Below are 56,910 nucleotides of genomic sequence, written 5' to 3'. Positions count from 1 at the left end.
TATGAATTGACTTTTTTGGGACGCGACTGGCGTGCTGCCTTAGAAAAGACCGCTGAACACGGGCCAACAGTGGTCGCCAATGCCTGCGACCCACTCATCGTGTGGGTGTGTCAGAAGGCTCGTCACGTTATCTGGGTTGACACCAAGCCTCGGTGGACCGCTGACTCGACGCTGTGTCCCAATTGCGGTGCCGTCCTCACCCACGGCGCAAATGGATGGGATTGCCCCGGATGTGAACTGAGTCAACCTACTGCTGACTGGTGGATAGAGGACCACGACGCCGTCGAAGCTTCCGGAAGACGATTCCACCTCGACGTCCAAGTGCCCGGTTCTTTCAATCTCACCAACGCCGCATGTGCCCTTGCTGCGGCCATTCACATGGGTATCCAGCCCGAGGACGCGCTGCGCGGGATCGCCACGGTGGAATCCCCCGCTGGCCGTTATGCCACCTGCACCATCAGCGGCACCCGTTGCCGTCTGCTGCTGTCGAAAAACCCTGCTGGCTGGACCGAATCCCTACCGCTGACAACTTCTAATCCGCTGGTGCTCGCCATCGATGCGGTGGCTGCCGACGGCAAGGACGTCTCTTGGCTATGGGACGTTGATTACGAGCAGCTGACCGGACGAACCGTCATCTGCACCGGCCCGCGCGCACTCGACCTAGCTGTCAGGCTGCAATACGCCGGAGTGGAACACGTCGTTATTGAGGACCTCTCACAAGCCCTCAGCTCTCCGCTGCTAACCGGCAATTGGGACGCTGACCACCCCATCGACGTGCTGTCAACCTACACACCCTTTCAGAAACTGCGCCGACTCGGAGGACTGGCATGAACACCGACCATCCCAAGATCGTCCTGCTATACCAGTCCTTGTTGGGCATTTACGGCGACCATGGCAATGCCGTCGTTCTCACCAAAAGGCTGCAATGGCGCGGTATCGATGCCGAACTCGTTACCGTCGAGCCTGGGCAGAAGGTGCCCACTGACGGGGCTGTCTACCTGTTGGGAGGTGGCGAGGACACCGCCCAAATCACTGCCGTTCAGGAACTCAAAGCCAACGACGGGTTGTTCACAGCCCTCGACAACGGCGCCATGCTCTTCGCGGTGTGCGCCGGCTACCAGATCTGCGGCAAGTCCTTCACCATCGGGGCCCGCGACGAGGTCATTGAGGGGCTAGGGCTTCTTGATGCCGAGACCCGACGCGGCTCAGAACGTGCCGTCGGGGAGGTCTTGCATATCTGGACTCAGTCTGATGGCAGCACCTGCCCGATCACTGGTTTCGAGAACCATGGTGGCTGGACAGAACTTGGTTCTGACGCCCAACCGCTGGCTGCTGTCGAGGTTGGTTGGGGCAATGGCAACCGTCGCGACGAAGGAGCAGTACAGGGGCGTGTCATCGGCACCTATCCGCACGGGCCAGTTCTTGCACGTAACCCTAAGCTCGCCGACCACGTACTTGAAATGGCTCTAGGACACCATTTGGAGCCTCTTGATCTGCCTGAGATCACGGCATTGAGACAGCGTCGAATCCATGCCGTACGCGCCGGTCGGCCATGACTTGTCACATCGATTTTGAATCTTGGCTGAAGTCCGCTAGTGTTTTTCCTCGCTGGCGCTGCTAGCTCAATTGGCAGAGCAGCTGACTCTTAATCAGCGGGTTCAGGGTTCGAGTCCCTGGCGGCGCACCGGCCATCGGGTCCCTCATCGTGATGACGAGGGACCCGACCTGTTTCTAGCCATGTCCGATCAATCCCAGTCGCCATCGCCCACGCGAGTATGTATCCACGCCGTGGCTCTGCAGTGTCATGCATCCACCTACCGATTGTTTGCCGCGTGACCCCAAGAGCGTCAGCCATGTCCTGGACGGACATATCCGACTCAGCAAGAGCCATTCTTAGCCGCCATCCGAGAGTTAGCCTCGGGATACGTTCATTCATCGACTGAACTGCCATATGCCAAGAGTGGCATAAATGTCATAGGATGACAAAACCGAACCATATATTCCATTGACATATTTACGTACTTATATCACACTTCGACCCATAGAAACGTTCCAACGAAACATCTACTACCAGATGTCCAGTTCTGAAGTCGCCAGACACTTCGGGGCGTCTATCCGAACAATGCAGCTCCTCACGCAACGAGGAGAGCTCAAAGTCGCCCGAAAGCTCCCCATCGGGAGCGGAGTATTCCTGTTTGAGCCAGAGGAGGTTGAGCGAGTTCACCGTGCCCGCGACGCTTTCAAAGGAAGTCAGCGGTAATGACCATGAGCCGAACTCTGCGAATGGAGACGTATGATCTCAAGGCCATCATCGAGCTTATTGGGTTCTCCGCGTCAAAGACCCCCCGACCCCAGCAGATGGCGCTCCCAGCAGCCCAGCTCAGCGGGAGAGTTTTCCGGCAACACTTCACCACATACCAGCACCGTTCTGACAACTTTCATGGCGGACTCCCTACCTCTCGTTTTGCACCATCTCGGATTCATGGCGAAACAGTGTGCACTCATGTCTGACAGGCGGTGTACCGTTTTAAATGACGTTATGGCCTGTCGTACCTGCAACACATCGCTGATAGGTACGTGATGTCGTTGCTGACATCACACAGTTCAAGGAGGAAGAAGTCACATGACGCACTACAAACACTCCCGCCGGGCCTTTATTCAAGGTTCTGTTGGAGCACTGGCGCTCGGTGCTTTGGCAGCTTGTTCCAGCGGAGACTCGAACGGCTCCGAGTCCAACAAGCCCGCAGCAAGCTCAGATTTCACTGGCGAAGGTCCCATCAGCTGGGTGCAGGGCAAGGACTTCTCCGGTGGAATGGTCCAGAAACGACTTGATGAGTGGAACAAGAAATACCCCAATGAAAAAGTCACTCTCATTGAGCTGTCGGCAGAAGCTGACCAGCAGCGCCAGTCCCTCATCAATGCCGCTCAGACGAACTCCGCCGCCTATGACGTCATTGGGCTTGATGTGGTGTGGGTTGCTGAATTCGCGGCCAACCGCTGGATCGTGGAGATCCCGCAGGACACAAAGCCCGACGGAATCATCGACGCGGTGTGGGACACCGGTACATACCGTGACAAGCAGTACGCCGTCCCATATGCCACCGACGCCTCGATCATGTACTACCGCAAGGACTTCCTCGAGAAGGCCAATGCTGAAGTTCCCAAGACCTGGGAAGACGTCAAGAAGGTCACCGAGGCTGTCCGCAAGCTCCCCGGTATGCAAAACATCGCTGGATTCGGTGGCCAGTGGGCCAAGTACGAAGGCCTCACCTGCTGTATCTCCGAGTTCATCAACACCTGTGGCGGTGCGATCGTCGACGACTCCGGAAAGGTGACCGTCGATTCTCCAGAGTCGATCAAAGGCATCCAGACCGCTGTAGACGCCTTCAAGTCCAAACTCATCCCGACCTCCACCCTGGAATGGCAGGAGGAAGACAGCCGCAACGGCTTCGAGTCTGGCGAAGTCCTCTTCCTGCGAAACTGGCCTTACCAGTACGTCAATGACATGAAGGAGCTTGGCCCCGATAAGTTCGGTGTCGCGCCGCTGCCCTCCATCGATGGCAAGGCATATATGTCGACCTTGGGCGGCCACAACTGCGCCATCACCACAAACTGCAAGAACAAAGCCACTGCCCTCAAGTTCGTCAAATGGTGGACCAACAAGGAGTCGCAGCAATACAACCTCGAGAAGCAGTCCAATGCTCCGATCTACGGCGATCTGTACACCAAGGAGGAAAACGTCAAGAAATTCCCGTATCTGACGACCCTAAAGGCCTCCCTGGACAGCGCCAAAGGCCGTCCTCATGCTGTCGCCTACGGTGACGTCACTGCGGCTATTCAGGACGCCATCTACCCGGCCCTGCAAGGCAAGACAGACGCCGAGAGCGCCGCCAAACAGCTGGCCGAGAAGCTAAAGACAATCATCAAGAATTGATCGTCACGCACACCACATGAATACGGCGGGGCGGATTACCCACCCCGCCGTATTCATGACATCGCTCGCACCACCTGGCCGATAACACCGGGGACAAGGAACTTCATCATGACCACTGCAGCAGTGGAGAAGACCCACAAGCGGTCTTCACGCGCCAGAGCTCAGGAACGCCTAGCCTTGGCACTCATCACGCCAACCCTCATCGTCTTGACGATCGTCATCGTCATCCCAGTCATCCAGTCGGTGAAACAGTCCCTCTACGGCCAGCCCGGTTTGGATCCCGAAACCGGATTCGTCAACGACACCGAGCCGTTCGTCGGGCTGAAGAACTTCACCAATATCTTTACCGGCTCTGGAGAACGGTTCTGGAACGCGTTCTGGAACACCACCCTTTTCGGTGTCGTCACGGTCGTTCTCGAGACCATCCTGGGCGTTATCATGGCGCTGATAATGCATCGGGCAATGGCGGGACGCGGCATCGTCCGAGCTGCCATCCTCGTCCCCTGGGCCATCCCTACCGCCGTCTCCGCCATTTTGTGGGGGTGGATCTTCAATCAGAACGGCGTTGCCAACGCCATCATCGGCCAACACATCATGTGGGCATCGGGCAACTGGACGGCCAAATGGTCGATCATCATCGCTGACGTCTGGAAAACCGCCCCGTATATCGGTCTGTTAACTCTGGCAGGACTCCAAGTAATTCCCACCGAGGTCTACGAGGCCGCCAAGGTTGATGGTGCCAATGCGTGGAACAGATTCGTCTCAATCACTTTGCCATTGGTCAAACCAGCCTTGGTCGTCGCCGTGCTGTTTCGAACCCTCGACGCCCTGCGTATGTTCGACCTGCCGTTCATCCTTGTCGGCCCACGTCGCAACTCGGTTGAAACGCTGTCGATGCTGGTCCAAGACGAAGCCTCAAACCTGAGGTACGGAGCGGCTGCCGCGTACGCAATCATCCTGTTTCTCTACGTATTCATCATCGCCTTTGCGTTCATCAAGATCCTCGGAGCCGATCTCATCGGTAACGACCACAAACGCACGAAGATGAAGGCCACCACATTCGTCAACGGTGGACGTCCCGGTGGGCGTCGCGCTCGGCAGAAGGCCAATGCCGCACAAGCCGCAGCTTCAAATAGCAAGGAGGTGGCGTCATGAGCACTGCTATTGCAACTGCACCGGGACCCATCGACCCGCAGACTCATCACAAGAAAAACACCTGGTCCAAAGTTCTGCCGACCATCGGTATCGCCCTCATCGTCATCTACTGCTTGGCACCCTTCTACTGGATGGTCGTGTCCTCACTTCGCCCTGACAGCGAAATCTTCGACAACAGCTGGTGGCCAGCTCACCCGTCGATGGAGAACTACCAAGCAGTCTTCCAACCAAACAACAACTTCTTGCGCGGCCTGTTGAACTCTCTCATCGTCTCGCTGTCGGTGACGGTCATTGCCCTGCTCATCGCCACCTTCGCCTCCTACGCGCTGGCGCGCTTGGACTTCCGTGGCAAGGGTGGGTTCCTCATCCTCATCATCGCAACGTCAATGTTCCCGCTAGTGGCCATCATCGTCCCGCTGTTGAAGAACTTCTCGGCATGGCACTGGATCAACACCTACCAGGCCATGATCGTCCCTGATCTATCGTTCTCACTGCCGTTGGCGGTGTGGAACCTGACAACGTTTTTCAAGCAAATGCCTGATGAGCTTGAGCAAGCCGCCATGATAGATGGCTGTACCCCTGCCCAGGCTTTCCGCAAGATCATCCTGCCACTGGCCGCCCCCGGTATCTTCACCACGGCAATCATCGTCTTCATCGGTGCGTGGAATGAGTTCCTCGTCGCCGTCACGATGATTAATGACCCGAAGATGGAGCCGGCCACGGTACTGCTGTCGAAGTTCACCGGTGCGTCTCAGTTCAACACCCCGTTTGGCTCCCAGATGGCTGCTGGCGTCGTCATGACTGTGCCACTGGTCGTCATGGTGCTGATTTTCCAGCGCCGGATCGTCGCCGGTCTGGCTGCCGGTGGTATCAAGTGATACCTGCCTGACGACATAATTTCTTGACACCATCATTCGGCCCCGGCTCGCAATGAACCGGGGCCGCCTTGGTGCTAGTCAGTTTGGGGAGAGCCGATCATTCACGCTCGGCGGCAGCCTGTGCACGCAACACGGCTGCCTGCTTCAACATCTTCTCGGCAAGGTTGCTCACCGCCGAATCATCGGTATCAAGCTTGGCGTACTTCTTAGCATTCTTCTTACCAAGCTTGGCATTCTTTTTAGCGGCTTTGGCGTCGCCCTTACGGCGCTGCTTGGCCTCCTTACGAACCCGCTTGGCCTCAGCAAGCTGCAGCTTCTCGAGCTTGCGACGAGCCGTGGCTCCGGTGGCGCGACCGACGATCGCACGCAGCACGATAATGCTGACGATACCGGCAGCGACCGCGCCTCCGGCAATTACAATCCGCTGGATACGCCAACCGCTGTCGTCCTTCACCTGGCCCTTGGCCTGGTTGAATTCACCCTGTACGAAATCACGGACCCGATCAGATGCCTCACGCTTGAGAGTAGCCGGATGTACTCCCTCCACGAGGTTCTCCACTCCGGCCGCCAAACGAGCACGAGTCGCTGCAATATCCCGCCTGATCTCATCAGCGGAGCGCTCGTCCTTCGCGTTCGACTTGCTATCAGCCATGTGACCCCTCCTGGTGCCGTGTCTGCGCTGTGCGCCGACGTAGGCGCGGCGCTGGTCTTATTAACAGCCTATATCGTTGAGGTCATGAGCACCCGTCTTCAACCCGGTAACGCGGCCCCTGATTTCACCCTGCCGTCGGCTGCCGGTAACCAGATCACCCTTTCTGACTTCGCGGGTAAGCGAGTCATCGTGTACTTCTACCCTGCAGCCATGACACCCGGGTGTACCACTCAGGCCGTTGATTTCACGGCTCATCTGGACGATTTTTCGAATGCCGGTTACGAAGTGTTGGGTATCTCACCCGACCCAGTCGCCAAGCTGCAAAAATTCGTCGCCAAGGAGTCGTTGACACTGACCTTGCTCTCCGACGAAAACAAAGAGGTTATGAAAGCCTACGGAGCTTACGGACCTAAGAACGTCTACGGCAAGGAGATCGTCGGCGTCATTCGCTCCACCTTCGTCGTCGACGTCGATGAGGACGGTTCGTGCAAACTCGCTGAAGCCCAGTACAATGTTCGCGCCAAGGGCCACGTCGATAAACTCTGCAAAGAGTTCAAGATCGGCTGCTGACACGGGGTGACCCGGAGGCCCGCGGTGGCCCGGGGGCTGTAACGTCCCTATGCCGGAGTGGTGGAATTGGTAGACACGCAGGATTTAGGTTCCTGTGCCTTGAGGTGTGAGGGTTCGAGTCCCTTCTCCGGCACCCTATGAGCACGCTATGACACGCATCGAGTCGTTGCGTCTGATATAACCCACAGATCCCCCCGTTGGCCAGCACACCACCAGGATGAGGACACAGGCTGCCCCGTCCCGCCAACGTTGTAAGATAACTTTCAACTACAGACGGTTATTAAAGGTGGCAGACAATGGCGTTCGGATCCTTCGACAATCAGATCACCCGTCGTGGCTACGTCACACCACAGATGGACCATATCTGGTCGGAACGATCAACGGTGCAGAGCTGGTATGACGTGGAAGCTGCACTGGCACGAGTCCAAACCACGATCGGCATGATCCCTGCTGGGACAGGTGACCGGATTACCGCCCAGGCCAAAGCCACCGACGCCGTCATGAAGCAGATCTTCACCGGAGGAACGGGCAATCCCTTCGCTCTTGGTCTCGACGCACTTCGATCCGTTCTCGACGACGACACTCGCCCCTGGGTTCACTACGGTGCCACCACCCAGGACATTCTTGACACCGCTCGTGGACTCCAGATCCGCGATTCCCTCGACCTCATCGACAACTGCACTGACAAACTCTTGGAGCGTATTCGCGACCTTGCCGGAACCCACGCCAATACCCTCATGGTGGCGCGAACCAACGGCCAGCATGCTGTTCCTACGACCCTCGGACTGAGGTTCGCTCGCTGGGCCTCCGATCTCGAACGCTCCCGTGACCGTCTTGTGGCAACCCGGCAACGTTGTCTCCTGGTGCAGTTCTCGGGGGCTGCCGGAACCTATGCCTCGATGAAAGGCCACGGCACCACCGTCGCCATGGGAGTCGCGTGGGAATTGGGGTTGGTGTGTGAGTTCATCGCCTGGCACGCCTCCCGCGACGGACTCACCGAACTGGCATGCAACCTTGCCATCCACGCCCAGACCATCGCCAAAATCGCCGAGGACCTCTACAACATGCAACGCACCGATATTCAAGAAGCGGCCGAGGCCCTCGATCCGCACCTTTCGGGGTCAAGCACCATGCCGCAAAAGCGCAATCCTTTCTCCACCATGAAGATCACGGCAGCAGCTCGTATGGCTGCAGGTGCCGCCGCCACTGTCCTCACCAATCCCCCTGGCGACTTTGAACGAGATCATCGTCAACTCGAAGTTGAGCGGGACGCCATTCCTCGTATCTTGGCGGCTGTCGACGGAGCTGGACAAAAACTCCTCACGCTCCTCGACGTGTTGGAGTTCGACGCTGACCAGCTCAACGTCAATGCGCGTCGCGAAGGGGTGCTACTCGTCAGCGAGGGAATCATGATGCAACTCGCGCCACGATTGGGCCACGAAGCAGCACACGACCTCCTTCAGGAGTTCTCGGCGGCATATCGAACTGACGGAACCAGCCTGCATGAGTTCGTCGCTGCCCGACCAGAGATCGCCACGAAGCTTGATGGTATCGATCTTGACAAGTTATCGGACCCGTCGTCGTACACCGGCCTGTCTGCCGAACTCGCACAACGTATTGCTACTGGCCAGCCCCACACCGGAACCAGCGTCACGGAGTGATGAACACACCCAGTTCGTCGAACAGCCCTTGCATAGTCTCAACCCGGGAGCGTTCCAGCTCCGGGTCCTCAGGGGCCAAGGCAGCCACCAGAGATTCCAGCAGGATGAGATAACAGGCTCGGGAGCGAAAAGCCGTCGATGACTCGGAGGAAACGAGCAGGACGTGGTCAGCGTAGCGACGCATTGGGGTAGATGAGCGATTCGTCAGCAGAATGGTCGTCATGTCGCGCTGATGGAACATTCGCAAGACCGATTCGACCATCCGAGAATGCCGGTCAAATACTGAGGCCAGCAGAATGGCGTTGCCAGGAAGATCAATGAGCTGATGGGCCATCCGGTCGGTCGATTCCAGCAAAACGACCTTACGGCGGTAATAACGCACCAACAGCTGGAAATAATCGAGCAATGGGTGACCGCTGGCAGCCGCGACGAGGTAGAGCGCACGTGAATCATCGCGCAATACCTCGACCACACGGTCGAAAGCTTCTCCGTCGAGGGAACTGAGCCCGACATCGATACTACGACGAGCAGCTTCCATCTTGGAACGCCACATACCCCCGGGCTCATCGGTTGAAGGGCCACTCGTGGTGCGATCACTGGGAAGGTCAAAATTGACGGCTATTTCCTCGCGGAGGCTGCGCGAGAAGTCACGGAAACTGGCGTACCCGAGTTTTCGAACAAAACGGGTTACAGAGGCAGTTGAGGTGCCAGTCGCGGCGCTGATTTCATCGAGGTTTTCCAGAGCTAGGTGAGGAAATGAGTCTTCAAAATACTGGGCAATGACAGTATCGGTCGGCGTCATCGCTTCTAGCTCCCCCAACCGGGAGTAGAGGCCACCACTCGCCGTGCCGGTCGACTCAGCCATTGTCGTCACCTTCCCGGTAGAAGCCCTAAGGCCGTCACCATGGTTGTAGCAGCCATGAATACTACCTGTCGATCAGATGAGGATGAGGCTCGAGGCCATCATGACGATGAAGCCGACGAGCATTGGGAGCGCAGCTCGGCGCACGACGGCCATCGGGGAGATCCCAGCAGCTCCGGCTACCGTGATAACCACACCGGAAATGGGCGACACCGAGCGGAACAAACCGCCGACAAACTGCATCGGAGTCACAAGGTTCGTCGCATTACCTGAAAGGCCACTGGCGATACCGGGAGCCAAGGATGCGAAAGATGTGAACGAACCCACTCCCGATCCCGTCAGGAAGGTCACCAGGCCTACGACCAGGGTGAACAGGATCGCCATTCCCCAGAGCGGCAACCCGATCCCCTCAGCCCCCTTGACAAGCAGGGTGATGACACCGGCCTGTTTGAGGCCTTCGGCAAACAGCTGAGCTGTGATAATGAGGGATACGACTTTGGCGAACATATTCCCCATGCCGACGAACATGGTGTTCGCGTCAGTCAGTGCCCCTGAGCGGTCATGGTTGCGAATGAGCTCGACGATGACCGCGAGCACCCACACCAGCAGGAAAGCTGACACCGTGGAAAGCTGGATAGCTTTGACGGCCAGCGGGCTGAATACGACGAGCAGGAGGATGGGCAGAATCAGGAAGATGGCGTACCACTTCGGTGCCTTACGCCCCGCTGCCGCGTTCTCATCACTGCGCTCTCCGGCCTCGTCGCTGCCTTTGCGGTCTAAACGGCGCTGGACGACGAAATGAGTGACGGCAACCGCGACAATTGTCGGAATTGCCACGGGAAGCTGATGTTTGACGAAGTAGACCGCGGGGGAAAGCCCGACCGTGTGGGCGGCCAGGATCTCGGTTCCGGTGGCTGGTCCGATAGGCATGGCACTCGTCGTCGCAATGACGGCGGCACCGGCTGCCGGACTCACTCCAGCTGCGACGATGATGGGCATCATGACGACGACGAGCAGCATAGCCAGGCCGGCAGCGCTCGGGATGACCATGAACAACAGCTGCCCGATGACGTAGGCCAACACGAGGATGAGGTAGGGCTGTTTTAACTTGGTGATCGGGGTAATGACAAGGCGCACAAGTGCCTCCGTAGCCCCGACTCGATTCATGTATGCCGAAAAACCACCAGCAGCCATGATGATGAGCCCGACACCTGTGAGCTGATCCTTCGCGATGGATTCGATCATCCCGATGATGTCGAACCACACGCTTCCAGAACTGTCGTCACCCTCCAACAACGGCACCGACGGTCTGAGTATCACCCTGATGAGCAACAGCACCAGTCCGGCTCCCAGCAGAACTAGTACTGGCTTGTACTTCTTGACTAGTAACCAACCGGCACCAACCGTCACGAGCAGTGCACACACCGCAAGCACAGCTGTCATGATGACCCCTTTGTCAAACCATCACCGTTATGAAAATAAAGATACGCATCCATCTTTGTTGGAAATAATACTAACATTACTTCCGTTGGCGACGGCTTTTCATCGACACGGACACCTCCCGCAGTCCGTGCTCATGGGGATCAATGACAAGGAGTACCAATGCACTCAGCGAGACCACGATCAGCGGTACACGTTCTTATCTGCCTCGTACTCATCGTGATTGGAGCGGTCGGATCAAGCCTCATCCAGACTGGCGGAGGACACATCAGCGTCCAAGGTCTCATGATCCCCGGCAAGAACGGGGCCGTGGCCAGTGCCGATCTCTTCCGCCCCGACACCGCAACGGCAAAGCACAAGGCTCCTCTCATCATCGTGACGCCTGGGTTCCAGCGCACCAAGGAAACCCAGATTTCCTACTCTCTGGAGCTGGCGCGACGAGGATACGTCGCCCTTGTCGTCGATCCATACAACCAAGGTGAGTCAACCTCTCAACCGCCCAACAACGATGACCCGAGCATTAAGCCCGCCATTGATTACGTCTCTCGAACCGGCACCCTCGATTACGTCGACAAGACCAAGATCGGTATCACCGGTCACTCCGCCGGGGGTTCCCAGGTACGTCGCATGGCTGCCACATACGGCGCCAAGGAAAAGAAAGCTCTCAAGAAAGCCAAGGCCCCTGCCTCCCCTGGCGGTACAAAGATCACCAAACAGGAGCGCGCAGACGCCGAGAAGCTCAATCCGATTCGTTCGGTCTTCATCTCCGGATGGCTGCAGCACCTTGACGCCAAGAAGTTCAAGAACGTCCGATCCAATGTCGGTATCGGATACGCCCGCTACGACGAGGGTGGTTACCGCAACAAGAACCGCAACGGTGATCTACGGAACGCCCCCGAGGCCATCGCGGTCATCAACTCTGGGCTTCCCAAGTCACAGCACGTCGACCATGTGGTTATCGGGAAAGGATACGGCTCGGCTGCCGATCGAACCTACCGAGTCGCTTATAACGACCGCACAATCCACCCCTTCCAACCATTGACCCCCAGCGCCATCGGCTCGATGATTCAGTTCTTCGACGACACCATCGGTGCCCCGCACCAGATGAGCAACACCAATCAGACCTGGTGGCTCAAGGAACTCGGCAACGGCTTGTCCCTTATCGCCGCGCTGGTCATGCTGGTTCCTCTCACGAAATTGCTGCTGACGATCCCGTGGTTCGGCGCAGCCAGGACTGAAGTCTCCCCTGCCCCGCCCAAACCCAGGGGCAAAGCAGCAGTGATGTTCTGGACGATCTTCGCCGTCTCGGCTGCGGTGGCGTGCGTGACCTTCATCCCGTTGTCAGTAGCCAGCCAGCACATCTTCTCGGCTGCCGCCAACAAACAGAACGGCTGGTTCTTCCCCGGCCGCATGGTCAACGGAGTCGTGGTGTGGTCCCTCGTCAACGGACTGCTGGGGCTACTCCTGCTGTGGATCAGCCATTCCATCTCGAAGAAGCACGGCGTGGGAGAGGCCAAGAGCTGGGGAGTTCGGATGAACTGGACCCAGACTGGCCGCACCGTGGCGCTGGCACTGTTTGTCATCGTGGTCTTTTACACGGTGTTGGCCGCCGTCTATGGCTTCTTCCACGTCGACTACCGACTCTTCGTGGTGGCTGCCCGCCCCTTGACGAAACGCTGGTTCCTCATCGGACTGGCCTACGTCCCTGCCCTGTTCCTGTTCTTCTTCTCGAACTCGCTGCGTGTCAATGCGTCGATGAGGTTCAACAATCAACGTCGCTGGATCAACTGGATCATCATCGCGCTGGCCAACTCCATCGGCTTGGCGGCCATTTTCGTCATCCAGTACGTCACCTTCTTTTCAACCGGAACGGTGTTCTGGACAACGAACTGGCTCTACGTCAACATGCTGCAGTCTCTGCTTCCCATGATGGTGATATTGCCGCTGTTCAACCGAGCCTTCTACCACGCCACCGGCAGGGTGTGGCTCGGACCGATCGTGACCACCACGATCTTTGCCCTGATGGCATTAGGTGGGTCGGTGGCGTACATCCCGATGTTTTGATCGGGGCGGTCAGCTTCATGACCCGGGGCACACGTCACTCGGAGGCGACGTCCTCGTGGGGCGGCTGCCACGCCAGCGGAAGCGGATGGGCCGGGTGAAGCGACTCATCGTCCTGCGGAACTGACTTCACCCTGCCAATCTCACTTCCCCGGTACTCAAACCGGCACGTGACAATTCCATGACCCGAACCCCACACCCAGCCACGGCCGTATTCGTCGTGGATGAGATCTGCTCCGGGAGGCCAGGCGCGGCCGTCGAATGCTCGACGCCGCCCAAACGGCCCCGGTTGGATAGGCGTCACGTACCCGGTCACTTCAGGTTCGTCAAGCAAATTTCCGTCATCGTCGACGACAAAAAGCTCTTCCTGAGCCGAGGTCGTGAAGTTGGATACCCCAACTCCCAACAATCGAACTCCCTCGCGTAGGTCGAGGGAGTCGAGCATCCGCAGCGCCAGATGGGAAATCCGTTCGCGCGAATCAGTAGCTCCTGTCAGAGTAACCGACCGCGACCACACCTGGAAGTCCGCCATTTTGGCCTTGAGGGTGACGGTGCGGGCGAAATGGCCGGACTTCTTGAGTCGGGCACACACCAGACCAGCATGGCGCTCAACGATCTGGCGGCACTCCTCGCGGTCAGTGAGGTCGTGTTCAAACGTGTCCTCAACCGAGATCGACTTGGCGATCCTACTGGCCACCACCGGGCGGTCATCCCAGGCTCGCGACAGCGCAACAAGGCTCGTACCCGCCGCATGACCCAACTCGTGAACGAGCTCGGATTCCCGGGCGGCGCGCACGTCAGCGATCGTGCGAAGACCCAGTTTCTCCAACCGTTCCGCCGTAACTGGTCCAACCCCAGGAATGGCCCGCGCCGGTAGCGGCGCAATAGTGTCGGCCTCAGTTCCGGGAGCAACGAGAGCGACCTGGTCACTGTGGCCACGCTTCGGCTTGGCCATCTCGGAGGCCACCTTCGCCATGAACTTGCTCGACCCAATCCCGACCGAGCAGCTCAATCCCTCAGTGCGTTCAAAGACCCGGGCGCGAAGGTCCACTGCCATTTGATGCAGGGTGTCGAGGTCGTCGACGTCGATTCCGCCGGCTTCCAGATCGACGAAGGCCTCATCAAGGCTCAACGGTTCCACAAGAGGTGACAGTTCTCGCAGAGTTGCCATGACGACCTTGGACGACTCGCGGTAGGCCTCGAACCGCCCAGAAAGGAACGCAGCATTGGGTGCCAGGCGTCTGGCCTGAGAGCCAGCCATGGCAGAATGCACTCCGAATGTGCGCGCCTCGTAGGAGGCTGTCGCCACGACTCCCCTGCCACCGACCCCACCAACGATGACAGCCTTGCCGACCAGAGAAGGCTTGTCGCGTTGCTCCACTGAAGCGAAAAACGCGTCCATGTCCAGGTGGAGAATCGACGCCGTAGACCTCATGCCCGGCGCCGGTAGCCAACGAAATCGAACCCGTCATGGACCTCCCGGCGGGTCTCGACCCACACCTGCCGATCAATGCGGGGGAAGGTTACCGAACCCTCCGGACTCTGGTGAACCTCAGTGATGTCAAGCTCATCGCACAGGTCGAGGGCGTCGGCGTAGATCTGACCTCCCCCGGCAATAAAGCAGATCTCCTCGCCGGCTCCGCGCGCGATTTCTACCGCCTCACGCGGACTGGCCGCGACCACCACGCCTTCCGACGACCAGTGCGGGTCGCGGGTGCAGATGATGTGACGCCTACCCGGAAGTGTGCCGATCTGCTCGAAGGTGCGCCGCCCAAACACCAAGGTGTGACCCATCGTCACTTTCTTGAACCGCCGGAAGTCTTCCCTGATGTGCCAGAGCATATCCTGCCCCGATCCGATGACGCCGTTGTCGGCGACAGCGGCGATGGCGATGACCTTCATCACTTCTCCTGTGCGCTCGGAGGTATTCACCAGGTCAGACGGCAATTGGGGCTGGCAGCGCCGGGTACGGGTTGTACCCAGACACCGTGAGGTCCGACAGCTCGAATCGGTCGATGTCACGAATATCTGGATTGACGGTCAGCCGAGGAAGCTGACGCGGCTCGCGCGTGAGCTGCTCATGTACCTGGTCGAGGTGGTTGAGGTAGACGTGAGCGTCACCCAAGGTGTGAATGAACTTCAACGGCTTGAGCCCGGTGACCGAGGCCACCAGATGAGTGAGCAACGCGTAGGAAGCGATGTTGAACGGCACACCGAGGAAGGTGTCACCGGAACGCTGGTAAAGCTGGCAGCTCAGCCACTCCGGGTCCCCGCTTTCACCAGCGGTGACATAGAACTGGAACAAGGTGTGGCAGGGAGGTAAAGCCATCTCCTCGACCTCGGCCACGTTCCACGCCGAAACGATGTGACGACGTGACCACGGGTGAGTACGGATCTGTTCGATGACCTTGGAAATCTGGTCGATCGTGCCGCCGTCAGCGTCAGGCCACGAACGCCACTGGTGCCCGTAGACCGGCCCCAGATCGCCGTTCTCGTCGGCCCACTCGTCCCAGATATGGATATTGTTCTCGTGCAGCCAGCCAACGTTGGTGTCTCCGCGCAGGAACCACAGCAGCTCCCCAAAGACGCTGCGCGTGTAGATCTTCTTCGTTGTCACCAGCGGGAAGCCGGCACGCAAATCGAAGGTCATCTGGTGACCGAAGACACTCAAGGTTCCGGTGCCGGTGCGGTCCTCACGCCGCACCCCCTCGTCAAGAATCCGCTGCAACAAATCGAGGTAGATCTGCACGTCAGCGACCCTCCAGGTAAGAGACGACAGCCGGGACGATGGCACGAACGGCCTGCCCACGGTGACTGATGGCGTCCTTGGCCTCGGCAGACATCTCGGCACTCGTGAGGTCACCGGGCTGAGAGTCGGGAACGAACATCGGGTCGTAACCGAATCCGTTCTCCCCGCGAGCCTCGGAAATGATCCGTCCCTCCATCGTGGCGACCTTGGTGATCTCGGTACCGTCAGGATCGACAAAGGCCATCGCGCACACGAACCGACCATGCCGCCGCTCGGGAGGGAGGTCGAAGGTCTGATCGAGAAGCAACTGGAGGTTGCGCTCATCGTTGGCCTGTGGTCCCGACCATCGAGCTGAACGGATTCCAGGCATCCGGTTGAGAGCGTCCACCTCGAGACCGGAATCGTCGGCAAGAGCCGGCAGACCAGTGTTATGGGCGGCTGCTCGGGCCTTGATGAGGGCATTTTCGACGAAAGTCGTGCCGGTTTCTTCGGGAGCCGGAGCAGTGCTGACTTCCGACAGACCGACGATCTCGACATCGGTACCGGCAGCCTCGAAGGTGCGACGCAATTCAACGAGTTTTTTGGGGTTGTTGGACGCCAGAACAATCCTGCTCACAGCGTCACCCCGAGAGCCTCGGACTGAGCCTGCTTCAGGCTTGCACAACCCCCGGCTGCCAGGTCAAGCAGGTCATTGAGCACATCACGGTTAAAGGGAACCCCCTCCGCAGTTCCTTGAACCTCGATGAAATCTCCAGTGCCACTCATGACAACGTTCATGTCGGTGTCGGCACGAGAATCCTCCTCATAGGCCAGGTCAAGCATCGGAGTACCCCCGACGACTCCAACCGAAATGGCCTGCACCGACCCGATGATCGGGTCGCCAACCACTCCGCCTCGCTCCCGCAGCCAATTCACAGCGTCGACGAGAGCAACGTAGGCACCGGTGATAGAAGCGGTACGAGTACCACCGTCAGCCTGCAGCACATCGCAGTCGAGAATGATGGTGTTCTCGCCCAGCGCCTTGTCATCGACGACAGCACGCAGGGATCTCCCAACCAGGCGGGAAATCTCGTGGGTACGTCCGCCGACCTTGCCCTTGCGAGACTCCCGACCGGAGCGCTCATTGGTGGCCCGGGGCAACATCTCGTACTCAGCTGTCACCCAACCGAGTCCGGAACCCTTCCGCCAGCGCGGCACCCCTTCCGTAACCGAGGCATTGCACAACACAGTGGTGCGTCCGAAGCTCACGAGCACCGATCCCTCGGCCTGGGTCAGCCAGCCGCGCTCGATCCTGACGTCTCGCAACTGGTCCAGGCGGCGTCCATCAATTCGAGAAGTCTCACTCACCTTGCCAACGGTACTGGTAGCCACTGACACCAATCAGAACTATCGGGCGACACGCCCTTTATGTCGCTGGTATTCCGTCGCCCTCGGATTGCGTCGCTCAATCGCGCACAACCGCGCGATCCCCAAAACAGGGTTGATCGGCATGTACCGAGTGCACGTCATGAACGAACCCCTCCATGAGTCGTCGCCCCAATCTTTCGAAGCGCTCAGCATTGCCTGTCGTCAAGAAGTAACGGCTGGACTCCCGAGGCTCGGAATGCAGCAACCCCGACTCAGCCATCAAGGAGTAGGAAGCCCTAGCACACTGATGGGACGACGAAATGAGAGTGACGGTGTCGCCAAGGATGTAGGAGATGAGTCCAGCCAGCAGCGGATAGTGGGTACACCCCAAAATGAGGGTGTCACAGCCGGCCTGCTGAATCGGCTTCAGATAGTCCCGGGCGATCGCTTCCAATTCCGGACCGCTCGTGATCCCCTCCTCAACATAGGGGACGAATTTCGGACAGGCCCGAGTCGTCAAGGAGATACCAGGCACCGCTGCCAAGGCGTCTTGATAGGACAGCGAACGAGCGGTGGCCTCAGTACAGATGACACCGATACGGCCATTCCGGGTGGCTGAACTGGCTCGTCGAGCAGCCGGCACGATGACATCGACCACCGGGACGTCATAGCGCTCTCGGGCGTCCCTCAATACTGCTGACGACGCGGTATTACAGGCGATGAGCAGAGCTTTCACGCCGTGGGCCACGAGTCGATCGAGACATTGCAGGGCGTAGCGACGCACCTCGGCGATCGTTTTTTCACCGTACGGCGCACGATCCGTGTCGCCCAGATAGACGATGTCCTCGTTGGGCATGAGATCGACGACCGACCGCGCCACCGTCAGTCCCCCGAATCCAGAGTCGAAAATGCCGATTGGGAGGTCGACAACATCGAAGTCAGATTCGGTCACGGGTGGCAAGACTACCCCGCCCCCACCGCCGACCAGCGAGGCGCACGATTCTCACGACGTCAACATGGGAAAACGCCCCCGCGGTGACAATGGGGTAAGGGTAGGCTATGCTCTGAATTGTTCAAGGGTTTCGGCACCGCCGTGGAACCAGGGAGGAAGACGAGATGACCAAGCACGAGACGACCACCCAGACGCACCGTGGCACCGCAGATAGCGAGACTCTACACAGTGAGACTCTCGTGCCGCTCAGCCGTTTGGCTGCCGGTCAGAAGGCGACGATCGAGTCCATCGCGTCCGAGTGCGCCGAATACATCTGTCATCGTCTTCATATGCTCGGCTTCGGCAAGGGCCGCGATATCACCAAGATTCGCCAGGCCCCGTTCGGCGGACCCATGATCTTTCAAGTCTGCGACGTCCAGATGTGTCTGCGTCGCGCCCAGGCTGACATGATCTTGGTCCGGCCCGCTCCGCAGCCTGTATCCTGCCCCGCTGCCGATCCGCAGCTGTCCATGGCAGCCGCCTGACCAACCATACGTGCCGTCCAGCGTGACGACACCCGCTCCTTCAAGGTTTACCCATGACTGTAACGACCTCCTGCCACGCCGATCCCACGACTAAACCGGTGGTGGGATCACCCAAACTGGCGTTGGTAGGTTCCCCCAACGGCGGCAAGACGTCGGTCTTCAACCGGCTCACCGGTCTCCACGCCAAAACCGGCAACTACCCCGGTGTCACTGTCTCCCGCACTACCGGCGTCTGCCGAATCGGCAAGGACAAATACAACATTGAAGACCTCCCTGGCGCCTATTCCCTGACTCCCATCTCCCCCGACGAGACCATCGTCGCCGACGCTCTGGAGGGGACTATCGAGGGAATTGAAGCCCCCGACGCCGTCCTCGTCGTTACCGACGCGACAGCATTGCGCCGATCCCTGCTGTTGCTCGCAGAGACGCTGCAGCGAAACCTCCCTACTGCTGTCGTCGTCACTATGACCGACGAGCTGCGCCGCCGTGGCGGCAGCCTCGACACCGCCGCCTTGTCCCAAGCCTTGGGCGTACCGGTGGTGCCTGTGGTCGCTAATCGCGGTATCGGTATTGGGGAGCTCCGTCGCCTCATCACCACCTGGCAGACCTGGAACCGTCCGTCTGTCGCCCCTCCTACCGACGCCGAAGAACTCGCCGGATGGGTCGACTCCATCCTCAGCAGTGTCGGCTACCACGACCCCCAGCCCGACGCCCGCACTGAGCGTATCGACAAGGTACTGCTTCACCCCGTGTGGGGAACGATCGTCTTCTTCCTGGTGATGTTCCTGTTCTTCCAGGCGCTGTTCACCTGGGCCGCACCCTTCCAAGACGCTATTGATGGCCTCTTCGGCTGGCTCGGTGAATGGGTTGACTCCCATGTCTCGAATCCGATTCTGGCCGGTCTGTTAGGTGACGGAATCATCGGCGGCGTTGGTTCGGTGCTGGTCTTCATTCCCCAGATCGTGCTGATGTACCTCCTGCTGGCCATCCTCGACGCAGTGGGTTACATGTCCCGGGCAGCATTCCTGATGGACAAGGTGATGAGTCGTGCCGGGCTGGAGGGACGCGCCTTCGTGGCCATGCTGTCCTCCTTTGCCTGCGCCATACCCGGTGTGATGGCTACGAGGACCATTCCTTCCTCGAAGGACAGGATCGCCACCATGCTTGGCGTCCCGCTCGCCACCTGTACAGCTCGCCTGCCGGTCTACGTACTGCTGGTAGGGATGCTGATCCCCGACACCGCCAAGGTCGGGCCATTCTCCGGCCAGGGATTTACGATGTTCCTGCTCTACCTCCTGGGTGGGTTCTCCGCGATGATGGCGGCATGGGTCGTCAAGAAAATCACCGATCGGTCCGGACTCCTGCTGCCCTTCTACATGGAAATGCCTCCGTACCGCATTCCGACTCTGCGTTCCGTAGGAATTGCGATGTGGGAACCCACCAAGGCCTTCCTGCACAAGGCCGGCACCATCATCATGCTGACAACCATCGTCATCTGGGCCTTGACGACGTTCCCCATGCGATCCGAAGCTGACCTCACGAAGGCCGGGGTCGATCCGCGCGATGACGTGGCAGTAGCCGCCTACACCATGGATCATTCCATCGCGGCTGGGGTTGGTAAGGCTGTCGAGCCAGTGTTCGAGCCACTGGGATTCGACTGGCGAATTGACGTCTCCCTCATCGGCTCCCTGGCTGCCCGCGAGGTGGCGGTCTCGACGCTCGGCCAGATGGCGTCAGCTACTGATCCTGAGGACGACGCGGAAGTCTCCGAGCAGATCGACCGTTGGACGTGGACAGATGGTGAGCACCAGGGCGAAAAGGTTTTCACTCCGGCAACCATCGTGGCTCTTATCCTGTTCTTCGCCTACGCCCTGCAGTGCATGTCAACGGTAGCGGTCATGAAACGAGAGACCGGTGGCTGGAAGTGGCCGGCGATCGCCTTCGGGTACATGTTCGTCTTGGCGTGGGTGATGGCATTCATCGGTCGCACCGTGACGAACCTGGTGATCTGATGAAACTTGCCTCTCGCCCTTCCACGGCAGTACATCCAGAAGCCACCTCGGACCCCGCAACCCTGCGCTGGGTGGTGTCCGGGGTGGCGCTGCCCTTCGCCGGGGAGTTGGTGAGCGCACCCGGTCTTGATAACTTCCTAGGTCGGGTACGAGTCGAGGCGACGGTTGGTGCCATCATTGCCACTGCCCTTGATGACAGCTGGTCACACATCGGCGCCGAGTTCCGGACGGCGCTGACAGTCGCCTTAGAGCGTACTGACGATTGGGTAGGCGGACCCGATGCTCAGCCCCTTGACGAGGTTGAGACCCTGAGGCGCTGCGCTGACGAACTCATCACTGGACCCGTAGGCGACGTGGCTGCTATGCACGGCGGGTCGATCGAGCTGGTCGATGTCACAGTCCACGACGGACAGCACACCGTTGGGGTGGCTATGAAAGGTGCTTGCCGGGGATGTCCGGCAGCCGTCATCACTATGCGCCAGCGACTGGAACGACAGCTCAGCTTGCGGTTACGCGCGCCCGTCACCGTACACGAGGTCTGAGGCTCAGGCTCACTCAGACAACTCGACCTCGACGAGTATCTCAACAACAAATCCAAGCCATTCGTAGACGCACTCTTCTTGGGCGTCAGGCTTCTCTCGAGCAGCCCTGGCGACTTCGTCGGCGCTGATCTGATCGGTTATTGCCAGCCTGGCTGCCATCATCCCTCGCAGCGCATTGACAGTGCGAAGCCACCTTTGCGTCACCTCGGGATTCATGGAGATACAGCCAGTTTGGTGCAGAGTCTCCAGATCAGTCTGCAATTCCTGGGCGTCTTCCCACCGGGCAGCGACCTCCTCGGCGTCATGGCTGTCATGGAACTGGGCGTCAGCGAGTTCGTCGTCGCGGTAGGCATTCGGCAGGATGGCCCGGCGTACCTCGTCGTCCTCCTGAGGGCCGGAAAACTGTCTCTCCCACAACGCAAAAGGATCTGTCTGACAGGTGGGACGAGCGGGAGTGACACGCAACTGGGACAACGCCTCGACGTAGTAGCTCAGAGCAATCTCGATCCCGACGATCTCGCGAGGTTCCAAGTACCAGACCCACCGGTTCCGAGTGCCCGCAATGTTCATTCCTGTCCGCCCTTTTCGACTGACGCCTGTAGCCCGTAACTGTGCATAGCGTGTACCGCAGTCTCCATCTCCTCCTTGGACCCCTCGGCCACCGTCGCCCGACCATGGTTGTGGACTTGAATCATGAGTTGCGCCGCTTTCTGCCGGGGATAACCGAAATACCTCATGAACACCAACGTCACGTAGTCCATGAGGTTCACCGGGTCGTCCCAGACGACTGTCGTCCATGTGGATTGCTCATCAGTGAGACGGTCGGTCTGTGCAATGGGTTCCGCAGTGGCTACAGACATAGGTCCATTTTGGCACCCGTCGCAGACACTCGAACCGCACCGACAGGAACGCTCGATCCTCGTAAACTGTGGCCCATGTCGACCGCATTGTTCACCGACCATTACGAGCTGACCATGGTCGAGGCTGCCATGGCTTCAGGAACCGCTGACCGTCGTTGCGTCTTCGAGTTGTTCCCGCGCCGTCTGCCCGAAGGACGTCGCTACGGCGTTGTCGCTGGCACCGGGCGAGTCCTCGACGCGGTGGAAGACTTCCAGTTCACTGATGAAGAAGTCTGTTTCCTGGAGAAGACCGGGGTCGTCGGCCCGCACATGGCTGAGTGGCTGTCGAACTACCGTTTTACCGGGTCCATCTACGGATACGCTGAAGGAGATCTTTACTTCCCCGGGTCCCCGCTGCTGACAGTCGAGGGCACCTTCGCGGAAGCCTGCGTGCTCGAAACCCTGCTGCTGAGCATTTACAACCATGATTCGGCGATCGCCTCGGCGGCCTCGCGGATGGTCATGATGGCCGAGGGCCGCTCCATTATCGAGATGGGTTCTCGGCGCACCCACGAGGAGTCCGCCGTCGCTGCCGCTCGCGCCGCCTGGATCGCTGGATTCGGCCCAACCTCCAACCTCGCTGCCGGGATTCGCTATGGCGTCCCGACCTCCGGCACCGCCGCCCACGCCTTTACCCTCCTTCATGACACCGAGGAAGACGCCTTCCGCGCTCAACTGGCTGCGTACGGCGAAAAGACGACTCTGCTGGTCGACACCTACGACATTGAGAACGCCGTCCGCACCGCTGTCCGGCTCACGGAGGGACGTCTTGGCGCGGTGCGTATCGACTCCGGTGACCTGTCAATCGTGGCCCGTCAAGTCCGTGATCTGCTCGATGACCTTGGAGCCACCCACACCCGCGTCATCGTCACCAGTGACCTGGACGAATGGCAGATTGCCGCACTGCGCGGCGCCCCCGTCGATGGTTTCGGCGTCGGCACCTCCCTCGTGACCGGCTCGGGAGCGCCGACCTGCTCCTTCGTCTACAAGCTGGTGGCCCGGGCGACATCGAACGCCCCGGACGCAGAGCTGCTACCGGTGGCCAAGCGGTCGTCTCACAAGAACACCGTGGGCGGACGCAAATACGCGGTGCGACGCATTGGTTCGGACGGGATTGCCACCGCCGAGGTTGTCGCAGTTGGACAACAGCCCGGTACTGAAGGTCATGACCGTAACCTCATCGTCCCTCTCGTTGTCGACGGTGAGGTCGTGGGACGCGAGCCTTTGGAGACCGCGCGCAAGCGTCACCAAGCTGCCATTGCAGAGCTACCCGTCTCTGGACGACGTATTTCTCGTGGTGACCAAGCCATTCCGACCATCATGGTGAAGCAGGGAGATGACGGTGCTGATACCGTTCTGGGTGCTTCCCTGTCCTAAGTATTCTTCATTGGCCCAGCAAGCTGCCTCGACTACTCCAGATGTGGCAATCAGGTAAACACTGCCTCGAAATGGCCGGAAACCCCGCTGTTGAAGCGCATTTGGGCTTGACTGAGGACCGACACCCGGTAATGTTTTTTATGAGGGAAACGGTAAGAAGCCGATAACCGAACATAGTCCATCTGAGGAGACCCCATGACCAAGTCCGAGCTCATCAAGGCCGTCGCTAAGCAGGCCTCGCTCACTGAGGCCCAGACCAACGAGGCCGTCAAGGCTCTCACCGACGTCATCACCAACGCCCTGGCACAGGGCGACAAGGTGCAGCTTCCTGGTCTGTTCACCGCCGAGGCCGTCGAGCGTCCCGCGCGCAATGGCCGCAATCCCCGCACCGGCGAGTCCATGACCATCCCGGCTCACAAGGCCGTCAAGATCTCGGCCTCCAGCACCCTTAAGAAGGCTGTTGCCGACTGAGACTCGGGTTGTTGACCTGTAGGGGTCCGGTGCCGTCAGGTACCGGACCCCCGTTTTTATACGTGTCTTTCAGCACATCACGTCTCGTTCATGACGGCAGACAGTCGCGCCGCTCTCTCATCGGAGAAGACCTCCTCAAGCCACATGGGTGAGCCGTCCGGATGACTGAGCGGGACTCGCCAGTTTGGGTACTCATTGGTGGTACCGGGCAGATTTTGGGTACGCCGATCCCCCACGGCGTCGGTGAGGGTGGCGTTGAGTACCTTCGAGGGCGTCTGAGTGAGCAGACGGTGCATGGCTAACACGATGTCTTCTTCCGAAGGCTTATCCCCCACAAGCACGCCGCGCTCCCGCAGGATGCTGATCCAAGTTTCCGTCTGCTGGGCTGCCTCGGCCCGCTCGTGCTCCAAGGATTCCGTCAGCAGTCCAAGTTCGCTGCGCACCTCGATATGGTCACCAGCCAAGTATCCGGTGGTGGGCGGCAGGTCGTGAGTAGTCACCGAGCTCATGGCGTACTCGCGCCACAGCTCGGGAGGCAAAGGACGACCGTCATCCCCGTTCTCGAACCACAGCACCGAAGTTCCCATGATCCCGCGCTCGCGCAAGTAGGTGCGCACCCACGGTTCCAGGGTGCCAAGATCTTCACCCACGACGAGGGCGCCTGCCCGGTAGGCCTCCAAGGCCAGAATGCCGACCATGGCTTCGTGGTCGTAGCGGATGTAGGTACCCATGCGCGGACCGAGACCGGCTGGAACCCACCACAGCCGGAATAAGCCGAGAATGTGGTCAATACGAATGCCGCCCGCATGGCGCAGGGCGGCCCGAACCATGTCGCGGAAAGGCTGATAGGCCATGTCGGCCAGTATGTCCGGGCGCATCGGTGGCTGGCCCCACTCCTGACCAGTCTGGTTGAAAGCGTCAGGCGGGGAGCCGACAGAGACACCATCGGCAAACAGCTTCCCAAGCATCCACGCGTCAGCTCCGGCCCCAGAGACCCCAACAGCCATGTCACACACCAGGCCCACGGACATCCCTGCGTCACGTCCAGCCGACTGGGCAGCTGACAGCTGTTGGTCAGCAATCCATTGCAGCCACATGAAGAAGTCAACGCGATCCTCGTGGGCGCACACGAATTGCGAGACGGCCTCGGTGCCAGGACGCTGAAGCTCTTCGGGCCACTCATGCCAGTTATTGCCGTAAACCTCGGTTAGCGCACACCATGTGGCCAAATCAACCAGACAGGTGCCGCGCAACCTGCGGAAAGCCATATAGGACAGCTTTCGCGACCCCGCCAGGCCGAGGGCATGGATAGCCTCAAGCACCGGCAGTTTGGAGTCCCAAGAGCGGTCACGATCGATGGTTTCAATGGCTGCTGCGGCGTGAACCTGGGCAGAGCGAGCCTTGGAACGCTCGTAGGAGTCGAGATCTGCGAATTCGGGGATGACCTCGGGACGCACGTACAGCGGGTTGAGGAACAGACGACTGCAGGGCAAATACGGTGATGGCTCGATCGGGGAGACGACCTGGCCGGTGTGCAGTGGATTGACGAGCACGTAGTCCGCACCCTGAGTCGCCGACCAGGTAGACAGATCCGCCAGGTCTGCGAGATCACCCATCCCCCACGACGCACGGGAGCGGGTCGAATACAGCTGCACTGCGTGGCCCCAAATTCGAGAGGAGCCCATCGATCTGGGCAGACCGAGCCAATTCGGAGAGACGACCAAGGTGGAGGTCGCGCGATGTTCCGCCGTCGTCGCGACGATGGTGTGGTATCCCAGCGGAAGGTCAGCAGGAATACCAAAGGTGGCCTCACCGATCCAGCGTCCCTCAACCTGGCGATCCGGGTTCCAATTGTCGACCTGCCAGCACTCTCTGCGGTGGCCGTCCTCACTGACGATATGAACCTCGACCCATTCTCCGGCACTGACGTGGACGTCGACACGTCCTTCCTGTCCCTGGCGTAACACGACAATGCCCGGAAGGACACGACGCCAAGCCTGGTCGACAACCTCCTGACACGCCCTCTCGGCCAATTCCGGGGTCGACGCATCGACACCCAAACCGGCAAGGACGGCGATGATGGTCGCCTCCTCAACCTCGGTGTACTGACCCTTCCAATCGTGATAGGCACGAGAGATACCGAAATGATCGGCCAGGGTCGTCAGGTGGGGATCTGTCAAAGACATGACGGCCTTTCGGCGCCCCGCAGGGCGGGATTGATACGGACAAGTAGCGGGGACGACCTCATCGCCCAGCCGGAACGAAAATCTACTCGGCGTTACGCTGGCGAACCGGACGAACCACCTGGGTGCCAGCGATAGCGTCGTGGATGGTTTGACGAGAACGCTGCCACAACGGCATGAAATAACTGAACGGGGTCAACAGCACGATGACCTGGTTACCGAACTCCACGCACGCCCAAGCCGTAGCACGAAGCAGGGCACGCCACCACACCAGTCGGCGATGATCCTGGCCCTGGTTGATAGTCACGACGCGCAACCCACAGACCAGCTGGCCCACCGAGCCAGCGCAGGCCGCCAGCATGATGAACTGATAAATGGCCTGCGAAATGATGACCGCGCCCATCAGATTCGTCATGTCGAGCACGAATCCTGCCTCGGCCAACGCTTGCGCCGTGATGACGTCAGATGGGCTTGCTCCAGCACTGACTTTGCGCATCGCGTCTTCCAGGAACGTCTGGTAACCGTCCATGATGCTGGCGATCTTCGCGCGCATAGTAATCCCGACAATGACCCACACCAGGACAAAATCGATGACGGTCGACAAAACACGCCACCACCACCCAGCCAAGGGCACACCGTCAGTGGTGGTACCCCATTTGCTACGAGGCGCGTCCGCACCGGCGTGGCGTGGCGCAGGGGGCGTCTGCCTTGCCGACGACGGCACCCGTGTCACCGGGGCCAGCGTCTCAGGTACGTGACCAGCCGGTTCGGGTTCGGGGGGATTTCGAAGATTGCGGGTCCAACGTTCGCCGTCCCAATACCGCTCCTGTTCACTTCCGGCAGGATCGGGGTACCAGCCCATCGGGGGAGGAGTCGCATTCGTCACCGGTCCATTCTCCCACGTGAAGCCACTGAAGCTAATTACGTCCGCTTCCAGCTGGACCAGGCGTCATCCATGGCCAGGCACGTACACTGGTTGACCATGAGTACACAGGTGGCACCAGGTTCCAGTACGGCAGTCGAGGAGAAGACTCGTCCATCCTTTGATGATGGTGACGCCGAGAGATTCTCGCACTACGTTCCGAAGGCCAAACTCACCGACGCCATGGTCAACGGAACCCCCGTCGTCGCGCTGTGCGGCAAGGTGTGGGTGCCCTCCCGCAATCCGGACAAATTCCCTGTCTGCCCGGAGTGCAAGGAGATTTTCGAGTCCATGAAGCGCTAAGCATCCCACGTCGTTTCGACGACGCCGCGAGGGTCCCTTCAACAACACCGCGTCAGGACGTCGCCAACCAGGAGAGAGCCAACTCGTAGCCTCTCAGGCCGAGTCCAACGATTGTCCCGGTGACGTATGCCGAGATCACGCTGTGGTGACGGAACTCTTCCCGGGTGGCGATATTGGAAATGTGTACCTCGATACAGGGAGCCTCCAACTGGGCGACAGCATCGGCAATCGCGATGTTGTAATGGCTCCAGGCTGCGGGATTGATGACAACCGGGGTGCGTTTGTCAGCAGCCTCATGGATCCACGCGATCATCAGCTCTTCGGAGTCGGTCTGACGCACATCGACGTTGAGGCCAAGTTCGCGACCGTAATCAATCAGCCGAAGTACCAGATCATCGTGAGTCGTCGTCCCATAGATCTGTGGTTCGCGTCGGCCCAACCGCCCCAGATTCGGGCCATTTAGCACTGTGACAGACCTGCTCATACGTCATCCTCCGGTCGCTTCTCGTTGTCCTTGATACGGCGATCGCCGTATCGAATATCTGGTTCGAGGAAGAGCGGGCCGACAAGCGGCTCAGCGGCACGGACAGCTACCTCGGCATCATCAATAATGCGCGCCACCTCGAGGGCCGAATCTCCCGGGTCGACGGCAATCTTGGCAGCCAGCAAGATGGTGTCAGGCCCCAGGTGGAGCGTCTTCATGTAAATCACCGAATCGACGCCGTTAGTGCTCACGAGCGCATCGTGAATGGCCTTGCGAGATTCCGGAGTCGCTGACTCCCCTTCCAGCAACGATCTCATCTCGCGAGAAAGAATCCCTGCGACGACGACCAGCAGGATACCGATACAACCCGAACCAATACCGTCGAAAATCGGGTTGTGCGTCAGAATGGTCAGGCCGACGCCCAGAAATGCGAGCAGCAAACCGATGACGGCTGCGGAATCTTCCATCATGACCACCGGCAGCTCCGGGGCCTTGGCCTTGCGGATGTACTGCAAGATCGTCATACCATCGCGGTCGGGTTTGCTTTCCTTGAGAGCGGTGTGCAGGCTGGCCCCCTCGGCACAAGCCGAGATGAGGGTCACGACCAGCGGCACCCACCACCACTGTGAATCAAGCAGCTCGTCAGGCTTGCCAGCCAGAGTGTCGCGAATCTTCTGGTACGACGAATACAGGGCAAACAGTCCACCCACACTGAAAATGACCACAGCAACGATGAAGCCGGAAAGATACCGGGCTCTCTCGTAGCCGAAAGGATGGTCCTCGTCAGCTTTCTTGCGGGAGTTCTTGCCACCCACCATGAGCACAATTTGGTTGGTGGTGTCAGCTACCGAGTGAATGGCCTCAGCAAGCATCGAAGAGGCACCCGTAAGAACCCATGCCAGAGCTTTCGTTGCCGCAATTGCAAGATTGGCGGTGGCGGCAGCGATAATCGCTTTGCGGCCTCCGCCCTCCTTCTTCGGCTTCTCAGGTTCCTTGGTCTCGTTCGACCCGTCAGCTTCTTCAGACTGACTCATGACATCTCCTCCAGACGGCCCAGCCCGAGGGCCAGGTAGACGGCGGCGAAACTTCCCTGCAGTAAGAGGGCGACGTAGCGGTCCATCGGGGAGGACCTTTCATCGATACCCATCGGCAGAGTGACGCTGCGCACCGTCACGTCGTGGACGGCACAAAGGTGCTCCAAGTCGTGGCGAACGGCCTCGTGTCCGGTCTCGGCGTCGTCCATGACGACAAGTACCGGTCGGCGCAGTTCGCCGTCCAGGTCAGGATCGGCGAAGAGATTTCGTCGAGGTGCAGATTCGATGATGGGACGCAGCGCAACGGCGTCAGCCGATAGCGCAATACGACCGGTAGCCCGGCGCATCCACTCGGCCAGTCGGCGAGACGCCCGGGCGGCCAACACCGATCCGCCCCAGGTCAGTGGTTCGGCGTCGGCCAAGGCACAGGCCAGGTCCTTAGCCTGGTTGACCGCCAGATCGCGGTGCGGCGAGGCTAGTTCAGCCACCATGTCCGCCACGCGGGCAACCTGACCGGGATCGACGGCGGGACCCAGACCAAGATCTCCCAGCACAGACAGGGCAGCAACTGCGGCTGACATGAAGTCCTTGGAAGCTATCGGAATGCGGGCGGTGCCGTGGTTACCGGCAACACGCCACGAGTCAGTGTCCTCGGTGGAGGCCAAGATGATGGCGCTACCTCGACGGCGCGCCTCCGCCACCTGCGCAGCACATTGGCCGTCAGTGTCAAGGACGACGACAAGGTCCAGGGGACCCACCCATGCCGGTAGCCGCTGGAATGCCCACGCAACGAGTGGCACCGGACACCCCGGTTCCAGAACCGAGCGCACCAGGCGGGCTTCCGGGCCGACGACAAGAACTCCTCGTGGTCGTCCCCATTCATTGACGGTTCGGCGCACGTCGTCGAGATCAGCCGAGTCGCGTCGGATACGCGCTCCGGTACTCGCCAGATGTCGCAAGACCCCCTCAGTCAGCGGGTCCAGCGGAGCGTCGAGACGTGAGTCGTCGAAGGTCACTGCGGTCTCGTCTCGTGACGACGAGTGGACTCGAAAGCCTCAGTGCCCTGTGAACCGGTGTGCTGTGAACCCACTCGGCGCTCACGAGCAGCGTCCAAGCGAAGATCAGGTACGCCGTCACGCACCGCAAATGCCAGCCCACACGACGGTGAGGAACACACCAGCTCCCCGCTGTCGAAATCGAGGGCGAACCGTGAATGGCACGCCGGACAGGCCGCCACCTCCAGGAACGCCGGGGAGAGGTCAAGTGCCTCAGGGACCAGCGGTAGATCAGGCATATCCGTCATCCTAGTAGTTTCGCGCGTCACGACTGGCGTCCGTAATCAGCGACAAGTGACCACGACGGCCCAACACATGTACCGACGCCGGGTCAGGTTCGGGAAGAACTTCGCCCTCAAGCATCCCCGTTTCGCGCACGGCAGCGGCGAGGGCCATGAGGTCGTCCGCCGGCGGTGCCGGGGCAGGACCATCGATGCCTGGAAGCCGGATCACTTCCCATCCCACCGGGGCTGAGAGGGCTTCGGCATGGTCAGCGCACATGTCGTATGCACCTGGTTCTCGGCTGGGTCCCAACGGTCCAAGAACCGCAGTGCGCTCGGCATACACATAGGTGAGTGTCGCGACTGCCGGTCGGGAACATCCGGGACGAATGCACTCTCTCACCCACGGCACGGTACGCCACGGTTACGTTTTCACTGTTATGCCACGCGGGTACCGGGACATACCGTCGACCAAGAATATGGCGTGCCGGGAAGTGCGCAGCACTGGCGCATTCGCAATACAGTGGCGTCATGTCCAAGCGTCGAAACCGTCATGGTCGTGGGCCCCGTGGGCCGGTCGTCCTGCCACGTGCCCATGGCGGGCGAATCGACCGGATTAACCCCACCGACGCTGAATTCTTCACGACGTGTCTGGCTGAGGCCGTCGGCAAGGTGCAATGGTCGTGTCCCGGGATTTTGGACGATGTCGTCGTCGGGGCCGAGGACGTTCCCACCATGCCGGAGTGGACCGAGGGGCAGGTTCCACTGTCGTCAGCAGTCGATGGCAGCAACGACTCCCCTGCTCGAGTCGTTCTTTATCGACGTCCCCTCGAACTGAGAGTCGCCAGCCGTCGGGGCTTAGCCATCCTCGTTCACCGCACCCTGGTCGAACAGTTATCAGCGTTGACCGGTCTTCCGGTGGAGAAGATCGACCCCAGTATCGACGACTGAGGTCGCCGTCGCTCAGCGCAGTTGCGGATCGACGCTGGCGCGACGCCCGTTCGTCGAGGTGGCGACCGCGTCCAACGGCAAAACAGCCAGACCGCTGGACGACACCACTGCGCCCGTGAGCGGAGCTGACCCTTCAATGTGCAGGTGGCCTACCCCCGGAACCTTCCCGGACCACGTCGACCCTGCCGGGACAGTTCCATTGAGCGCGGTCTGCTTGCCCCCATCGGCTGTCAGCGTGCCCGTGAATGTCACAGCGTCTCGACCAGGATTCGACAACTCAAGGGTGCCGTCGGCACCGAGGGTCTGTTGCAGCACCTTACTCGGCGTACCGGGACCAACCAGAGCGTAGTCCGTGGTGCCCTGCTTACCTTGCACGAACAATCTCGCCACCAGCGGATCATTGGCCGACAGTTTGAGACCGACGGCTTCTCCCGCCAACGCCTTTGCCAGGTCGACCTGAATCGTCGAGCGCGGATCGATGTCAATCTCGTCAGCGCCCTCGGGGGTGAACGAGCCGCGGCCGGCCAGGGCCGTGACGGACACACTCAACCGGGCCGTACCGGGATTGGCGATGACGAGGGTGGCGGTGGACACCTTCGCCGGGACCCCGGGCAGGTAGACCGTCTTGTCAGCCGGCGCCATCGCGATTGTCTCTCGGCCCTTGGGAGCCCAGGTACGAGCACCGACCACGACTCGCCCCTCCCTGGAGTCGACGAGGGCGGTAACGGGCGTGCTGACGTTGGCCCACGCCGATAATGGCAGCACCTTGGTCTGACCGGGAGATACCCGAATACCGCGCATACCGGCACTGTCGATGTCACCTGTGGCACCCAACAACGCAATATCAACTGTGGCCGCCCGGGTATCCGAGTTGACGACGACAAGATCGGAGGCGGACGGGTTGGTCAGACTCACCGCACCGCCGGTGGCCGCACCGACGCAGGGGACCCATGTGGTCATGCCCTTTTCAGCAGACAAGGCCGATCCGGTCGGCGGACGCTGCCCTGCCACAGAGCGAACATACCCAGCGGAGTTGTCAATCTTCGTCACAGCAGGAAGCGGCTTCTCAGACAGGTTGTCCGAGGACGTACCGACCTGAACATTGCCGCCCATCGTGCCAGCGGAGAGGTTGGCCTTTCCCTGGGACGGCGGACAGAACAGGGTTCGTCCCGACGAAATGAGCTGAGCGGCCGGAACCGTGCGCTGGGACTGCGGGATTGCTGTGGTAATTAACGACACGACGATGGCTGCCGCAGTCAAGGCCACTGCCCACATGGGACCCTTCCAGGGGAGGGCGGTCTTGGTGCCCGAGGAATCGGCCGCCGATACCGGTTTGGGCTCGGATTCCGCCGGTGCGACGGGTTGAACCGTCTCGACGACCACCGTTGTGTCCTCGTCAGAGTCCACGGCTCGAGCTGGGCGCGCCACCGGATGTTCGCCGGAGTCCTCAACCTCGACAGCTCGTCTGGCAGGGGCAGCTTCAACCGGCTGAATCTCCCCGGACTCCTCGTCATCGGCGAGGGCGCGACGTAGACGCTCGCTCATGATTCCTCCTGACGACGATTACGGCGGGCCTTACGGCCTCGGGCGGGGGCAGAACGACGGGGGGTGACGGCACGGTTGCGCTGGGTTATCTGGGGGCCGGCGAGTAGCGCCAGCAGAAGCACAGCCACCACCTCAATAGCGCAAGCCCATCCTTGAGTCGGCATCGACCAGGTCACATCACCGCGAGCCGATCCGACTTGGTAGGACTGTCCAATCTTGAGCTGTGCGATTCGCTCAAGCTCGGTACCACCGACCTCGACTTTCCACCGGTCGTCACGTGGTTCCAGGATCGCCAAGGTCCCTGAGGTCGTCACCTTTCCGGTAACGGGCTTCTGCTCTCCCCCAGCGGTACGGATAACCGCCCTGGACGGCTGCCCATCAACAGTCCAGACGGTCGTCGTCGGATCCGTATTGGCAGCTGTCAGACCAGCTGCATTGCCCACCTGGGCAACGACGTCAGCTCCTGCCCCTCGCAGCCAGACATGACCAATTCCCAGCGCCGACAGTCGGTCCGCCAGGTCGTCGGGGACGGCGCCCGTCGCCACTGCCAACGCCACATCAGCAGCGGAGTCGGCAATCCGATCATCGGAAGAGATGGCAGGGCGCTCGCCACTCCCCCAGCTTGGGTTCTCGGCGTCAACAAGATTCCATCGGGCGTCGCTACCGTGCACATTCACCATAAGAGTGCGGGTATGACGCGGCGAACCCTCCACCGCAGTGACGTATGCCGGACGCATTTCAGATGTGATCGACATCGGACCTCGAACCCCTCCGACCAGCCACCACAGGCCACCTGCGGCGACCGAAACCGCCATCACCCAGGGCAACCATCGGTTACCAATACTGGCCAAGAGTTCTCCGAGAGTCGGGGATTCGTCAGCGGGATGATGATCGGCCTCGGCCCGCTTGAGCAGGGCTGACTGACGTGCTGCTGCGATAAGTACCAAGAGGACGCCAACGCCTAAAAGCTGCCATGGCTCAATGGCCGGATGGACGCGGACACCCCAGACGTCAACGAGGACACGCGCCCCGATACCGGCGAGAACCAGGCACAGCAGGTACACAACGGTGAGGGCCGCCACCCGGCCTCTCGGGTGCCCAGTGAGGGACCCAACGGAGGCCGACCGGTCAATGACGAGGCGACATACCGCCCATACTGCCGCGATCCACACCGGGATCATGGCGAGCAGGGCGAAAGCAGTCGGGGCTGTGCCAGGGACGATCGCTCTCCCAACCAACAACCACAACCCGGCCCGGGTCTCCACGCCAGGGTTGAGCAGCGGTTCAGCCCCAGTCACGATCCGTCCGGGCTCACTCAACAGCTGAGGAATCCACGGCGAAATGACCACCAGCGGCCCCACCGCGACGATGGCCGCCAACAGCGGGCGACGCTGCCGAGTCATGACAATCCCGAGGGCCACCGCCAGCGGGTAAACCCACAACACCGGAACCAGGCTAACTGCCAGCGCTGACCACAAAGCTAGACCACCGGCAGAAGAGACCCCTCCAACCTGACGACTACCAATTCCTGCGCCACGCAGCTCGGCGACGTCAACGGTTCCGCCGTTCACCAGACGCCAAGTGTGTAATGCCATGTGCGGAAGAATGATCCCCAGCGCTAGAGCTGTCACCGAACCGCGCGCCAAACCACCGGTGAGGACCGGCAGTAATCCCCAAATACTGGACAACAGCACGGTCGTCACGCCAATACCAATGACGCGACGGAAAAGACGATGCGCGGACATTGCGGTCAATAACGGGGTGACGATCAGCAGGATGCGTACCAGAATCTCCGGCTCGCCAATCGTCAGGACGGACCCGAAAGCCGGCCATGCCAGCCACGGGGCATTGGCTCCCGTCACGCCCGGAATCGCTGTGAGCCACCGGTGCCAGGCGCCAGACAGTCCATGTGGAGCCGGTTCAAGCCAGGTCGACGTCACACTGCCCGACCCATATAGACCACGACAAGCGATGAGTCCACACAGCACCATGAGCCCGATCATGAGGGTGTAGGGATTAACCACGCAACGATGGTCACGGGCTGTGAAGTCATCGCCGGTGAGGTCGTCGATCGTCGTGCCGTCCTCATTGCGCCACGGGTGTATCCGGTCAGAGAGGTCACCGGCGTAACGGTCAACGGCTCGGACCCACACACTGCGTCGGGTAGGCAATAGGCGGTTGGTGTTTTCCAGATCGTCAGGGTCACACTGGGCGTGGAATTCCTGCAGCCGCTGCGACATCTCCCGGGTCACTGGACGGGTCTTCCACAGCTGCCATCCGGCTCTCCACTCGTCGGCAGCGCGCGACGGGGCTTTACCGACTAAGAGAACGATGAATCGCCATAGGCTGGCCAGCAATAAGGCGAAACTGGTGCGGGTGGGGTGACCGGTGCGAGCTGCGACCATGCGCATCCCTGCAAGACGGTCCGTGACGTCCGGACGAGGAGCCAAGGTTGACTCGCGTTGCCACCCTCGACCAGCCTGACGGTGGTGAATGGTGCACGTCGGAGCAGTACGCACCACCATGCCGGCCTCATTCGCACGCCATCCAAAATCTACGCCGTCACGGAAAAGCGGAAGAGCAGGATCGAATCCACCGAGGCGGTGCCACGCCTGCACCTGAACGAACATGCCAGCCGTTGATCCCCCCAGAATAGGGCCGGGATCGGCCTGTTTTTGATCGATGTCGCCACGATCTACGACGGGCAAAACGCGAGTGCCGCCAGTACTGACACTCTGACCTTGCTCATCAATGAACTCGGGATAATTATGACGAGCTGGCTTGAGCAAGGTCGGGTACAAGACGTCGGGGTGGGGCTTGCGAGAAGCTTCACGCAGCAGCGAACTCAAGGAGTCCGGACGTACCTCAACATCGTCATGCAGGATCCACAAATGGCTGATGTCGTCAGGAAGGCGGTCCATGGCCAGGTCAATGCCTTGGCCAGGGGTGGTGTCAGCGCTGGCGGTCACACAGCCCTCTAGCAACCCCTCTCCGACAGCCTCTTCCAGCAAATTTCTGGACTCATCAGTGGAACCGAGGTCGACCGCAATCTGTACTGCGGCCCTCTCATCACTGCGACGCAGGGCGTTGAGGGTTCGCGGAAGCCAGTCGGCGGCCTGGTAAACAAGCAGGATGACCGCAACTTCATCGGCAGTGATATCGGGGACATCGGGGTTACGGCTTTCCCGCGCCCATGCCCAGTCCTGCGGATCAACACGCACCGACGGGATGACGGGAATAGTCCAGTCTGTCAGTCCCTCCGCCGTGCGTGGAGCGTCGCTACGGCCAGGTTCCTCGTCTGGCGTGGTCTGCACCGGGTCTTTCTCGTCACTCACCTGGTAGACCACCTGTTCGTCGACGTCATGGGACCCGGTGCGCACGTCGCATATCCCCGATAGTAATCGAGTCGACGGCAACTCCGGGCGGGCAATTTTACCGGGTTCTCTTCCTTACCGTGGGCTGACGCCAGAATAGTCACGCCCGCTTACGCAGTTGGCGCCTCTCCATCTCCGACATCCCGCCCCAGATACCGAATCTCTCGTCGTTCTCAAGGGCATATTCCAGGCACTCCTGACGTACCTCGCAGGACTCACAAATACGCTTGGCCTCACGGGTGGATCCGCCTTTTTCAGGGAAGAATGCCTCCGGATCGGTCTGGGCACACAACGCCTTGTCATGCCACTCCGGCTCTTCGTCACCGCCTCCGGCAAGCAAAGTCAGAATCTCGTCCATGGGGGGAAGCTCCTCGAGATCAGACGCGGCGGGTTCCGCGCCGTCCCCAAAACTACACGCGTGAGATTCAGTGCGCGACTCTGTCTCAGCAAAAACCCACCGATACCAGTGTGGCAATAGACCACGGCACCGTATGGTTTTGCCTTATCCACGCTCATGCGGCCACTGTTGGTCTGCTGTGTCGCCTGCTGTCCCAGACGTCGAATCGCTCGCCCAACTCTGAGCGTTCCCGATCTGCCCAGGACCCCATGTCGACCCTCCTGCTCCGCTTGCGGCATCCCCGGCTCTCGTCCACACCGCACCGACTCCTTCCGGCCAGCTGAACTCGTCCTGGTCGTTCTGAGTCACAGCACGGTGGTCTGTGGTTTCGTGCTCCGGTTCGTCCGGCTCGTCACCGGAATCCTCAACGTCGTCAGATGAAGCCGCCTCGGGCCGCGTCAGCACCAACAACACCCACGCCGCCAGAACCTTGACGGCGATAGCCAGGAGGTCGCCAAAAAGACCCAGGGCTGCGCCAAAGAAGCCCCCGGGGCCGTCAATAGGAGACAACACGGCAAGGATGAGGTCGAATGCCGCAGCGATGGCCACGATGAGAGCAGACACCTTGCCGAGCAGCGCGGCATGAGACGTTGCCGGACGAATGAACCGGCACACCATGACTGCGGCCAGCAGCAACAAGACCACACCAATGCCCAGCGAGCTTCCGGACAGGCTGCGAGCCATTCTGAAAACGCCACTGTGCTCGTGGATCATCATCATGACAGCGCGGACCAAGAAAGCTACCAAGAATCCAATACTGACGACGATGACCGTCCACGCGATCGGCTCGCGAAATTCCCGGGCATTTTTCACGCGAATCGTCCTCCCGCACGGGCAGCTACCTCAGCCACCAGAGCCTTGACCTGCTGGGACTCAGACAGTGGCACCACCAGAGTGGCGCGGTCGGTGGTGACGACGGCCATGTCGTGCAGACCTGCCACAGCGAGCACGGCGTCAGGACGATTATTGATGAGAAGGTTCCCCGCCGAGTCGACCGTCACCGTCAGACCCTTGACGTTATTGCCCTCGCCGTCGTCACGCAGATGGGGAGCCAAGGACTCGTAGGAGCCGACGTCGTACCACTCAATGCTCAACGGAATCGCAGCAACATGGACCCCGCACCCGCCGTGGGAGGCCGGTTCCATCACCGCAATGTCTACCGAGACCTTCTCCATCTGGGGATAGATTTCGTCAATCCGAGCCGGATCGGCAACGAGCTCATCAACCTGGTGGCGGGTCTGAGGTTTGAGCTGGGACAAGCAATCCAAAAACGTCGACGCTCGCCATACGAACATGCCGGAATTCCACCAGTACTCGCCTGAATCGAGGTATTTCCGAGCCATCTCCAGGGCAGGCTTCTCAACAAACTCAAGCACTGTGTGGGCTTGAGAATCCGACTTCAGACGGCCTCCACGATGGAGATAACCGAACCCGGTATTGGGCTCGGTGGGGACCACGCCGAAGGTCACCAGAGCTGTCGGATCGGCGCTGGCAAGGTCGAACCCGTGCTGCAACGCGACCCGAAAGTCCGCAGCAGGACGGATGATGTGGTCGGCGGTGACGACAGCCATCACGCCGTCAGGATCACGATCGGCCACGATTCCGGCCGACCATGCCACCGCGTTGAGGGAGTCGCGCCCTACCGGTTCGCCGAGGATGTTCTGGTGGGGAATCTCAGGCAGAAGCTTGGCGACGGTATCGGCGTACGAAGCGCCGGTACACACCAAGATGTTGGAGTCCGGAACGAGACCGGCCACCCGCTCATAGGCCATCCGCAGCAGGCTCATCCCGCCAATGAGTTCCAACAACTGTTTGGGCTCCCCCTGACGAGACAACGGCCACAACCGTGTACCGGAGCCGCCAGCGAGGATAAGAACGTGGTGCATATCGACAGAATATCTGTCCACAGTGTTCGCCACACCACCACAGCGTTCCATCCTTCCCCCGGCTCCATCATTCACAATGGTTGCCATGGTTTCCCTGACCCGGCCGACCGCCATCCGCAGTTACGACCCGTTAAGCGCCCTGTGGCGACGCAGTGAGAAAGCCGGCGCGCAACCCATCTTGACGTGGTACAACGGCGCGGATCGCGGCGAACTGTCTGCCCGAACCCTCTTGACCTGGGTAACCAAGTCAGTTCACCTGCTCGACTCCGAGGGGATTACCGCAGGAGATGTCGCACGATTGTCGGTCTTTGGACAGCGCCCTGGCCACTGGACAAGCTGCGTGTGGCTACTGGCCTCCTGGTGGGCTGGTCTGCACGTTGACCTCACCGGACAGGCCGACGCCGCCGTCGAGGTCATCGGCCCGGACACCGACCCAGTCAACTCCCCCGAGGTGCTCATTCAATGCAGCCTCTCCCCGCTGGCAACCCCGTGTGACAACCTTGTCCCAGGAGCTATCGACAACGCTGACGTGCTGGCTGGCCCCGATGACCTCGTCTCCGCCCGACCCGCTGCCGCTGAGTCGATATGGCTGAGGGGACGCCAAGAATGGACCGGGAAGCGGCTCTGCAGCGTCGCGCCGCTGGATCGGCCAGTGCTACTGTCCCCGACGCGAATCACGGAAGGTGGTGGCGACCTCGTCGCCACCACACTCGTCAGCTGCCTACTTGGGGGTGGATCACTTGTGCTCGTCGAATCAAGCGACGATGTTGCTGCCATCGCCGCCCAAGAAGGTGCCGTCGAGATGTGAGGTCAATCCTCAGAACGCGAGCCGAGACCGATCAGGAACCCGGCCCCCCAGCTCATGTGCATGACGGCCAGCACCCCGGGCAACCGGACCCGCACTCCGGGGTCCATATCGCGTTTCATCGCGGCAGATCCAATCGCAATGATGGCTCCATAGCCCAGCGGGGCCGCCCATCCGACAAGTGGCCACCGTTTCAGCCAGGGCTTGCCTTTGGCAGCCTCAACAATTCCGACAACGCCGAGAGCTGTTCCGGTCGCCACCCCAGCAACGGCGATAGGAGCGGCCAGGTAGCGCAGACTCACCGAATCGCGGTGGCGACGCATAACCTCCCGACGCCATTGCCCGGTGCGGAAGAACTGCTTGGCCAACGCCTTGACGGTGGAGCGAGGTCGATAGGTCACTCGCAAATTGGGACTGAACCACACTTCACGTCCGGACTGACGCAAACGGTAGTTGAGCTCCCAGTCCTGAGCGCGATCGAATTGGGGACAAAAACCGCCGACCGCCTCAAGGTCCGCCTTACGGAACACTCCGAGAAACACCGTTTCAGCCGGCCCCTCAGGAGCATTCCCCTGGTGGAAGGCGCTGTTACCCAGGCCAAGCTTCGAGGTGTAAGCCACAGCGACGGCCTGCTCGAAGGAGGTACGCCCCTTGGCGTCCATGATCCCGCCGACATTGGCAGCTCCGGTACGTTCCAGCAGCTCAACGGCTGTGGCAATGTACTCCGGGCCGAGTTCCCCATGGGCGTCAACACGCACGATGATGTCGTACTGAGAGGCGGCCACCCCAAGGTTAAGAGCTTTCGGTGTGGTGCCGTCAGGATTGTCGATAACCCGAATGCGCTCGTCCTGAGCAGCCAGCTGTTGGGCAATCTCAGCGGTGCGATCGGTGCTGGGAGCAATGACGAGGATGATCTCCATCTGCCCCGGGTACCCCTGGTTGAGGACGCCGGACACAGATTCCTCGAGATACCGTTCCTCGTTTCTCACCGGTATGACAACACTGACCGGAGGCGCGAGATATGACGACATGAAAGCCATTTTGCCAGCTCACAAGAACCTGTGAATCCTGCGGCACACAGGACTCGCCCAATAAGACCCGCAAATCTGCGCTGACCTGGGTCTACCGTGGAAGCCATGCCTACTCGCGACACTGGGAGCGGTCCCCGCGACGAGCGATCTCATCAGTCTGACCTGGACTGGCTGTATGGAGTTGACGACAGCGACGCCACCCGTATCGATCCAATCAGAAGCACCTCGAACCGACCGCACAGTGGTCCGGATGGATTTCAAGGGGGTCAGCGCCCGCAAGCGAGCCGAGGCCAGTCCGCCTCCCGTCAGCCGTCGAGACTCCCTGCCAGTAACTTATACCGGCCTGGGGGCCAGGATCTGTACCGCTCCAGCGGCCAATCGGCCCGCCGCCCACGTCAAGCCCCTCCTCGTGCGCGAAAGCCGACACGCGCACCGCGCCCCCGCAAGCGTCGGCACCCTTTCAGAGTCATCATGGTGCTGCTGGTGGCATGGCTGGTATGGCTTGTCGCCTTACCGTCCTATGCGTTGAGTCACACCGAGACTGTCGACGCCACCCCTGATGGTCAGCGAGGCGCAAGCCATCCGGGGACCTTGGTTCTCCTCGTGGGTAACGACGAGAGGCAAAACCTCACGACCAAGCAGCAAAAGGAATTGGGAACCGGTACTCAGACCGGTCTTCGCACCGATACCATGCTGCTGCTCTATATGCCGCCGCACGGCAAGAACGTTCTGATCTCTTTGCCACGAGACTCATATCTCCCCATTCCGGAGCACGGTCACAACAAGCTCAACGCCGCTTACTCGATAGGTGGTGCGAAGTTACTGGTCCGCACCATCGAAAAGGCCACCAATCTTCGCGTCGATGGTTATGTCGAGATTGGTTTGGGCGGGTTCGTCGAGGTCGTTGACGCCGTCGGAGGTGTCGATGTGACCCTCGACAAGCCGATGGTTGACCAGGATTCCCACACCAATCTCCCCGCTGGCACCCAGACCCTCGATGGCGTCCAAGCCCTCGGGTATGTCCGTATGCGCAAGGCCGACCCATTGGGAGATCTGGGGCGGGTCAAGAGACAGCAGAAGGTGGCTTCCCAGGTCGCAAAGAAAGCCCTGAGTCCGTGGACTTTCATCAACCCGGTGCGTTATTGGAACCTCAACAAGGCGGCCTCACACGCAGTAAAGCTCGGCTCCGACACATCGGCCTTGACCACTCTCAAGACCGCCCGCGGACTCATGAAGGCTTCCGGCAGCGACGGCATTAAGATGACGGTCCCACTGTCATCGACCTCGGCCTATACCTCGGCAGGTTCGTCGGTGCTGTGGAATGACGAGAAAGCTGCCCAGCTATGGGACGCGTTGAGAAACGGTGACACCTCAAAAGTGACCGGGCTGTCCTGACCTCACCGGCCTGTTCCAACCCGTACTCGCCGACAAGCGCCTGTACTCATCGGAAAAGCGCCCGAGAACCCCGTTTGGTCGGCAGCGTCGGTTTTCCGGTAATCCCCACAGCCATGACTCGCCACCGACCCTCATAGACACATGTCCACCGAGACGATCTAAGGTGGTTTCCATGGTTGCCAAAGCCGTCATGGACGACGCCCTGACGAACCTCGTCCCATGGCAAGGACCCATAGCCCCACGTGCTCACCTTCATACCGACGCTCCCAGCCTCGACCTGTCGGGAACATGGCGTTTTCAGCTTGTAGAGTCTCCCTGCTACGTACCGGAGGGATTCTTTGACCCGGAGTTTGATGACGCCGACTTCGTCGACCTCGCTGTTCCGTCGATGTGGCAAATGACCGACCCGGCAGGTGAAGCCCCTTTCGGACGGCCTGCCTACCTCAACGTCAACTACCCCATTCCGGTGCCGGCACCCGACGAAGTCATCGTGGTTCCTGATGTGAACCCGACCGGGTGCTACCGCCGCACCTTTGACGTCAGCGAGAGGTTCACCAGTGCGCAGCGGGTGCTGTTGCGCTTCGAAGGGGTCGATTCCTTTGCCCGGGTGTGGCTCAACGGGGTCGAACTAGGCTGGACCAAGGGTTCGCGTCTGACAAGCGAATTCGATGTCACAACACAGATTCGCCCCGGTCGTAACGTGCTGGCGGTAGCTGTCAGCCAATGGTCCGACGGCACTTTTCTGGAGGACCAGGACATGTGGCGGATGTCGGGGATCTTCCGCGAGGTCACTCTGCTGGCACGCCCGCGCGATGGGATCGACGATCTCTTCGTCCATGCCTCGTGGCACGACGGCGTTGCTGAACTCACTATCGACGGACCCAAGGGTGCCGTCGTCGCCATTCCAGAACTCGACGTCACCACGACCTGTAATACCGAGGTGACTATTCCCGACGCCAAACCGTGGACTGCTGAGACGCCGAAACTGTACGACGCCACCGTCTCGACCGATTCCGAAACCGTGAGGCTGCGAATCGGGTTCCGCACCGTCACCATCGACGGGGATGTCATCACTGTCAATGGCAGAAAGATCGTTTTCCGAGGAGTCAACCGCCACGAGTGGGACCCGCACACCGGTCGCACCCTTGACGAAGCGACCATGCGCGCTGACCTCGAACTCATGAAACGCCACGGCGTCAATGCGGTCCGAACCTCTCACTACCCGCCGAATGCCCGTTTCCTCGACCTGTGCGATGAGTATGGCGTGTGGGTACTGCTGGAGTGCGACCTGGAAACCCACGGTTTTGAGTGGGGCGGATGGGAGGGCAACCCTGCCAGTGACGAACGCTGGTACGACTGTCTGCTTAACCGTATTCAGCGCACCGTTGAACGGGACAAGAACCATCCTTCCATCATCGGTTGGTCGATGGGCAACGAGTCCTCCTGCGGCGAGGGTATCCGGCTCATGAACGAGTGGGTGAAGCAGCGCGACCCGTCTCGGTTCACCCATTACGAGGCCGACCACGCCCATGACATCTCCGACGTGTGGACAAAAATGTATCCGACTATGGAATGGGTCGAAGCCGTACGTGACCGCACGGTCATGCCTGGAGCTGAACCGGCTCCGCAGACGGGTCGGGTGCTCGGGCTGCCCTTCTTCATGTGTGAATTCGCCCACGCCATGGGCAATGGTCCCGGTGAACTCACCGACTACGAGGAACGCTGCTTCGACCCACACTTCCACCGGGACCGTATGCATGGCGGATTCGTCTGGGAATGGATCGATCATGGCATAGACACTGGTCACGGCTACGCTTATGGCGGCGACTTCGGCGAGGTGCTGCATGATTCGAACTTCGTCTGCGACGGCCTCGTCATGGCCGATCGCACTCCCTCGCCAGGTCTGCTTGAGTTCGCCGCGACGATAGGGGCAGTGCGTATCGAGGTCGATGGGTCTTGTTTGCGTGATGGTGCCGGAATCACCATCATCAACCGCCGTGATTTCGCCGACCTGTCCGACCTCGAATTTGTCTGGCGCCTGAGCGATGACGGCCAGGTCATCGACCACGGCGTGCTAGGCATTGGCCCGCTGCCAGCCCACCAGGCCCGAACCACAGGCGTGCCGATTCCCGACGAGATCTCCGACCGGATGGTGATCGTCGTGGAGGCCAGACTGATCGAGGACACCATCTGGGCTCCGGCGGGTCACGTGGTGGCGCGGGCGTCGGGGCTGCTGGTACCCGAACCCCTTTACCGTCCATCTCTTCCGGCATCGTCTCGGCCTCGTCGCACCGATCACGGCTGGGCTCTCGGACCGGCGCGCTTTGACCGTCGTGGTTATCTCGTGAAGTTGGGTGACATGGGGATCGTTCCCCCGGTCCTCGACCTCTTTCGTGCCCTGATCGACAACGATCGCGCCAGCAACCTGGCCCGAACTGCCATTGGCGGCCCGGCGCTGGCCGCTGGTCTCGACCGGCTTGTCCACACCACGATCTCGGTGCAGGACACCGGTGATGATCTCGTCGTTGTCACTCGCAGTGCCGCCGCGGCCGCCCGCAATTCCATGACGACAACGTGGACGTGGCGAGCTACCGATGACGGCTCCGAAGGAATCCACCTCAACCTCCACGTCGAACCGCACGGACACTGGCCGACAATGCTCGGTCGAATTGGCGTGACGATGGGGCTGCCCGCCGAGTGGACCAACGTTTCCTGGTTTGGACTCGGCCCAACCGAGAACTATCCCGACTCTCAGCGAGCCGCCACCTGGGGCCGCTGGGAAGCCGACGTGGAAAACCTCCAGACTCCTTACGTCATGCCCCAGGAGAACGGTCTTCGTCAGGGGATCCATGAACTGACGATCACCGGTCCCAACGGTGGCATACGCGTTAGTTCTGACGGCACCTGGCCGGCATTCGCGGCCCGACCATGGACGTCAAAGGCCTTATTCCACGCCGCTCACACCTGGGATCTGGAGCCGGACGGCCACATCTGGCTGACCCTTGACGCCATCTCGGCACCGCTCGGATCAACCTCCTGCGGCCCGGTGCCGATGAGGTCTCATCGGTTGTATGCCCGCCCCACTGATCTGTCACTGACCTTCTCGTTGGTCTGAACAAAGGCCGCTGCGCAGCACGATGGCCTCGGACCATGCTGGTCCAAGGCCATCGTGACGTGACTCGTTCGTGACTCGTTCAGGGGCGGGAGTGGGTGCGCACTTTCTCGCCCTTGGCCGCTGCCATGTCGTGCAGCTCGGTCTGGTACTTGACCATGGCGTCACGCAGCTCACGGTTCGATGCGGCAAGGATCCTGACGGCCAGTAGACCGGCGTTCTTGGCATTACCGACGCCAACTGTCGCCACCGGCACTCCACCTGGCATCTGGACGATAGACAGCAAGGAATCCATGCCATCAAGGTGAGCCAGCGGGACGGGTACGCCGATAACCGGCAATGGTGTCAGCGCGGCGACCATTCCCGGCAGATGGGCAGCGCCACCGGCTCCGGCGATGATGACCTTGATACCGCGCTCGTGGGCGTCACGGCCGAACTCAACCATGTCCTCCGGCATTCGGTGGGCCGAAACAACGTCAGCCTCAAAGCCCACGTTAAAGTCGGTGAGTACCTGAGCAGCTGGCTCCATCGTCGGCCAGTCAGAGTCCGACCCCATGATGATCGATACCTGCGGCCCCGAGACCTCGCTAGCCCGGCGGCGTGCGCCCCCGGTCACTGTCTCGACCTTCTTGCCGCGACGCGGCTTGCGGTTGTTGGATATGGTCTCAGGCATCGTGGTCTCCCATAAGGTAAGCAGCGGCATGACGTGCCCGACGACGAGTCGTTTCAACGTCGTCTCCGAGGCAGGTGACGTGACCGAGCTTACGGCCGGGACGCACGGATTTCCCGTACAGTTCGACGCGCAGTTGCGAGTCACGAGCGAAACAATGTTGTAAGGCTCCGGTCAGGTCCTCTTCAGACCCGCCGAGCACATTGGCCATAACGACCACAGGGGCCGTCAAGGCCGGCGAGCCGAGAGGCAGGTTCAGCACAGCTCGCATGTGGTTCTCAAACTGGCTCGTCTCAGCCCCATCAATGGTCCAGTGGGCGGTGTTGTGGGGACGAGTCGCCAGCTCGTTGACGACCACGGAACCATCCTCACGCTCCATCAGCTCAACAGCGAGGACACCGACCACGCCGAGGCGCCCGGCGATGTCCAGCGCCATGCTCTGCAGCTCAACCTGGCGATCCGAGGACATCTCCGGTGCTGGGCTGATGGTCTCAGCACACACTCCGTGACGCTGAATGGTCTCGGTGACGGGGTAGGCGGCTCCCTGACCCGATGGGGAGCGGACCACAACGGCAGAGAGTTCACGCCTGAAATCCACGAACTCTTCGGCAAGGATCCGGATCGGCTGTTTGCCATCAGCCAGACCTCCAGCGGCCTCAAACGGCTCATTCACCCCGTCGGGTCCGTCGATTTTGAATACTCCCTTGCCGTCGTATCCGCCACGAGACGTCTTGGCGATGACGGGCCACCCGTGGTCCTCGCCGAATGCAACGAGATCATCGGGGGTGTCGCAAACCTTCCATGTTGGATTTGGGAATCCTTCCTTCTCCATGAACTCGCGCATGACGACCTTGTCCTGAGCGTGGACCATCGCCGCCGAGCCGGGGCGAACGGCGTACCCGGCTTGTTCCATCTCTTCGACGAAGGCAGTAGGCACATGCTCATGATCGAAGGTGACGGCGTCACACCCAGCGGCGAACTTCATCACGGCGTCGTGGTCGAGATGGGATCCCACGACCACGTCAGACATCACCTGGGCTGCAGACTCGTCCGGGTCGGAGGCCAGTAGACGGGTACGCACCCCCAATCCGATCGCAGCCTGGTGCATCATGCGAGCGAGCTGCCCGCCGCCGATGATTCCAATCGTGTAAGAAGTCACAGCCTTCATCGTAACGACTGACGCGCACAAAGCGGCATAACAGCCGTTCTCCCCGGCCTTCCACCGATGGATTCCCCGATCGGGCCGGGGAATTCCGTTACATCGGCTTTGAACGAGGGCGTCTCAGTGCGGTCTGCAATACAGGGAGATTCGTGTCGGAGATTTTCGGGGGGTACCAGCGATCAATTCGGGGTACCAGCGATCACCCGTGGCAGGGAAGGAAGAATGAACGGCTTTTGCCATCTGGACAGGCAGCACGAAGCGATCTTTTCGGATTCTCCACGGACGTTGGCCCACCCAGGTACCGGATACCGCGAGAGGGGACGTCAGGACCGTGTCAAAACCAAGGACGCCATAGTCAAGACAGCGCAACTAAACATCACGAGGCCCATCGACATGGCCGGGCTGGAACCCATCCCGACCAGAGGCGACACCAAACCGCCTACGAGGAACTGGATAGCTCCCATAACTCCCGAACCAGCACCGGCGACATCACGAACCTCACCCGTGCCCAAGGCCGTTGCGTTACCGAGGACCAGGCCGACACCAAAGACAGTCATGGCGAGCATCGGCAGGGTTAGCCACAGCCACGGCCCGAAGAGGCCATTGAAAAGCAGGACGATCGTTGTTGCGCCAATAACACCAAGAGCCGTGCGCAGGATGTTCCGGGGATGGAAATGTCGTACCAACCGAACGTTCACGACCGAGGCGACGGCAATCATCATCGAGTTGATCGCAAACGCCAACGCGTAGAGCTTGGGCGACAACCCGAACTGCTGCTGCAAGACATAGGGCGAGGCCGAGATGTAAGCGAAAAGGACGCCGAAGCAGATCGCAAAGACCAGGGTGTATCCGATGAAGACCCGCCGCCGACAAGCTGTGACGACCCCACGCCACAACGCCGCCAGGCCACCGCTGGATCGCCTCTCTTTAGGTAAGGACTCCGGGACGACGAAGACCGCCGCCAGGAACATGAGGAGGTTAAAACCGGCAATCACCGCGAAAATACCTCGCCACCCAATGCGGGGCCCGAGCAAACCGCCGACGACCGGAGCGATGATCGGGGACAACCCTTGAATAGCCATCATGATCGAAAACGCTCGCGCTGCTGCCGCCCCGGTCTCCATGTCAGAAATAACGGCTCGCGAGCACACCACCCCGGTGCCACCGGCAGCACCCATAAGAAGCCGGATGATGATAAGAACCCAGACGCTGGTCGCCATAATGGCGGCAACTGACGTCAGGAAGAAGATGACAGCCCCCACGACGAGAACCGACCGGCGTCCCCGGGCGTCCGAGAGCGGGCCAATGAACAGCTGTCCGACGGCCATACCGATCATGAACGCCGTCAGGGTGAGCTGGACCGTCGCCCGGTTCGTGGACAGGTCCTGAGCCATCTGAACGAAGGTCGGCAGATACATGTCCGTTCCCAACGGAGCCGCAGCCGACAACAAGGCCAGCGCAACAAGAAGGGAAGCGGACACTCTCGAGGTTGATGTAGACACTCAGTAGGACTTTCTGAACTCAGACCACCCGCCACGAAGGGCATGGGATTCATGCGTACTTTATGCCTGAGGCCCGACTACACGTAAGTCGGTGGCATTCGGGAGTCGTCCATACTGGAGACATGGTACGAGTCGGACAGGCCTTGCGGCGCAATCGTGACGAAACGGTGCTGGTCCACTGCCACCGTCACGCGAAGGCGCTGTTCTGGCCTGTCATCGCCGGGTTCGTGGCAGTCGTCGGAGCCGCTGCCTTGCTCGGACTCATGACGGTCGACATCCGTACACAGTATTGGCCGATGGTTGCGATCGTCGCTGCCGGACTCATCATCTTCGGCACCATTCTGCCGTGGCTGGTGTGGTTTACCACGACGATGACGATCACCAACCGACGCGTCAGGTTGCGTCATGGCGTCATCGTCAGACGAGGCCATGACATCATGCTTGACAGCCTGGTAGACGTGTCCTGGCAGGCAAGCGTATTCGATCGGATAATGGGCTGCGGCAAACTCATCCTCACCACCCCATCAGACCGGATGGTCCTCAACGACGTCCCAGGTGCCCGTCGCGTTACAGATCTCTTTACGGACCTGGCGCACAGGCGATATGACGAAGGCCCCGAACCCCCCGACGGTTACCAGCAGCGGCAGTGGGGAGTCACCGCACCATGAAATCACCACACCACGAAATCACAGCACCGTGACGTCGAGCTCCTCACGCAGAATCCCAGAAGACGTCGGCTCTTCGGATGCCGAAAGCCTCGAGACCGTGGCCTCCCTGCGCTCAGCCACGGCGTCGGAGAACTCGCCGTCGATGAAATGGATGGCCGCCCCATCGTCAACCGCATACCCAGCAGAAAGCACGCCATTAGCCACCGCCTGGGCGTAAATCGGAGCACGCTCGGACTCACCGTCGAAGTGAGGGCAGAACGATCCGTCGAGCAGGCCCATGCCGCCACGCCATGCACGCAAGTCGCCGAAAGAGTCGGTGACGCAACCGGAAAACCAGCACGACGCGCCGGCGGCAATCCCGGCAAGCACGACGTCATCCTCTGAGGAGGTCATCTGGCGGATGACGTGATCGACACCGTGCATACGCCACAGCGCCATAAGGTTGGCCGCCGAACCAGCACCCGACACAATGATGTCGGCTTGGGAAAGACGCTCCACCGACTCCGCAGCGCCCTGCCACAAGGTCAGCACCATGGTCCGCACGCCGAGTGCCGAGTAGGCGGCCAGGAAACGGTTGACGTAGACCGGGTCATCAGCTGCTGCGGTGGGGGCAAAACACACCAAGGGCGAAGATTTTCCAGACAGGTCAAGGATGTGACGGTCCAGGGCGGTGGGTTCACCCCGGTTCGACATTGAGAAGCCGCCGCCACCAAGGGCCAGGATGTGGGTCGTCATGCTGGCCAGTCTAGGCGGTCGGAGACGTTCCCGGAGTTGCGGGGGAATTCACCTGATTCGCAGGTGGTTAACATCCCCCGCGTAGAAGCTGCGCCGACCTTCCGAGTTTTCCACCACGATGGCCCCGTCATCATCAACGTCGACTCCCACACCTTCAACGGCCGCGTCACCTCCGCCGACGACTTCGGTGTCAAAGGTGATACGAACGGGGGCGCCGATGGTGTCGCACCGTTCCACGTACTGATCTCGCACGGTCCCGGTCTCCAGCCACACCGTCAACAAGTCATCCAGGTGAACCAGCAGACTGGCCAACAGCTCATCTTTGTCGTGGCTCAACCCACACAACGCCAAGGACGTCGCCGTCGGAACGGGTAACTCGTCGACTCCCATCGACACGTTGATCCCGATACCGATGACCGCGTGGGGACCAGCCGGTCCGTCGACTCGCTCCGACAAGATCCCGCACACTTTGCCGCCGTGGTCAGTCCCCAGATCCACCAGCACGTCATTGGGCCATTTCAACGTCACTCGGGAACGGTCCGCCCCGCCGACTTCTTCAATGACCTTGGCGACGGCGAGCCCTGCCACCATCGAAAGCCAACCCCAGTCCCGACCAGGACGATTATTGGGCACCAAGACAGATACGGCCAGATTTGTTCCGGGGGTGTCCTGCCACCGACGTGCGAAACGGCCACGTCCGCCGTCTTGATGGCCAGCAATCAGCACACGGAACGACGTTCCCCCGGAGCGGACGAAAGCCGCCATGTCAGCGTTGGTCGAGCCGGTGGACTCAACGTAGGTCACCCCTGCGCCACGCGGCCCGGTGAACATGGTATTTCCGGCAAGTTCGACGACGTGTTCAACAACGGGGGCAGGTGTGGACGGCACTCTTCCAGATTATCCATAAGTACTGCCGCATACGGATAGACCGGAACCTCCCCGTTGTTGGGCTGAACTTTGTCGGACGAGTCATCAATCGCTCGACGCACCGACAACCACGGCTGTGAAAGACCATGACCGGAGTCACCATGCGAAGGTTTTACGGTCGAACCCGCAGGGTTTTGGCTGTCGCCTTTCCGACGTGCCTGATCTGCCTGGCACTCATCGGGCCGCTTCCCGAAACCCAGTTGGGTGCCATCGTCACGTCCATAACGACCGGTATGGCGAGTCTGCTCCTGGCCGCAGTGGCAGCCGAAAACTCGCCTCGGTCTCAACACCGCAGCCTTCAGCAACACTTCCCTAGCCGCACCCGTGTGCACAGGTGCGGCGACGAACGCGGCGGTCTCCCATGACCTTTATCTCCTTGTCATCGGTATCGCACTCGCCCCTGGCCATCATCTCAGTCGTGCTGCACGCCACCTCCGCCCTAGCCCGACCGAAACCAGCCGATCACCATCGCAGTGATGTTGTGGCAAATCCGAGAACTCGTCACGACTGTGCTCCGAAAAGCGGCAATCTCTCCCGGAAACCGGTCGAATGCCACGTTTGGTGGCCGTGACGGATAGTCTCGGTATATGGAGATCGACATCCACACCACGGCAGGAAAGATCGCCGACCTCGGTCGGAGGATCGACGAGGCCGTCAATGCCGCATCCCCCTCGGCCATCGAAAAGCAGCACGCCGCCGGAAAGATGACCGCTCGGGAGCGCATCTTGCGGCTGCTTGACGAGGACTCATTCACTGAGCTCGACGAGTTCGCTCGCCATCGCTCAACGAACTTCGGTATGGAACACAAGCGTCCCTATACCGACGGCGTCATCACGGGTGTCGGTGCAATCCATGGGCGTCCGGTCTGTGTGTTCAGCCAGGACGTCACGATCTTTGGCGGGTCCTTGGGTGAGGTCTACGGCGAGAAGATCTGCAAGATCATTGATTTCGCGGTCAAGACAGGGTGTCCTCTCATCGGGATCAATGAGGGCGGCGGTGCCCGTATCCAGGAGGGTGTGGCGTCTCTAGCTCGTTTTGGCGACATTTTCCGCCGTAACACGAGGGCCTCGGGCGTCATTCCCCAAATCTCCATCATCATGGGCGCCGCAGCTGGCGGACACGTCTACTCCCCCGCCCTAACCGATTTCATTGTCATGGTCGATCAGACCTCCCAGATGTTCATCACGGGACCTGCCGTCGTCAAGCAGGTCACCGGCGAGGACGTCTCTTTGGAAGAACTGGGCGGTGCTCGCACTCATTCCACAAAGTCGGGCAACTCCCACTACTTGGCCAATGACGAGGAGGACGCCCTGGAATTTGTCCGCGACCTCGTCAGCTATCTGCCGCAAAACAACCTGGAAGATCCGCCGTTCTACGATGACGGCGAGGCCGATCTAACGATCACCGACCACGACCGCAAACTCGACACCCTTATCCCGGACTCTGCAAATCACCCGTACGACATGCATGAGGTCATCACGACCGTGCTTGACGAGGACACCTTCCTGGAAATCCACGAGCTTTTCGCCCCGAACGTCATCTGCGGATTTGGTCGCATTGAGGGTCGCGTCATTGGAATCGTCGCCAATCAACCAATGCTCAACGCTGGCACTCTCGATATCAACGCTTCTGAGAAGGCCGCGCGGTTCGTGCGTACCTGCGACTCTTTCAACATCCCGGTGCTCACTTTCGTCGATACTCCTGGTTTCCTGCCTGGCGTCGAGCAGGAGCATGATGGCATCATCCGTCGTGGTGCCAAGCTCATCTACGCGTACGCCGAGGCCACCGTGCCGCTGCTGACTGTCGTTACCCGCAAGGCATACGGGGGTGCTTACATCGTCATGGGGTCCAAGAGCTTAGGGGCCGACGTCAACCTCGCCTGGCCGACCGCCCAGATAGCCGTCATGGGTGCCGAGGGGGCTGTCAGTATTCTGCACCGGCGGGTTCTAGCCACCGATCCCGACCCGGAGGCCAAGCGCAAGGAACTCATCGACGAGTACGAGACGACCCTGTCGAACCCGTACCAAGCGGCTGAGCGTGGCTGGATTGACCAGGTTATCCACCCGCATGAGACGCGCGCGTCGGTCATCCGTACCTTGCGTCTGCTGCGCACCAAGCGTGAAGCCCTGCCTCCCAAAAAGCACGGGAACATACCACTATGAGTGAGGACACGAGGGACGCGATCACGATCACGAAGGGGAATCTCACCGACGAGGAGCTTGGTGCACTCGTCGCAGTGTTGGCCGAACTCACCCGTCCTGGACCGAACGCCTACGTTCCGGAGGACCGACCGATCGCCTTCGGCTGGAAGTCCTATTGGCGCACCATCCGTGAACCCTTCATGCCTGGCCAGGCGGCCTGGCGAGGGTCTCTGCGACGTTACTGACATGACGACCTGCTTCGTTCTCGCGTCGAAGTCCCCGGCCCGGTTGCGTATGTTGCGCTCCGCCGGTATCGAACCCGTCGTCATCGCGTCGGGAGCCGACGAAACCCGCCTGACCGGCGAAAATGCCGTTACCATGACGGCCCGGCTGTGCCGTCTCAAGGCTCACTCGGTCATCGACTCTGGGGCTCTAGAGGACCACCCCGCCGATCAGACGATCGTGGTGGCCTGCGATTCCGTTCTCGACCTTGACGGACGTATTCTCGGCAAACCCCACACTGCTGAGCGTGCCCGGCAGTGGTGGCTACGAATGCGCGGCCATCAGGGAGTGCTGGTGAGCGGCCATCACGTTGCGGTCATAACCGACGGGCAGATACGCGAGCAGACCCGGGTTGGACAGACTGTCATCACCTTCGCGGACCTCACCGACGCTGAGATTGACGCCTACGTTAAAAGCGGTGAACCTGCGAAGGTGGCAGGCGCATTCACCATCGACGGTTTGGGCGGTGCCTTCATCACCCGCATTAACGGCGATCCCCACAATGTCACCGGGATTTCCCTTCCTTTGCTACGGCAAATGCTCATGGACCTCGACGTCGAGTGGTCTTCGCTGTGGAACGTTCCCAGGAACGGACATCTGAACTAGGCCAATTCTGACCTTAATATCAGCAATGTCCTGGTCAGCTGTGTCGTAAGGTCAATCCGGCGGCCTCGTCGGAGGTTGTGAACGCCCCCGCCCACCCTTTGGTGTCGGGACGGTTGGACACAAACGTCAAGGACCCATTGGCGTCACCGGTCACCATGAATCCTGACGCCTCCAGATTCGCAGCCAAGAAGTCATGTACCTTTCCCGACGCGTCAGGCTCAATAAGCAGGGTGATGTTGTTGACGTGATCGACGCGCAGGGTAGTGGTCAGATTTCGGGGCACACGGAAATTCTGTGGTCCATATTGGAAACCCAAGCTCGCCAAGGTCTCCGCCCCGGCAGGCGCTGGGGTAGCTGAACCGGTAGCCGGAGTCGGGACGGCTCCCTCATGCGAGGGGGCACATCCTGCCACCACGAGCAGCGCCACTACTGCGACCGCTGCTCTGGCTTTCATGCCGGCGATGTTATCGCTGATTTCGTCTTATGGCTCTGCACGCGGAGTCAGGCATGTCTCATCGCGTCACGAATCCGGCCTCGTCGCTGGCCGTGCCTCCATGCGGACGAGACTGTTGGCATTCGTGTTTCGGTACCTCTGCAGCACCCCCAGGTGGTGCTGGCTGGTGCAGAACGTACGGTAGTGCCATGGCTATCTCCGAGACATTGGAAACCTCACACACTGACCACAGCGCCAAGAAGGTTCTTGTGACCGGAGCGACGCGCGGCATCGGGAGGGCTATCGCCGAGGAACTCGGTCGAGATCACCACATCATCGTGGGAGGACGTCACAGGGAGGCCGTCGAGAAGGTGGTCTCAGAATTGCCTGACGCTTCCCCCTTCCTCGCAGATCTGTCTGACGAGGAGTCCACTGCAGCGGCCGTCTCCCAAGTGGACAGCCTTGACGTCCTCGTCAACAGCGCCGGAGTGAATGCTGCGTCTCCTGGTGAGATTGCAACCCAAACTCGGGAAGAATGGCGCCGGGTGCTGGAAATCAACGTCATCGCGGTCGCCGACCTCACTCGTATGGTCCTTCCTCTGCTGAGGGCAAGCCACGGCGATATCGTCATGATAAATTCCGGATCGGGATTCTTGCGGACTCCTGCCAGCGGGGGAATTTACGCAGCGTCGAAATACGCTTTACGCGCTCTGACTCACGCTCTGCGCGAGGAGGAACGGGGACAAGTTCGGGTGACGTCTATCCATCCGGGTCGTGTCAACACCGATATGCAGGCGGAGATTCAGGCCCAGGCGGGAAGACCTTACAACGCTTCCGAGCATTTACGCCCGGAATCCGTCGCGGCTACCGTGCGCGCAGCCTTAGAAGCCAGCTCTGAGGCAATGATTGAGGAACTGTCGGTGCGCCCAGTCTTTCGACGCTGACGCCTTCTCAGATTCAGCGCGGAAAAACTGGCACTGCAAAACCTGGCAAGGTGGATTTGCCATCACGCTTTTGCGGGTATCCGTTTTCTGCGGATACCCGCCGGGGCCGTCAGAAATTATCAGGCTTGGTAATTACCCTGGTACACACAGTCAAAGGGGGCACCGCCATGCATCCGGTTCTCGATGGCTGACACGACGACCTGTTTAGCAGTGCGGGCTGCGTCCAGCGGGTTCGCTCCCTTGGCGATCTCCGCAGTAATCGCAGCCGCTAGGGTGCAACCGGCACCAGAGACACGCTCCTGTCCAACTGCAGGAACCTCCAGGACCTCGCAGTCATGGCCGTCGTAGTAAACGTCTAACGCAGTACCGGTGTCTAACAGGGTTCCGGCCTTGGCAATAACGACGGGAACTCCCTGGTCACCAATCTTCTTGGCAGCATCTTTGAGGGCCTGGATCGAGGTAATCTCATTGACCCCCGCAAGGGTCTGTGTCTCGAAGAGGTTCGGAGTCACGACATCGGCGTGCGGAAGGACCTTCTCACGCAAGGCGTTGTCGGTATCCAGAGCTGCGCCCGGCTCCTGGCCCTTACAAATCAGGACAGGATCAACGACCACATTGGGGAACTGATAACTTTCCAGCGCTTCGGCGACAACGCCAATCGTCGTCGGGGTGCCAAGCATACCGATTTTCACAGCGTCGATGTGCTCGTGGACGGCGAGAGTCGCCTCAATCTGATCGTGGATGACCTGAGGGTCCACCGGCACGAATCGGTGCGCCCAGTCATTGCGGGGATCAAAAGAGACGATACAGGTCAAGGACGTGCATCCAAAGACCCCGAGTTGGTGAAATGTTTTGAGATCAGTCTGGGCTCCGGCGCCACCGGAAGCCTCCGACCCCGCAATAGCAAGCGCAATCTTCGTCACGTCTGCCAGTTTAAACCGTCCGGGGCCAACGCGTGCGCTTCAGCGCAAGAGTCCCCGGCGATCGTCCTCGCGCCCTTCAAAATTCACGAACTTCTTACCCGAGCAATTCTGCAAGACTATTCAGCTGCTATCGCCCGGTCCGCGACGCACTCTGGCTTACCTTCCAAAGCCGCAGACCTCTTCTCACTTATCATGCTTGGCGCCTGACGCTTCGCCTCACCCGCTGGATACCACGCCTGAAGTTGCTGGCTGCTCCCGCTGACCTACTCTGCGCAGCAAAGAAACCGGTCGCCTTACGTAGGATGAGGCGCTCAACCCACGTCTTATAGCACCCGTATAGGCCAGTTGACACCGTCACATGGTACGAGCACCTTCCCTTCGGGGCTTTGTTGTGAAGCTGTTCACATCTGAACATATCGGAACAAAGACCTTAACTCATGTCGCTTTAAGCTACATAGGGAGCCATTTATGGTTGCATTTCCAAGATTAAGAAGACGGCGCAAATCAACCGCCAGACGTAAAGTTAGCCACTCTAAGGTTTTAACCATCGGAGGACTAACTGGCGCACTAATTGCGGGTGGCGCACTTTTGACTCAGCCGCAAAATGCTCACGCCGACGAAATTCACGTGAAGGCACGAGACGCCGCGTCGGCATCACTGCATGTGAGCTATAAAGCTCCTTTTTACGATAAACTTCCAGACTACGTCCAAGATACGACAGGCACCGGCGTTTATTATTTCACTGGATACCCCCTCTCTGGCGGAGGGGTTGTCTTCGCTGATTTAACGGTGCTACACCCCACAAATGTAAACCGGTGAAGGTGACGACGGTTGCTGATAAGTCGGCTGAGGTGGGTGCCGAGTTTGGTGATGTTGCCCGGGTGACGGGGACGGTTCCTGAGGGTGCTCAGGTGACGTTCCAGGTGTTCCGTAAGGGTGATGTGGCCAATGTGTGTACTGCTCCGGTGGCCACGACGAAGCCGGTTGCGGTTCCTGCCGGTACCTACACCAACGCCCTTGAAGTGGCCTCCCCGAAGGTGACTGTCAACCAGGCTGGCACCTATTACTGCGTGGAGACCCTCACCGACGCCAACGGCAAGGTCCTGGCCAAGGGTGTGTGCGGCGATCACGCC

At 60.3% G+C, this 56,910-nt stretch carries 55 protein-coding genes, 2 tRNA genes and 2 pseudogenes (1 of these 59 only partly in view); 28 read left to right on the top strand and 31 right to left on the bottom strand.

All coding sequences use genetic code 11. From position 1 onward, the window contains the following. The 3 genes from Q4B98_RS10140 to Q4B98_RS10130 form a co-directional block, all read left to right on the top strand. Nucleotides 1-831, top strand: partial view of a Mur ligase family protein gene (locus Q4B98_RS10140; protein WP_303197206.1) — the 3' portion only. The gene continues 324 nt to the left of window position 1, outside the view; the window shows 831 of its 1,155 coding nt (coding positions 325-1,155); its start codon lies beyond the left edge, outside the window; the stop codon is at nt 829-831. Further along, nucleotides 828-1,556 carry a type 1 glutamine amidotransferase gene (locus Q4B98_RS10135; protein ID WP_303197199.1) on the top strand — a complete coding sequence of 243 codons (729 nt, stop codon included), beginning with the start codon at nt 828-830 and terminating at the stop codon, nt 1,554-1,556. The genes Q4B98_RS10140 and Q4B98_RS10135 overlap by 4 nt, the downstream gene beginning before the upstream one ends. Nucleotides 1,557-1,611: 55 nt before the next feature. Then, a tRNA-Lys gene (locus Q4B98_RS10130) sits at nt 1,612-1,684 on the top strand. Here Q4B98_RS10130 and Q4B98_RS10670 read toward each other — a convergent pair. After that, nucleotides 1,646-1,891: a helix-turn-helix domain-containing protein gene (locus tag Q4B98_RS10670; RefSeq protein WP_368492349.1), complete on the bottom strand. Its 246-nt coding sequence runs from the start codon at nt 1,889-1,891 to the stop codon at nt 1,646-1,648. The genes Q4B98_RS10130 and Q4B98_RS10670 overlap by 39 nt on opposite strands. 732 nt (nt 1,892-2,623) lie before the next feature. Here Q4B98_RS10670 and Q4B98_RS10125 point away from each other — a divergent pair. The 3 genes from Q4B98_RS10125 (at nt 2,624) to Q4B98_RS10115 (ending at nt 5,967) form a co-directional block, all read left to right on the top strand. Next, nucleotides 2,624-3,934: an ABC transporter substrate-binding protein gene (locus Q4B98_RS10125; RefSeq protein WP_303197198.1), complete on the top strand. Its 1,311-nt coding sequence runs from the start codon at nt 2,624-2,626 to the stop codon at nt 3,932-3,934. Between the two features lie 108 nt (nt 3,935-4,042). Then, entirely contained in the window at nt 4,043-5,089 is a 1,047-nt protein-coding gene (locus tag Q4B98_RS10120; protein WP_303197197.1) for a carbohydrate ABC transporter permease, read from the top strand. Next, nucleotides 5,086-5,967, top strand: coding sequence for a carbohydrate ABC transporter permease (locus Q4B98_RS10115; RefSeq protein WP_303197196.1), 882 nt, complete (start codon nt 5,086-5,088; stop codon nt 5,965-5,967). The genes Q4B98_RS10120 and Q4B98_RS10115 overlap by 4 nt, the downstream gene beginning before the upstream one ends. Before the next feature lie 97 nt (nt 5,968-6,064). Here Q4B98_RS10115 and Q4B98_RS10110 read toward each other — a convergent pair whose 3' ends face one another. Further along, nucleotides 6,065-6,619 (bottom strand): DUF3618 domain-containing protein, encoded by a 555-nt coding sequence (locus Q4B98_RS10110; RefSeq protein WP_303197195.1) that lies wholly within the window; start codon nt 6,617-6,619, stop codon nt 6,065-6,067. A gap of 84 nt (nt 6,620-6,703) precedes the next feature. On the opposite strand from Q4B98_RS10110, the gene bcp reads away from it, so the two are divergent. The 4 genes and pseudogenes from bcp (at nt 6,704) to Q4B98_RS10660 (ending at nt 8,850) form a co-directional block, all read left to right on the top strand. Beyond that, a complete protein-coding gene (gene bcp / locus Q4B98_RS10105; protein WP_303197194.1) occupies nt 6,704-7,189 on the top strand; it encodes a thioredoxin-dependent thiol peroxidase in 486 nt (161 codons plus the stop codon). 51 nt (nt 7,190-7,240) lie between these two features. Further along, nucleotides 7,241-7,322: transfer RNA gene (locus Q4B98_RS10100), tRNA-Leu, on the top strand. Nucleotides 7,323-7,485: 163 nt separating this feature from the next. Then, nucleotides 7,486-8,313 (top strand): annotated as a pseudogene (locus tag Q4B98_RS10665) (lyase family protein); the annotation flags it as partial. Nucleotides 8,314-8,319: 6 nt separating this feature from the next. Further along, entirely contained in the window at nt 8,320-8,850 is a 531-nt protein-coding gene (locus tag Q4B98_RS10660; protein WP_368492348.1) for a hypothetical protein, read from the top strand. Here the strand turns inward: Q4B98_RS10660 and Q4B98_RS10085 are convergent. Beyond that, nucleotides 8,840-9,715, bottom strand: coding sequence for a MurR/RpiR family transcriptional regulator (locus Q4B98_RS10085; protein ID WP_303197193.1), 876 nt, complete (start codon nt 9,713-9,715; stop codon nt 8,840-8,842). The two genes, Q4B98_RS10660 and Q4B98_RS10085, sit on opposite strands and share 11 nt — an antisense overlap. Nucleotides 9,716-9,787: 72 nt before the next feature. Continuing rightward, the gene (dcuC, locus tag Q4B98_RS10080; RefSeq protein WP_303197192.1) at nt 9,788-11,155 is read right to left on the bottom strand and encodes a C4-dicarboxylate transporter DcuC; all 1,368 of its coding nucleotides are present in this window, start codon (nt 11,153-11,155) and stop codon (nt 9,788-9,790) included. A 159-nt stretch (nt 11,156-11,314) separates the two neighbouring features. Between dcuC and Q4B98_RS10075 the strand changes: the two genes are divergently transcribed. Further along, on the top strand, nt 11,315-13,216 hold the full coding sequence (locus Q4B98_RS10075; RefSeq protein WP_303197191.1) for an alpha/beta hydrolase: 1,902 nt from the start codon (nt 11,315-11,317) through the stop codon (nt 13,214-13,216). 34 nt (nt 13,217-13,250) lie between these two features. On the opposite strand, the gene Q4B98_RS10070 is transcribed toward Q4B98_RS10075, so the two are convergent. From Q4B98_RS10070 to murI, 6 genes are all read right to left on the bottom strand, one after another. Further along, nucleotides 13,251-14,648, bottom strand: a complete 1,398-nt coding sequence (locus Q4B98_RS10070) for a DNA polymerase IV (RefSeq protein WP_303197190.1) — start codon at nt 14,646-14,648, stop codon at nt 13,251-13,253. Beyond that, the gene (locus Q4B98_RS10065) at nt 14,645-15,115 is read right to left on the bottom strand and encodes a dihydrofolate reductase (RefSeq protein ID WP_303197189.1); all 471 of its coding nucleotides are present in this window, start codon (nt 15,113-15,115) and stop codon (nt 14,645-14,647) included. The genes Q4B98_RS10070 and Q4B98_RS10065 overlap by 4 nt, the downstream gene beginning before the upstream one ends. Nucleotides 15,116-15,149: 34 nt before the next feature. Further along, a complete protein-coding gene (locus Q4B98_RS10060) occupies nt 15,150-15,962 on the bottom strand; it encodes a thymidylate synthase (protein WP_303197188.1) in 813 nt (270 codons plus the stop codon). Between the two features lies 1 nt (nt 15,963). Then, nucleotides 15,964-16,578 (bottom strand): RdgB/HAM1 family non-canonical purine NTP pyrophosphatase, encoded by a 615-nt coding sequence (gene rdgB, locus Q4B98_RS10055; protein ID WP_303197187.1) that lies wholly within the window; start codon nt 16,576-16,578, stop codon nt 15,964-15,966. Next, on the bottom strand, nt 16,575-17,339 hold the full coding sequence (rph, locus tag Q4B98_RS10050) for a ribonuclease PH (RefSeq protein ID WP_303197186.1): 765 nt from the start codon (nt 17,337-17,339) through the stop codon (nt 16,575-16,577). The genes rdgB and rph overlap by 4 nt, the downstream gene beginning before the upstream one ends. Nucleotides 17,340-17,406: 67 nt before the next feature. Further along, nucleotides 17,407-18,261, bottom strand: coding sequence for a glutamate racemase (murI, locus tag Q4B98_RS10045; protein ID WP_303197185.1), 855 nt, complete (start codon nt 18,259-18,261; stop codon nt 17,407-17,409). A 239-nt stretch (nt 18,262-18,500) separates the two neighbouring features. Here murI and Q4B98_RS10040 point away from each other — a divergent pair, with 239 nt between their 5' ends. The 3 genes from Q4B98_RS10040 to Q4B98_RS10030 are packed head-to-tail and all read left to right on the top strand — an operon-like array spanning nt 18,501 to nt 21,339. Beyond that, nucleotides 18,501-18,785 carry a FeoA family protein gene (locus Q4B98_RS10040; protein WP_303197204.1) on the top strand — a complete coding sequence of 95 codons (285 nt, stop codon included), beginning with the start codon at nt 18,501-18,503 and terminating at the stop codon, nt 18,783-18,785. 53 nt (nt 18,786-18,838) lie between these two features. After that, nucleotides 18,839-20,797: a ferrous iron transporter B gene (locus tag Q4B98_RS10035; RefSeq protein WP_303197184.1), complete on the top strand. Its 1,959-nt coding sequence runs from the start codon at nt 18,839-18,841 to the stop codon at nt 20,795-20,797. After that, complete coding sequence (locus tag Q4B98_RS10030; protein ID WP_303197183.1) at nt 20,797-21,339, top strand: NifU family protein; 543 nt, start codon at nt 20,797-20,799, stop codon at nt 21,337-21,339. Before Q4B98_RS10035 ends, Q4B98_RS10030 begins: the two co-directional genes overlap by 1 nt. Before the next feature lie 9 nt (nt 21,340-21,348). On the opposite strand, the gene Q4B98_RS10025 is transcribed toward Q4B98_RS10030, so the two are convergent. After that, nucleotides 21,349-21,909: a DUF2017 family protein gene (locus tag Q4B98_RS10025; protein ID WP_303197182.1), complete on the bottom strand. Its 561-nt coding sequence runs from the start codon at nt 21,907-21,909 to the stop codon at nt 21,349-21,351. Next, complete coding sequence (gene clpS / locus Q4B98_RS10020) at nt 21,906-22,199, bottom strand: ATP-dependent Clp protease adapter ClpS (RefSeq protein WP_303197181.1); 294 nt, start codon at nt 22,197-22,199, stop codon at nt 21,906-21,908. Before clpS ends, Q4B98_RS10025 begins: the two co-directional genes overlap by 4 nt. A 75-nt stretch (nt 22,200-22,274) precedes the next feature. Here clpS and Q4B98_RS10015 point away from each other — a divergent pair, with 75 nt between their 5' ends. Both Q4B98_RS10015 and Q4B98_RS10010 read left to right on the top strand, forming a co-directional pair. After that, nucleotides 22,275-23,615 carry a nicotinate phosphoribosyltransferase gene (locus Q4B98_RS10015; protein WP_303197180.1) on the top strand — a complete coding sequence of 447 codons (1,341 nt, stop codon included), beginning with the start codon at nt 22,275-22,277 and terminating at the stop codon, nt 23,613-23,615. Between the two features lie 195 nt (nt 23,616-23,810). Then, a complete protein-coding gene (locus Q4B98_RS10010; RefSeq protein WP_303197179.1) occupies nt 23,811-24,086 on the top strand; it encodes an HU family DNA-binding protein in 276 nt (91 codons plus the stop codon). 77 nt (nt 24,087-24,163) lie between these two features. Here Q4B98_RS10010 and malQ read toward each other — a convergent pair whose 3' ends face one another. Further along, the gene (gene malQ, locus Q4B98_RS10005; RefSeq protein WP_303197177.1) at nt 24,164-26,272 is read right to left on the bottom strand and encodes a 4-alpha-glucanotransferase; all 2,109 of its coding nucleotides are present in this window, start codon (nt 26,270-26,272) and stop codon (nt 24,164-24,166) included. Between the two features lie 82 nt (nt 26,273-26,354). Then, the gene (locus Q4B98_RS10000; RefSeq protein ID WP_303197176.1) at nt 26,355-27,155 is read right to left on the bottom strand and encodes an RDD family protein; all 801 of its coding nucleotides are present in this window, start codon (nt 27,153-27,155) and stop codon (nt 26,355-26,357) included. A gap of 96 nt (nt 27,156-27,251) precedes the next feature. Here Q4B98_RS10000 and Q4B98_RS09995 point away from each other — a divergent pair, with 96 nt between their 5' ends. Continuing rightward, the gene (locus tag Q4B98_RS09995) at nt 27,252-27,494 is read left to right on the top strand and encodes a DUF3039 domain-containing protein (protein WP_004808857.1); all 243 of its coding nucleotides are present in this window, start codon (nt 27,252-27,254) and stop codon (nt 27,492-27,494) included. A 52-nt stretch (nt 27,495-27,546) separates the two neighbouring features. Here Q4B98_RS09995 and aroQ read toward each other — a convergent pair whose 3' ends face one another. Further along, complete coding sequence (gene aroQ / locus Q4B98_RS09990) at nt 27,547-27,978, bottom strand: type II 3-dehydroquinate dehydratase (RefSeq protein ID WP_303197173.1); 432 nt, start codon at nt 27,976-27,978, stop codon at nt 27,547-27,549. Further along, nucleotides 27,975-29,012, bottom strand: coding sequence for a cation diffusion facilitator family transporter (locus Q4B98_RS09985; protein WP_303197172.1), 1,038 nt, complete (start codon nt 29,010-29,012; stop codon nt 27,975-27,977). Before Q4B98_RS09985 ends, aroQ begins: the two co-directional genes overlap by 4 nt. A gap of 773 nt (nt 29,013-29,785) precedes the next feature. On the opposite strand from Q4B98_RS09985, the gene Q4B98_RS10655 reads away from it, so the two are divergent. Continuing rightward, complete coding sequence (locus Q4B98_RS10655; RefSeq protein ID WP_368492347.1) at nt 29,786-30,013, top strand: hypothetical protein; 228 nt, start codon at nt 29,786-29,788, stop codon at nt 30,011-30,013. Between the two features lie 11 nt (nt 30,014-30,024). Here the strand turns inward: Q4B98_RS10655 and Q4B98_RS09975 are convergent, their stop codons facing one another. After that, nucleotides 30,025-30,306, bottom strand: a complete 282-nt coding sequence (locus Q4B98_RS09975) for a Trm112 family protein (protein ID WP_303197170.1) — start codon at nt 30,304-30,306, stop codon at nt 30,025-30,027. Nucleotides 30,307-30,316: 10 nt separating this feature from the next. Then, nucleotides 30,317-30,700, bottom strand: coding sequence for a DUF3499 domain-containing protein (locus Q4B98_RS09970; RefSeq protein WP_303197169.1), 384 nt, complete (start codon nt 30,698-30,700; stop codon nt 30,317-30,319). Between the two features lie 119 nt (nt 30,701-30,819). Here Q4B98_RS09970 and Q4B98_RS09965 point away from each other — a divergent pair, with 119 nt between their 5' ends. Then, on the top strand, nt 30,820-31,239 hold the full coding sequence (locus tag Q4B98_RS09965) for a metallopeptidase family protein (protein WP_303197168.1): 420 nt from the start codon (nt 30,820-30,822) through the stop codon (nt 31,237-31,239). Between the two features lie 12 nt (nt 31,240-31,251). Here the strand turns inward: Q4B98_RS09965 and Q4B98_RS09960 are convergent, their stop codons facing one another. From Q4B98_RS09960 to Q4B98_RS09940, 5 genes are all read right to left on the bottom strand, one after another. Next, a complete protein-coding gene (locus tag Q4B98_RS09960; protein WP_303197167.1) occupies nt 31,252-32,784 on the bottom strand; it encodes a DUF5719 family protein in 1,533 nt (510 codons plus the stop codon). After that, a complete protein-coding gene (locus tag Q4B98_RS09955; RefSeq protein ID WP_303197203.1) occupies nt 32,781-36,119 on the bottom strand; it encodes a glycosyltransferase in 3,339 nt (1,112 codons plus the stop codon). Before Q4B98_RS09955 ends, Q4B98_RS09960 begins: the two co-directional genes overlap by 4 nt. A gap of 139 nt (nt 36,120-36,258) precedes the next feature. After that, nucleotides 36,259-36,516: a WhiB family transcriptional regulator gene (locus Q4B98_RS09950; RefSeq protein WP_303197165.1), complete on the bottom strand. Its 258-nt coding sequence runs from the start codon at nt 36,514-36,516 to the stop codon at nt 36,259-36,261. Between the two features lie 144 nt (nt 36,517-36,660). After that, nucleotides 36,661-37,368, bottom strand: a complete 708-nt coding sequence (locus tag Q4B98_RS09945) for a hypothetical protein (RefSeq protein ID WP_303197163.1) — start codon at nt 37,366-37,368, stop codon at nt 36,661-36,663. Next, nucleotides 37,365-38,441 (bottom strand): mannose-1-phosphate guanylyltransferase, encoded by a 1,077-nt coding sequence (locus Q4B98_RS09940; protein WP_303197162.1) that lies wholly within the window; start codon nt 38,439-38,441, stop codon nt 37,365-37,367. Before Q4B98_RS09940 ends, Q4B98_RS09945 begins: the two co-directional genes overlap by 4 nt. 76 nt (nt 38,442-38,517) lie before the next feature. On the opposite strand from Q4B98_RS09940, the gene Q4B98_RS09935 reads away from it, so the two are divergent. Then, nucleotides 38,518-39,249 carry a TIGR03089 family protein gene (locus tag Q4B98_RS09935; RefSeq protein WP_368492346.1) on the top strand — a complete coding sequence of 244 codons (732 nt, stop codon included), beginning with the start codon at nt 38,518-38,520 and terminating at the stop codon, nt 39,247-39,249. Nucleotides 39,250-39,251: 2 nt separating this feature from the next. Here the strand turns inward: Q4B98_RS09935 and Q4B98_RS09930 are convergent, their stop codons facing one another. After that, nucleotides 39,252-40,277: a glycosyltransferase family 2 protein gene (locus tag Q4B98_RS09930; protein WP_303197160.1), complete on the bottom strand. Its 1,026-nt coding sequence runs from the start codon at nt 40,275-40,277 to the stop codon at nt 39,252-39,254. A gap of 474 nt (nt 40,278-40,751) precedes the next feature. On the opposite strand from Q4B98_RS09930, the gene Q4B98_RS09925 reads away from it, so the two are divergent. Both Q4B98_RS09925 and Q4B98_RS09920 read left to right on the top strand, forming a co-directional pair. After that, nucleotides 40,752-41,672, top strand: coding sequence for an LCP family protein (locus tag Q4B98_RS09925; RefSeq protein WP_303197202.1), 921 nt, complete (start codon nt 40,752-40,754; stop codon nt 41,670-41,672). A 172-nt stretch (nt 41,673-41,844) separates the two neighbouring features. After that, entirely contained in the window at nt 41,845-44,787 is a 2,943-nt protein-coding gene (locus tag Q4B98_RS09920) for a glycoside hydrolase family 2 TIM barrel-domain containing protein (RefSeq protein WP_303197159.1), read from the top strand. Nucleotides 44,788-44,866: 79 nt separating this feature from the next. Here the strand turns inward: Q4B98_RS09920 and purE are convergent, their stop codons facing one another. From purE to Q4B98_RS09905, 3 genes are all read right to left on the bottom strand, one after another. Further along, complete coding sequence (gene purE, locus Q4B98_RS09915) at nt 44,867-45,457, bottom strand: 5-(carboxyamino)imidazole ribonucleotide mutase (RefSeq protein WP_303197158.1); 591 nt, start codon at nt 45,455-45,457, stop codon at nt 44,867-44,869. Beyond that, a complete protein-coding gene (locus Q4B98_RS09910) occupies nt 45,450-46,622 on the bottom strand; it encodes a 5-(carboxyamino)imidazole ribonucleotide synthase (protein ID WP_303197157.1) in 1,173 nt (390 codons plus the stop codon). The genes purE and Q4B98_RS09910 overlap by 8 nt, the downstream gene beginning before the upstream one ends. A gap of 317 nt (nt 46,623-46,939) precedes the next feature. Then, nucleotides 46,940-48,097: a multidrug effflux MFS transporter gene (locus Q4B98_RS09905; RefSeq protein ID WP_303197154.1), complete on the bottom strand. Its 1,158-nt coding sequence runs from the start codon at nt 48,095-48,097 to the stop codon at nt 46,940-46,942. A gap of 143 nt (nt 48,098-48,240) precedes the next feature. Between Q4B98_RS09905 and Q4B98_RS09900 the strand changes: the two genes are divergently transcribed. Further along, nucleotides 48,241-48,786 carry a PH domain-containing protein gene (locus tag Q4B98_RS09900; RefSeq protein ID WP_303197153.1) on the top strand — a complete coding sequence of 182 codons (546 nt, stop codon included), beginning with the start codon at nt 48,241-48,243 and terminating at the stop codon, nt 48,784-48,786. An 18-nt stretch (nt 48,787-48,804) separates the two neighbouring features. Here the strand turns inward: Q4B98_RS09900 and Q4B98_RS09895 are convergent, their stop codons facing one another. Continuing rightward, entirely contained in the window at nt 48,805-49,521 is a 717-nt protein-coding gene (locus Q4B98_RS09895; RefSeq protein WP_303197152.1) for a peptidase E, read from the bottom strand. 48 nt (nt 49,522-49,569) lie between these two features. After that, nucleotides 49,570-50,409: a biotin--[acetyl-CoA-carboxylase] ligase gene (locus tag Q4B98_RS09890; RefSeq protein ID WP_303197151.1), complete on the bottom strand. Its 840-nt coding sequence runs from the start codon at nt 50,407-50,409 to the stop codon at nt 49,570-49,572. Nucleotides 50,410-51,035: 626 nt separating this feature from the next. On the opposite strand from Q4B98_RS09890, the gene Q4B98_RS09885 reads away from it, so the two are divergent. The 3 genes from Q4B98_RS09885 to Q4B98_RS09875 are packed head-to-tail and all read left to right on the top strand — an operon-like array spanning nt 51,036 to nt 53,477. Then, nucleotides 51,036-52,610: an acyl-CoA carboxylase subunit beta gene (locus Q4B98_RS09885; protein ID WP_303197150.1), complete on the top strand. Its 1,575-nt coding sequence runs from the start codon at nt 51,036-51,038 to the stop codon at nt 52,608-52,610. After that, nucleotides 52,607-52,834, top strand: coding sequence for an acyl-CoA carboxylase subunit epsilon (locus tag Q4B98_RS09880; protein ID WP_303197148.1), 228 nt, complete (start codon nt 52,607-52,609; stop codon nt 52,832-52,834). Before Q4B98_RS09885 ends, Q4B98_RS09880 begins: the two co-directional genes overlap by 4 nt. Before the next feature lies 1 nt (nt 52,835). Further along, the gene (locus Q4B98_RS09875; RefSeq protein WP_303197147.1) at nt 52,836-53,477 is read left to right on the top strand and encodes a nucleoside triphosphate pyrophosphatase; all 642 of its coding nucleotides are present in this window, start codon (nt 52,836-52,838) and stop codon (nt 53,475-53,477) included. 34 nt (nt 53,478-53,511) lie between these two features. Here the strand turns inward: Q4B98_RS09875 and Q4B98_RS09870 are convergent, their stop codons facing one another. Next, nucleotides 53,512-53,931, bottom strand: coding sequence for a hypothetical protein (locus tag Q4B98_RS09870; RefSeq protein WP_303197145.1), 420 nt, complete (start codon nt 53,929-53,931; stop codon nt 53,512-53,514). A gap of 188 nt (nt 53,932-54,119) precedes the next feature. Between Q4B98_RS09870 and Q4B98_RS09865 the strand changes: the two genes are divergently transcribed. Beyond that, nucleotides 54,120-54,854: an SDR family oxidoreductase gene (locus Q4B98_RS09865; protein ID WP_303197144.1), complete on the top strand. Its 735-nt coding sequence runs from the start codon at nt 54,120-54,122 to the stop codon at nt 54,852-54,854. Nucleotides 54,855-54,973: 119 nt separating this feature from the next. Here the strand turns inward: Q4B98_RS09865 and Q4B98_RS09860 are convergent, their stop codons facing one another. Continuing rightward, a complete protein-coding gene (locus Q4B98_RS09860; RefSeq protein ID WP_303197141.1) occupies nt 54,974-55,777 on the bottom strand; it encodes a hydroxymethylpyrimidine/phosphomethylpyrimidine kinase in 804 nt (267 codons plus the stop codon). A gap of 546 nt (nt 55,778-56,323) precedes the next feature. Here Q4B98_RS09860 and Q4B98_RS10650 point away from each other — a divergent pair. Next, nucleotides 56,324-56,910: pseudogene (locus tag Q4B98_RS10650) on the top strand (hypothetical protein); the annotation flags it as partial.

This window comes from Cutibacterium sp., from assembly GCF_030525615.1.
Classification (GTDB): Bacteria; Actinomycetota; Actinomycetes; order Propionibacteriales; family Propionibacteriaceae; genus Cutibacterium.
This window is presented reverse-complemented; position numbering and strand designations above follow the sequence as displayed.

Bases quoted from the DNA above. Each gene is read 5' to 3' on its own strand.
- Q4B98_RS09940 (WP_303197162.1), bottom strand. From the start codon at position 38,441: ATGCACCACGTTCTTATCCTCGCTGGCGGCTCCGGTACACGGTTGTGG.
- Q4B98_RS09910 (WP_303197157.1), bottom strand. From the start codon at position 46,622: ATGAAGGCTGTGACTTCTTACACGATTGGAATCATCGGCGGCGGGCAG.
- purE (WP_303197158.1), bottom strand. From the start codon at position 45,457: ATGCCTGAGACCATATCCAACAACCGCAAGCCGCGTCGCGGCAAGAAG.
- Q4B98_RS09960 (WP_303197167.1), bottom strand. From the start codon at position 32,784: ATGAGCGAGCGTCTACGTCGCGCCCTCGCCGATGACGAGGAGTCCGGG.
- Q4B98_RS10135 (WP_303197199.1), top strand. From the start codon at position 828: ATGAACACCGACCATCCCAAGATCGTCCTGCTATACCAGTCCTTGTTG.
- Q4B98_RS10085 (WP_303197193.1), bottom strand. From the start codon at position 9,715: ATGGCTGAGTCGACCGGCACGGCGAGTGGTGGCCTCTACTCCCGGTTG.
- Q4B98_RS09975 (WP_303197170.1), bottom strand. From the start codon at position 30,306: ATGCCTGATCTACCGCTGGTCCCTGAGGCACTTGACCTCTCCCCGGCG.
- Q4B98_RS09870 (WP_303197145.1), bottom strand. From the start codon at position 53,931: ATGAAAGCCAGAGCAGCGGTCGCAGTAGTGGCGCTGCTCGTGGTGGCA.
- Q4B98_RS09920 (WP_303197159.1), top strand. From the start codon at position 41,845: ATGGTTGCCAAAGCCGTCATGGACGACGCCCTGACGAACCTCGTCCCA.
- clpS (WP_303197181.1), bottom strand. From the start codon at position 22,199: ATGTCTGTAGCCACTGCGGAACCCATTGCACAGACCGACCGTCTCACT.
- Q4B98_RS09885 (WP_303197150.1), top strand. From the start codon at position 51,036: ATGGAGATCGACATCCACACCACGGCAGGAAAGATCGCCGACCTCGGT.
- Q4B98_RS10030 (WP_303197183.1), top strand. From the start codon at position 20,797: ATGAAACTTGCCTCTCGCCCTTCCACGGCAGTACATCCAGAAGCCACC.
- Q4B98_RS10010 (WP_303197179.1), top strand. From the start codon at position 23,811: ATGACCAAGTCCGAGCTCATCAAGGCCGTCGCTAAGCAGGCCTCGCTC.
- Q4B98_RS10125 (WP_303197198.1), top strand. From the start codon at position 2,624: ATGACGCACTACAAACACTCCCGCCGGGCCTTTATTCAAGGTTCTGTT.
- Q4B98_RS09965 (WP_303197168.1), top strand. From the start codon at position 30,820: ATGTCCAAGCGTCGAAACCGTCATGGTCGTGGGCCCCGTGGGCCGGTC.
- bcp (WP_303197194.1), top strand. From the start codon at position 6,704: ATGAGCACCCGTCTTCAACCCGGTAACGCGGCCCCTGATTTCACCCTG.
- Q4B98_RS09930 (WP_303197160.1), bottom strand. From the start codon at position 40,277: ATGTCGTCATATCTCGCGCCTCCGGTCAGTGTTGTCATACCGGTGAGA.
- Q4B98_RS10115 (WP_303197196.1), top strand. From the start codon at position 5,086: ATGAGCACTGCTATTGCAACTGCACCGGGACCCATCGACCCGCAGACT.
- malQ (WP_303197177.1), bottom strand. From the start codon at position 26,272: ATGTCTTTGACAGATCCCCACCTGACGACCCTGGCCGATCATTTCGGT.
- Q4B98_RS10670 (WP_368492349.1), bottom strand. From the start codon at position 1,891: ATGGCTCTTGCTGAGTCGGATATGTCCGTCCAGGACATGGCTGACGCT.
- Q4B98_RS10660 (WP_368492348.1), top strand. From the start codon at position 8,320: ATGCCGCAAAAGCGCAATCCTTTCTCCACCATGAAGATCACGGCAGCA.
- Q4B98_RS09900 (WP_303197153.1), top strand. From the start codon at position 48,241: ATGGTACGAGTCGGACAGGCCTTGCGGCGCAATCGTGACGAAACGGTG.
- Q4B98_RS09895 (WP_303197152.1), bottom strand. From the start codon at position 49,521: ATGACGACCCACATCCTGGCCCTTGGTGGCGGCGGCTTCTCAATGTCG.
- Q4B98_RS09875 (WP_303197147.1), top strand. From the start codon at position 52,836: ATGACGACCTGCTTCGTTCTCGCGTCGAAGTCCCCGGCCCGGTTGCGT.
- Q4B98_RS09995 (WP_004808857.1), top strand. From the start codon at position 27,252: ATGAGTACACAGGTGGCACCAGGTTCCAGTACGGCAGTCGAGGAGAAG.
- Q4B98_RS10035 (WP_303197184.1), top strand. From the start codon at position 18,839: ATGACTGTAACGACCTCCTGCCACGCCGATCCCACGACTAAACCGGTG.
- Q4B98_RS10065 (WP_303197189.1), bottom strand. From the start codon at position 15,115: ATGAAGGTCATCGCCATCGCCGCTGTCGCCGACAACGGCGTCATCGGA.
- Q4B98_RS09950 (WP_303197165.1), bottom strand. From the start codon at position 36,516: ATGGACGAGATTCTGACTTTGCTTGCCGGAGGCGGTGACGAAGAGCCG.
- Q4B98_RS09985 (WP_303197172.1), bottom strand. From the start codon at position 29,012: ATGAGTCAGTCTGAAGAAGCTGACGGGTCGAACGAGACCAAGGAACCT.
- Q4B98_RS09880 (WP_303197148.1), top strand. From the start codon at position 52,607: ATGAGTGAGGACACGAGGGACGCGATCACGATCACGAAGGGGAATCTC.
- Q4B98_RS10015 (WP_303197180.1), top strand. From the start codon at position 22,275: ATGTCGACCGCATTGTTCACCGACCATTACGAGCTGACCATGGTCGAG.
- dcuC (WP_303197192.1), bottom strand. From the start codon at position 11,155: ATGACAGCTGTGCTTGCGGTGTGTGCACTGCTCGTGACGGTTGGTGCC.
- Q4B98_RS10070 (WP_303197190.1), bottom strand. From the start codon at position 14,648: ATGAGGTCTACGGCGTCGATTCTCCACCTGGACATGGACGCGTTTTTC.
- Q4B98_RS10120 (WP_303197197.1), top strand. From the start codon at position 4,043: ATGACCACTGCAGCAGTGGAGAAGACCCACAAGCGGTCTTCACGCGCC.
- Q4B98_RS10025 (WP_303197182.1), bottom strand. From the start codon at position 21,909: ATGAACATTGCGGGCACTCGGAACCGGTGGGTCTGGTACTTGGAACCT.
- aroQ (WP_303197173.1), bottom strand. From the start codon at position 27,978: ATGAGCAGGTCTGTCACAGTGCTAAATGGCCCGAATCTGGGGCGGTTG.
- Q4B98_RS09865 (WP_303197144.1), top strand. From the start codon at position 54,120: ATGGCTATCTCCGAGACATTGGAAACCTCACACACTGACCACAGCGCC.
- Q4B98_RS10075 (WP_303197191.1), top strand. From the start codon at position 11,315: ATGCACTCAGCGAGACCACGATCAGCGGTACACGTTCTTATCTGCCTC.
- Q4B98_RS09935 (WP_368492346.1), top strand. From the start codon at position 38,518: ATGGTTGCCATGGTTTCCCTGACCCGGCCGACCGCCATCCGCAGTTAC.
- Q4B98_RS10110 (WP_303197195.1), bottom strand. From the start codon at position 6,619: ATGGCTGATAGCAAGTCGAACGCGAAGGACGAGCGCTCCGCTGATGAG.